This window comes from Agrobacterium sp. 22-221-1, assembly GCF_053522445.1.
Genome location: NZ_JBNWCL010000023.1, coordinates 1 through 57,671, shown reverse-complemented (window position 1 = coordinate 57,671; position 57,671 = coordinate 1). Strand labels below are relative to the sequence as shown.

General features: G+C 59.8%; 47 protein-coding genes (1 of these 47 running past the window's edge). 14 read left to right on the top strand and 33 right to left on the bottom strand.

Annotated features, from left to right (window positions below; genetic code table 11):
• Positions 1-846, bottom strand: partial view of a bile acid:sodium symporter family protein gene (locus tag ACQZ5N_RS23875; protein WP_448734320.1) — the 5' portion only. The gene continues 174 nt to the left of window position 1, outside the view; the window shows 846 of its 1,020 coding nt (coding positions 1-846); the start codon lies at positions 844-846; its stop codon lies beyond the left edge, outside the window.
• Between the two features lie 98 nt (positions 847-944).
• On the opposite strand from ACQZ5N_RS23875, the gene ACQZ5N_RS23870 reads away from it, so the two are divergent.
• Positions 945-1,805, top strand: coding sequence for a LysR family transcriptional regulator (locus ACQZ5N_RS23870; RefSeq protein ID WP_448734319.1), 861 nt, complete (start codon positions 945-947; stop codon positions 1,803-1,805).
• A gap of 5 nt (positions 1,806-1,810) precedes the next feature.
• Here the strand turns inward: ACQZ5N_RS23870 and glpK are convergent, their stop codons facing one another.
• The 19 genes from glpK to ACQZ5N_RS23775 form a co-directional block, all read right to left on the bottom strand.
• Positions 1,811-3,310 (bottom strand): glycerol kinase GlpK, encoded by a 1,500-nt coding sequence (gene glpK, locus ACQZ5N_RS23865; RefSeq protein WP_448734318.1) that lies wholly within the window; start codon positions 3,308-3,310, stop codon positions 1,811-1,813.
• 69 nt (positions 3,311-3,379) lie between these two features.
• Entirely contained in the window at positions 3,380-5,101 is a 1,722-nt protein-coding gene (locus ACQZ5N_RS23860) for an ABC transporter substrate-binding protein (RefSeq protein ID WP_003519735.1), read from the bottom strand.
• A gap of 75 nt (positions 5,102-5,176) precedes the next feature.
• Positions 5,177-5,470, bottom strand: coding sequence for a DUF2160 domain-containing protein (locus tag ACQZ5N_RS23855; RefSeq protein WP_003519736.1), 294 nt, complete (start codon positions 5,468-5,470; stop codon positions 5,177-5,179).
• Positions 5,471-5,472: 2 nt separating this feature from the next.
• Complete coding sequence (locus tag ACQZ5N_RS23850) at positions 5,473-6,393, bottom strand: carbohydrate ABC transporter permease (protein WP_003519737.1); 921 nt, start codon at positions 6,391-6,393, stop codon at positions 5,473-5,475.
• Positions 6,394-6,396: 3 nt separating this feature from the next.
• Positions 6,397-7,263: a carbohydrate ABC transporter permease gene (locus ACQZ5N_RS23845; protein ID WP_035261095.1), complete on the bottom strand. Its 867-nt coding sequence runs from the start codon at positions 7,261-7,263 to the stop codon at positions 6,397-6,399.
• 2 nt (positions 7,264-7,265) lie between these two features.
• Positions 7,266-8,336: an ABC transporter ATP-binding protein gene (locus ACQZ5N_RS23840; protein WP_059758107.1), complete on the bottom strand. Its 1,071-nt coding sequence runs from the start codon at positions 8,334-8,336 to the stop codon at positions 7,266-7,268.
• Between the two features lie 12 nt (positions 8,337-8,348).
• On the bottom strand, positions 8,349-9,419 hold the full coding sequence (locus ACQZ5N_RS23835; RefSeq protein WP_059758110.1) for an ABC transporter ATP-binding protein: 1,071 nt from the start codon (positions 9,417-9,419) through the stop codon (positions 8,349-8,351).
• Positions 9,420-9,455: 36 nt separating this feature from the next.
• Entirely contained in the window at positions 9,456-10,979 is a 1,524-nt protein-coding gene (gene glpD, locus ACQZ5N_RS23830) for a glycerol-3-phosphate dehydrogenase (protein WP_448734317.1), read from the bottom strand.
• A 108-nt stretch (positions 10,980-11,087) separates the two neighbouring features.
• Positions 11,088-11,861, bottom strand: coding sequence for a DeoR/GlpR family DNA-binding transcription regulator (locus ACQZ5N_RS23825; protein ID WP_020812079.1), 774 nt, complete (start codon positions 11,859-11,861; stop codon positions 11,088-11,090).
• A gap of 140 nt (positions 11,862-12,001) precedes the next feature.
• On the bottom strand, positions 12,002-13,462 hold the full coding sequence (cysG, locus tag ACQZ5N_RS23820; protein ID WP_448734316.1) for a siroheme synthase CysG: 1,461 nt from the start codon (positions 13,460-13,462) through the stop codon (positions 12,002-12,004).
• Positions 13,434-16,082: a nitrate reductase gene (locus ACQZ5N_RS23815; protein ID WP_448734315.1), complete on the bottom strand. Its 2,649-nt coding sequence runs from the start codon at positions 16,080-16,082 to the stop codon at positions 13,434-13,436. The genes cysG and ACQZ5N_RS23815 overlap by 29 nt, the downstream gene beginning before the upstream one ends.
• Before the next feature lie 214 nt (positions 16,083-16,296).
• Positions 16,297-16,632, bottom strand: a complete 336-nt coding sequence (gene nirD / locus ACQZ5N_RS23810) for a nitrite reductase small subunit NirD (RefSeq protein ID WP_003505867.1) — start codon at positions 16,630-16,632, stop codon at positions 16,297-16,299.
• 5 nt (positions 16,633-16,637) lie between these two features.
• Positions 16,638-19,085 carry a nitrite reductase large subunit NirB gene (gene nirB, locus ACQZ5N_RS23805; protein WP_448734314.1) on the bottom strand — a complete coding sequence of 816 codons (2,448 nt, stop codon included), beginning with the start codon at positions 19,083-19,085 and terminating at the stop codon, positions 16,638-16,640.
• 5 nt (positions 19,086-19,090) lie between these two features.
• Complete coding sequence (locus tag ACQZ5N_RS23800; RefSeq protein WP_448734313.1) at positions 19,091-19,888, bottom strand: ABC transporter ATP-binding protein; 798 nt, start codon at positions 19,886-19,888, stop codon at positions 19,091-19,093.
• Positions 19,889-19,902: 14 nt separating this feature from the next.
• Entirely contained in the window at positions 19,903-20,796 is an 894-nt protein-coding gene (ntrB, locus tag ACQZ5N_RS23795; protein WP_448734312.1) for a nitrate ABC transporter permease, read from the bottom strand.
• Between the two features lie 115 nt (positions 20,797-20,911).
• Positions 20,912-22,204 carry a CmpA/NrtA family ABC transporter substrate-binding protein gene (locus ACQZ5N_RS23790; protein ID WP_448734311.1) on the bottom strand — a complete coding sequence of 431 codons (1,293 nt, stop codon included), beginning with the start codon at positions 22,202-22,204 and terminating at the stop codon, positions 20,912-20,914.
• Positions 22,205-22,584: 380 nt separating this feature from the next.
• Positions 22,585-23,871 (bottom strand): CmpA/NrtA family ABC transporter substrate-binding protein, encoded by a 1,287-nt coding sequence (locus ACQZ5N_RS23785; RefSeq protein ID WP_448734310.1) that lies wholly within the window; start codon positions 23,869-23,871, stop codon positions 22,585-22,587.
• A gap of 34 nt (positions 23,872-23,905) precedes the next feature.
• Positions 23,906-24,493: an ANTAR domain-containing response regulator gene (locus ACQZ5N_RS23780; RefSeq protein ID WP_035260459.1), complete on the bottom strand. Its 588-nt coding sequence runs from the start codon at positions 24,491-24,493 to the stop codon at positions 23,906-23,908.
• A 101-nt stretch (positions 24,494-24,594) separates the two neighbouring features.
• Positions 24,595-25,260 (bottom strand): GntR family transcriptional regulator, encoded by a 666-nt coding sequence (locus tag ACQZ5N_RS23775; RefSeq protein WP_065656665.1) that lies wholly within the window; start codon positions 25,258-25,260, stop codon positions 24,595-24,597.
• 266 nt (positions 25,261-25,526) lie between these two features.
• Between ACQZ5N_RS23775 and ACQZ5N_RS23770 the strand changes: the two genes are divergently transcribed.
• The 6 genes from ACQZ5N_RS23770 (at position 25,527) to amyA (ending at position 33,389) form a co-directional block, all read left to right on the top strand.
• Positions 25,527-26,768 (top strand): NRAMP family divalent metal transporter, encoded by a 1,242-nt coding sequence (locus ACQZ5N_RS23770; protein ID WP_059758322.1) that lies wholly within the window; start codon positions 25,527-25,529, stop codon positions 26,766-26,768.
• Between the two features lie 79 nt (positions 26,769-26,847).
• Positions 26,848-27,615 carry a LamB/YcsF family protein gene (locus tag ACQZ5N_RS23765; protein ID WP_059758319.1) on the top strand — a complete coding sequence of 256 codons (768 nt, stop codon included), beginning with the start codon at positions 26,848-26,850 and terminating at the stop codon, positions 27,613-27,615.
• A gap of 11 nt (positions 27,616-27,626) precedes the next feature.
• Positions 27,627-28,436 (top strand): putative hydro-lyase, encoded by an 810-nt coding sequence (locus ACQZ5N_RS23760; RefSeq protein WP_448734309.1) that lies wholly within the window; start codon positions 27,627-27,629, stop codon positions 28,434-28,436.
• 7 nt (positions 28,437-28,443) lie between these two features.
• Entirely contained in the window at positions 28,444-30,060 is a 1,617-nt protein-coding gene (locus ACQZ5N_RS23755; protein ID WP_448734308.1) for a 5-oxoprolinase subunit B/C family protein, read from the top strand.
• The gene (locus tag ACQZ5N_RS23750; RefSeq protein WP_448734307.1) at positions 30,057-31,790 is read left to right on the top strand and encodes an acetyl/propionyl/methylcrotonyl-CoA carboxylase subunit alpha; all 1,734 of its coding nucleotides are present in this window, start codon (positions 30,057-30,059) and stop codon (positions 31,788-31,790) included. The genes ACQZ5N_RS23755 and ACQZ5N_RS23750 overlap by 4 nt, the downstream gene beginning before the upstream one ends.
• A 111-nt stretch (positions 31,791-31,901) precedes the next feature.
• Positions 31,902-33,389: an alpha-amylase gene (amyA, locus tag ACQZ5N_RS23745; RefSeq protein WP_448734306.1), complete on the top strand. Its 1,488-nt coding sequence runs from the start codon at positions 31,902-31,904 to the stop codon at positions 33,387-33,389.
• 30 nt (positions 33,390-33,419) lie between these two features.
• Here amyA and soxR read toward each other — a convergent pair whose 3' ends face one another.
• Positions 33,420-33,875: a redox-sensitive transcriptional activator SoxR gene (gene soxR, locus ACQZ5N_RS23740; protein ID WP_003519761.1), complete on the bottom strand. Its 456-nt coding sequence runs from the start codon at positions 33,873-33,875 to the stop codon at positions 33,420-33,422.
• Between the two features lie 160 nt (positions 33,876-34,035).
• On the bottom strand, positions 34,036-36,144 hold the full coding sequence (locus tag ACQZ5N_RS23735) for a TonB-dependent receptor domain-containing protein (protein WP_448734305.1): 2,109 nt from the start codon (positions 36,142-36,144) through the stop codon (positions 34,036-34,038).
• 147 nt (positions 36,145-36,291) lie between these two features.
• Here ACQZ5N_RS23735 and ACQZ5N_RS23730 point away from each other — a divergent pair, with 147 nt between their 5' ends.
• Positions 36,292-37,761 carry a glycosyl transferase family protein gene (locus ACQZ5N_RS23730; RefSeq protein WP_304982845.1) on the top strand — a complete coding sequence of 490 codons (1,470 nt, stop codon included), beginning with the start codon at positions 36,292-36,294 and terminating at the stop codon, positions 37,759-37,761.
• Positions 37,762-37,768: 7 nt separating this feature from the next.
• Here the strand turns inward: ACQZ5N_RS23730 and ACQZ5N_RS23725 are convergent, their stop codons facing one another.
• The 6 genes from ACQZ5N_RS23725 to repA form a co-directional block, all read right to left on the bottom strand.
• Positions 37,769-38,968 carry a low temperature requirement protein A gene (locus ACQZ5N_RS23725; protein ID WP_448734304.1) on the bottom strand — a complete coding sequence of 400 codons (1,200 nt, stop codon included), beginning with the start codon at positions 38,966-38,968 and terminating at the stop codon, positions 37,769-37,771.
• A gap of 34 nt (positions 38,969-39,002) precedes the next feature.
• Positions 39,003-39,287 carry a hypothetical protein gene (locus ACQZ5N_RS23720; protein ID WP_448734303.1) on the bottom strand — a complete coding sequence of 95 codons (285 nt, stop codon included), beginning with the start codon at positions 39,285-39,287 and terminating at the stop codon, positions 39,003-39,005.
• A 68-nt stretch (positions 39,288-39,355) separates the two neighbouring features.
• Positions 39,356-39,568 carry a hypothetical protein gene (locus ACQZ5N_RS23715; RefSeq protein ID WP_448734302.1) on the bottom strand — a complete coding sequence of 71 codons (213 nt, stop codon included), beginning with the start codon at positions 39,566-39,568 and terminating at the stop codon, positions 39,356-39,358.
• A 460-nt stretch (positions 39,569-40,028) separates the two neighbouring features.
• Positions 40,029-41,306 carry a plasmid replication protein RepC gene (gene repC, locus ACQZ5N_RS23710; RefSeq protein ID WP_448734301.1) on the bottom strand — a complete coding sequence of 426 codons (1,278 nt, stop codon included), beginning with the start codon at positions 41,304-41,306 and terminating at the stop codon, positions 40,029-40,031.
• Positions 41,307-41,491: 185 nt separating this feature from the next.
• Positions 41,492-42,505, bottom strand: a complete 1,014-nt coding sequence (repB, locus tag ACQZ5N_RS23705; RefSeq protein ID WP_448734300.1) for a plasmid partitioning protein RepB — start codon at positions 42,503-42,505, stop codon at positions 41,492-41,494.
• Positions 42,502-43,716, bottom strand: coding sequence for a plasmid partitioning protein RepA (gene repA, locus ACQZ5N_RS23700; RefSeq protein WP_026363408.1), 1,215 nt, complete (start codon positions 43,714-43,716; stop codon positions 42,502-42,504). Before repA ends, repB begins: the two co-directional genes overlap by 4 nt.
• A gap of 434 nt (positions 43,717-44,150) precedes the next feature.
• On the opposite strand from repA, the gene ACQZ5N_RS23695 reads away from it, so the two are divergent.
• The 4 genes from ACQZ5N_RS23695 to ACQZ5N_RS23680 all read left to right on the top strand — a co-directional run bounded on the left by ACQZ5N_RS23695 (position 44,151) and on the right by ACQZ5N_RS23680 (position 48,965).
• A complete protein-coding gene (locus ACQZ5N_RS23695; RefSeq protein ID WP_448734299.1) occupies positions 44,151-45,536 on the top strand; it encodes an FAD/NAD(P)-binding protein in 1,386 nt (461 codons plus the stop codon).
• Between the two features lie 363 nt (positions 45,537-45,899).
• Positions 45,900-46,295, top strand: coding sequence for a RidA family protein (locus ACQZ5N_RS23690; RefSeq protein WP_003519772.1), 396 nt, complete (start codon positions 45,900-45,902; stop codon positions 46,293-46,295).
• Positions 46,296-46,326: 31 nt separating this feature from the next.
• The gene (locus tag ACQZ5N_RS23685) at positions 46,327-47,415 is read left to right on the top strand and encodes a D-TA family PLP-dependent enzyme (protein WP_269832960.1); all 1,089 of its coding nucleotides are present in this window, start codon (positions 46,327-46,329) and stop codon (positions 47,413-47,415) included.
• 71 nt (positions 47,416-47,486) lie between these two features.
• Positions 47,487-48,965, top strand: coding sequence for a M81 family metallopeptidase (locus tag ACQZ5N_RS23680; RefSeq protein WP_448734298.1), 1,479 nt, complete (start codon positions 47,487-47,489; stop codon positions 48,963-48,965).
• 58 nt (positions 48,966-49,023) lie between these two features.
• On the opposite strand, the gene ACQZ5N_RS23675 is transcribed toward ACQZ5N_RS23680, so the two are convergent.
• The 5 genes from ACQZ5N_RS23675 to hutI form a co-directional block, all read right to left on the bottom strand.
• Positions 49,024-49,593, bottom strand: a complete 570-nt coding sequence (locus ACQZ5N_RS23675; RefSeq protein ID WP_448734297.1) for a HutD/Ves family protein — start codon at positions 49,591-49,593, stop codon at positions 49,024-49,026.
• Positions 49,594-49,656: 63 nt separating this feature from the next.
• Entirely contained in the window at positions 49,657-51,330 is a 1,674-nt protein-coding gene (gene hutU, locus ACQZ5N_RS23670) for a urocanate hydratase (protein WP_448734296.1), read from the bottom strand.
• Between the two features lie 11 nt (positions 51,331-51,341).
• Positions 51,342-52,145, bottom strand: coding sequence for an N-formylglutamate deformylase (hutG, locus tag ACQZ5N_RS23665; RefSeq protein WP_448734295.1), 804 nt, complete (start codon positions 52,143-52,145; stop codon positions 51,342-51,344).
• A gap of 210 nt (positions 52,146-52,355) precedes the next feature.
• A complete protein-coding gene (gene hutH / locus ACQZ5N_RS23660; RefSeq protein WP_448734294.1) occupies positions 52,356-53,900 on the bottom strand; it encodes a histidine ammonia-lyase in 1,545 nt (514 codons plus the stop codon).
• Positions 53,897-55,156 carry an imidazolonepropionase gene (gene hutI / locus ACQZ5N_RS23655; protein WP_448734293.1) on the bottom strand — a complete coding sequence of 420 codons (1,260 nt, stop codon included), beginning with the start codon at positions 55,154-55,156 and terminating at the stop codon, positions 53,897-53,899. Before hutI ends, hutH begins: the two co-directional genes overlap by 4 nt.
• Positions 55,157-55,270: 114 nt before the next feature.
• Between hutI and ACQZ5N_RS23650 the strand changes: the two genes are divergently transcribed.
• The gene (locus tag ACQZ5N_RS23650; RefSeq protein WP_448734292.1) at positions 55,271-56,617 is read left to right on the top strand and encodes a formimidoylglutamate deiminase; all 1,347 of its coding nucleotides are present in this window, start codon (positions 55,271-55,273) and stop codon (positions 56,615-56,617) included.
• A gap of 51 nt (positions 56,618-56,668) precedes the next feature.
• Complete coding sequence (gene hutC / locus ACQZ5N_RS23645) at positions 56,669-57,394, top strand: histidine utilization repressor (RefSeq protein WP_448734291.1); 726 nt, start codon at positions 56,669-56,671, stop codon at positions 57,392-57,394.
• Positions 57,395-57,671 lie beyond the last annotated feature (277 nt).

The window sequence follows — 57,671 nt, the reverse complement described above, 5'->3', positions numbered from 1 at the left end:
GCCCGCCATGGGCACGCCGCTGGCGAGGCTCTTTTTCGAGCCGCAGAAGGTGATGGTGATTTCATCAGCCTTGTCGAAACCCAGCAAACGGCTGCCGAACATTGTCACGCACAGGACAAGCGCCAGCAGCAGGATATTGATGACGATGACCACGCCGATATCCCTGAGCGAAAACGTGTGCCAGATGCCTTCGATGACCGCATCGGAAAAAGCCAGATAAACGACCATCAGGATGGAGCCGCGATCAACCGGAGCCAGCAATTTCTTGCGCGCCCTGATCCAGTCGCCAATCCACGGCTGCAGCACCTGACCGACGATGAAGGGCAAAAGCAGCTGCAGGAAGATTTGCAGGAAAGCATCCAGCGAGAATCCGCCGCCATGGCCGCCCACCGTAAACAGCAGGCCGACCAGCAGCGGGGTCAGGAACATGCCGAAAATATTCGATGCGGAAGCCGAACAGATCGCAGCCGGCACGTTTCCTCCAGCCATGGAGGTGAAAGCGATGGAAGATTGCACGGTGGATGGCAGAACGCAGAGAAACAGCACACCCATATAGAGCGGCGCAGGCAGAATATTCTCGGGAATGAAGCCGATCGCCACGCCGAGCAGCGGGAACAGGCCGAAGGTGACGAGAAGGATCGCCAGATGCAGACGCCAGTGCAGGATACCGGCAATCACCACATCCCGGGAAAGCCGCGCGCCGTGGAGGAAAAACAACAACGCGATCGCAAGTTTCGTCGCCAGCCCGAAATACTCCGCCGGCTCACCGCTGATCGGCAAAATGGAGGCCAAAATCACGGTGGCGACCAGCATCATGGTGAAGCGATCAGGTAGGAAGCGGGTCATGGGAGATCTTTCCGGCATCGGTTTTGCTTGAAACGCGCGCTACTATCGCTCATCATGAATTCCGATGCAAAGATTAACAGTTATCGCGATTCAGGATAATGCTGAACCTTCAACATCTTGCGAGCTTCGTGATGCTTCAGCAGACCGGCAGCTTCACGCTGGCGGCCGAACGGCTGGGGATTGGCCAGTCCACTGTCAGCCAGCATATTCAAAGGCTTGAGGCCGCACTTGGGCGCCGGCTGATCGCGCGCAGCACCCATCAGGTAAAACTGACGGGTGAAGGTGAGGCGCTGCTGGGTTATGCCCGCAACATGCTGGAAATCGACAGCAAGGTGTCGTCGCTGTTTAGCGAGAACCGTCTGCGCGGGCGGTTGAGGCTTGGCGTTTCGGAGGATTTCGTCGCCAGCCGGCTGACCGCCATTCTGGAAGAGTTCATCCGCCTTTATCCCCTCGTAGATCTGGAACTGACGGTTTCGCTGAGCGGCGTGCTTTACCAGATGCAGGATAATGGCGAACTGGATGTCGTGCTCGCCAAACGCCGGCTCGGCGACAAGCTCGGCCACTTTCTCTACCGCGAACCGCTCGTATGGCTGGCGCGCGACCCGGAGCGAATGCTGAACCAGCCGGATGCCCTGCCGCTGATTGCCTTTCCGCCGCCGAGCATCACCCGGAAGGCGGCGCAGGAGGCGCTCGACCGGGCCGGCCTCGCCTGGCGGATCGTCTGCACCTGCGGCAGTCTCAGCGGCCTGACCGCCGCAGCAAGGGCGGGCATGGGAATTTTGGTGCAGCCGCGCAGCATGGCGCCGACAGGCCTGAAGGAGATTGCCGCAGGCGTGCTACCGCCGCTGGAGGACGTGGAATTCGTGCTTCAACCGAGCAAGGGTGCGGATGCGAAGCTGGTGCGCGCCCTTTCCGATCTCGTTTCCAGCAAGAGCATCGCACCCGGCAGTTTCGTATAGCCTGTTCAATTCTCCCGTCGCGACAGGCAGCGGCCGACACTGTCGCGCCAGCCGGCAATGGCGTCTTTCCGTTTAGCCTCTTCCATTGCGGGGCTGAAACGGCGGTCACGCCGCCAATGTTCAGCAAAGGCCTTGCGGTCCGGCCAGATGCCGGCGCGCGAGGCGGCAAGCCAGGCCGCCCCGAGAATGGTCGTTTCCAGGAAGACCGGCCGGTCGACCGGTGCCGCAAGAATATCCGCCAGCCGCTGCATGGTCCAATCGGAAGCGACCATACCGCCATCGACCCGGAGCACCGTCTTGCCATTGTCACCCGCCCAGTCCTTGCGCATGGCGTCCAGCAGGTCGAAGGTCTGATAGGCGACGCTTTCCAGCGCCGCGCGGGCGAATTCCGCCGGACCGGTGCCACGCGTCAGCCCGAAAATCGCACCACGCGCCTCCGCGTCCCAATAGGGCGCGCCAAGGCCGGTGAAGGCCGGAACCAGATAGACACGCTGATTGGCGTCAGCCTTTTCCGCAAGCGCACTGACCTCGGAAGCGACCGAGATGAAACCAAGTTCATCGCGCAACCACTGCACGGCGGCACCGGCAATGAAGATTGAGCCTTCCAGCGCATAGGTGGTGACACCGTCGAGACGGTAAGCGATGGTTGTCAGCAGCCGGTTGGTGGAGGCGACGCGATCCGTGCCGGTATTGAGCAGCGCAAAGCAGCCCGTGCCGTAGGTGGATTTCATCATGCCCGGCTCGAAGCAGGCATTACCGATCACCGCTGCCTGCTGATCGCCGGCGACGCCAAGGATCGGAATTTCCGCGCCCAGCAGCGATTTATCGGTCACGCCGAAATCGGCGGCGCAATCCAGCACCTCCGGCAGCATGGCGCGGGGAATGTCGAGGATCGACAGGAGTTCATCGTCCCATGTATTTTCCTCGATATTGTAGATCAGCGTTCGCGAGGCATTGGTGGCGTCGGTCACATGGCGACGGCCGCCGGTGAGACGGTAGATCAGGAAACTATCGACCGTGCCAAAGCAGATTTCGCCCTTCACGGCTTTTTCGCGAAGGCCGCTGACACTATCGAGAAGCCATTTCAGCTTCGTGCCGGAAAAATAGGGATCGAGCAGCAGACCGGTCTTTTTCGAAAAAAGCGGCTCCAGCCCCCTTCTTTTCAGATCCTCGCAGACGGGAGCGGCGCGGCGATCCTGCCAGACCACGGCCCGATGCACGGCCTCGCCCGTGTTCCGGTCCCACAGCATCGTCGTTTCGCGCTGGTTGGTAATGCCGATCGCTTCGATATCGGAGGCGGCGATGCCGGCATCGGCAAGCGCCAGGCGGATGGTTTCGAGCACGCTTTTCCAGATATCCTCGGCATCGTGTTCGACCCAGCCGGAGGCCGGAAAATGCTGCGGAAATTCTCGCTGTCCGACACCGATGACCCGCATGTCGCGATCAAAGACCATCGACCGTGTCGATGTCGTTCCCTGATCGATCGCCAGAATATAACCGCCCATCATGCAACTCCCTTTCAGACGCAATGACCGGGGCGGCAAGCCGCCCCGGTTTCAGATTTTACGCAGACATTACTTCTGCCAGCTTTTGACCAGTTCGTCGTAATTGACGGTGACCGGCTTTTCCTTTTCGTTGGCAATCTTCAACTGCGGCGCCAGATTGCCCTTCGAAACCGCATCCTTGTTCCAGTATTCGATATCGTGCTCTTCCGCCAGTTTCGGGCCGATATCGCCCTGCACGCCGGCGCGTTCCAGACGGCTCATGACCTTTTCCTGCTCGGCGCAGAGAGAGTCCATCGCGGCCTGCGCGGTTTTCGCACCCGACGAAGCATCGCCGATTGCCTGCCACCACAGCTGCGCCAGCTTCGGATAATCCGGAACGTTGGTGCCGGTCGGCGACCACTGCACGCGGGCCGGCGAACGATAGAACTCGATGAGACCGCCGAGTTTGGACGCCCGATCCGTGAAGCTCTTGTGGTGGATGGTGGTGTCGCGAATGAAGGTCAGGCCCACATGGCTCTTCTTCACATCCACGGTCTTGGAGGTCACGAACTGCGCGTAGAGCCAGGCGGCCTTGGCGCGGTCGTCGGGGGTGGATTTCATCAGCGTCCACGAACCCACATCCTGATAACCGAGCTTCATGCCGTCCTTCCAGTAGACGCCGTGTGGCGAAGGTGCGACGCGCCATTTCGGCGAACCGTCCTCGTTCACGACAGGCAGGCCGGGCTTGGCCATATCGGCGGTAAACGCCGTGTACCAGAAGATCTGCTGGGCGATATTGCCCTGCGCCGGCACCGGCCCGGATTCGGAGAAGGTCATGCCCTGCGCTTCCGGCGGCGCATATTTCTTCAGCCATTCGAGATATTTCTCGATGGAATAGACCGAAGCCGGACCGTTGGTATCGCCGCCGCGCGCCACGCAGGAGCCGACCGGCTGCGACTTGTCGTTGACCTTGATGCCCCATTCATCGACCGGCAGGCCGTTCGGCAGGCCCTTGTCGCCGTTGCCGGCCATGGAGAGCCAGGCATCGGTGAAGCGCCAGCCGAGCGACGGATCCTTCTTGCCGTAATCCATATGGCCGAAGACCTTCTTGCCGTCGACATCGCGGCCGGTGAAGAATTCGGCAATATCCTCATAGGCCGACCAGTTGACCGGCACGCCGAGGTCGTAACCATATTTGGCCTTGAAGTCGGCCTTGTTCTTTTCGTTGTTGAACCAGTCGTAACGGAACCAGTAAAGGTTCGCGAATTGCTGGTCGGGAAGCTGGTAGAGCTTCTTGTCCGGCGCCGTCGTAAAGGCGCTGCCGATGAAGTCCTTGAGGTCGAGGCCGGGATTGGTGACGTCCTTGCCTTCATTGGCCATGAAGTCGGTCAGGTTGCGCACCTGCTGGTAACGCCAATGCGTGCCGATGAGGTCGCTGTCGTTGACCCAGCCGTCATAAAGGTTCTGGCCGGTCTGCATCTGGGTCTGGATTTTTTCGACGACGTCACCTTCCTGGATCAGGTCGTGCGTGACCTTGATGCCGGTAATGGCGGTGAAGGCCGGAGCCAGAACCTTGGATTCATATTCATGGGTCGTCAGAGATTCGGAAACGACCTTGATTTCCATGCCCGCGAAGGGTTTCGCGGCATCGACAAACCATTGCAGCTCCTTTTCCTGATCGCCACGCGAAAGCGACGAAAGATCGCCGATTTCCTTGTCCAGAAACTGCTTTGCTTCCTCCATTCCGGCGAAAGCGGAACCCGTCATTGCCAGCAGCATGGCCGCCGTCGTCGTCATCAGATGCCGTCGCATATCAGTCCTCCCAGGGGTTTGCGATTGCATGAAGTCTGCGGGTGCGGTTTTCCTCCGCCGCACCGTTTTCCTGCTCTAGACAAAACGGAAAACGCCGATGGCGTAAACCAAGGATAGAGCGAGAGCCCACCACAGGTTCGGGCCGACCAGCCCGAGCCATGCGAGATGAATGAAGGCGCTGCCGAGCAGCGAAATGAACAGCCTGTCACCGCGCGTGGTCTCGAAACGCAAGAGGCCGAAGCGGGGATTGCCGCCGGGCGAAAGATATTCCCAGAACCACATGCCGACGAGCAGCAGCGCAATCGCGCCGAAAAAGGCCGCCGTCTGCCAAGTCCACGCCATCCAGGTAAAATCGGGCATCTTCGTCATGGTCAAACCCTCCCGAGCGCGAAGCCCTTGGCGATGTAATTGCGCACGAACCAGATCACCAGCGCGCCGGGGATCAGTGTCAGCACGCCGGCGGCGGCAAGCAGGCCCCAGTCCATGCCGGCGGCAGAGACCGTGCGCGTCATGGTCGCGGCAATCGGCTTGGCGTCTGTCGTCGTCAGCGTGCGGGCGATCAGAAGCTCAACCCACGAGAACATGAAGCTGAAGAAGCAGGCGACACCGATGCCGGAAGCGATGAGCGGCATGAAAATCTTCACGAAGAATTTCGGGAAGGAATAGCCGTCAATATAGGCGGTCTCGTCGATTTCCTTCGGCACGCCGGACATGAAACCTTCGAGAATCCACACCGCCAGCGGCACGTTGAACAGGCAATGCGCCAGCGCCACGGCGATATGCGTGTCGATCAGCCCGAAAGCCGAATAAAGCTGGAAGAAGGGCAGCGCGAAGACGGCGGGCGGGGCCATGCGGTTGGTCAAAAGCCAGAAGAACAGGTGCTTGTCGCCCAGAAAGCGATAGCGCGAGAAAGCGTAAGCCGCCGGCAGCGCCGCCGCGACCGAGATCACCATGTTCATCACGACATAGATGATCGAATTGATATAGCCCGAATACCAGGATGAATCCGTGAAGATCGTCCGGTAGTTCTGCAACGTCGGCTGATGCGGATAAAGCGTCATGGAGGAGACGATTTCCGTGTTCGTCTTGAAGCTCATATTGACGAGCCAGTAGATCGGAACAAGCAGCAGCAGGATATAGATCGTCGGCACCAGCCAGGAAAAACGCGACGGCCCATGGTGGCGACGCCGCGCATTGACGGCAAGGCCGGATCGTCCCGTCGCAGTGGCTCTCACCGGCGAACTGCCGATGCCGTTGCGCTCCACGCTTGTGGTGACATTCGAGGCGCTCATGTCTCAAGTCTCCGCGTCGTGGCTGGTCATGACGGTGTAGAACACCCAGGACAGCAGCAGGATGATGAGGAAGTAGATCAGCGACATGGCCGCCGCCGGCCCGAGGTCGAACTGGCCGAGCGCCATCTTCACGAGATCGATGGACAGGAAGGTGGTGGAATTGCCCGGGCCGCCGCCGGTGACGACGAAAGGCTCGGTATAGATCATGAAACTGTCCATGAAACGCAGCAGGAAAGCGATCAGCAGCACCCGCTTCATCTTCGGCAGCTGGATGTAACGGAACACCGCAAAACGCGACGCGCCATCGATCCTGGCTGCCTGATAATAGGCGTCGGGAATGGAGACGAGGCTGGCATAGCACAAAAGCACGACAAGGCTCGTCCAGTGCCAGACATCCATGATGACGACCGTGATCCACGCATCGACCGGATCGTTGACATAGTTGTAATCGAGCCCGAGCTGATTGGCGTAATAACCGAGCAGGCCGATATCGCTGCGGCCGAAAACCTGCCAGATCGTGCCGACGACATTCCACGGCACCAGCAGCGGCAGCGCCATGGTGACGAGGCAGACCGGCACGCCGATGCCGGATTTCGGCATCTTGAGCGCGATGAAGATGCCGAGCGGAATTTCAATCGCCAGGATGATGCCGGAAAACAGCAGGTTGCGCCCCAGCGCATCCCAGAACCGGTCCGAGGCCAGAATTTCCTCGAACCATTGCGTTCCCGCCCAGAAGAACTGGTTATTGCCGAACGTATCCTGCACCGAATAATTCACGACGGTCATCAGCGGAATGACGGCGGAAAAGGCGACCAGCACCAGCACCGGCAGCACCATGAACCATGCCTTGTTGTTCCAGCTCTTTTCCATGGTCAGGCCCCCATCTTTACACGCCACGAGTCGGCGAAGACGCCGATGGCGGCCGGATCGAAGCGAACACCCGCTTCCGCCGGGATTTCCTCGTCTTCGGCAACGACGATCGCGAGTTTCTGGCCGGCGAACCGGGCGCGCACGATTTTCTGCCGGCCGATATCCTCGACCTTGTCGACAGTGATGGGCATTCCGCCCCGTTCCAGCCGGACGAATTCCGGGCGGATGCCGATCTCGATGCGTTGCGCTCCGTCAACCTTTGGCGCACCGGCCAGCGGCACACCAAGGCCGCCGACCATTGCGGTCGCGCCGTCGATACTGGCGGGCAGCACATTCATGCCGGGCGAGCCGATGAAATAACCGACGAAGGTATGTCCCGGCCGTTCGAAAAGCTCAGCCGGCGTGCCGATCTGGACGATCTGACCGTCATACATGACCACAACCTTGTCGGCGAAGGTCAGCGCTTCGGTCTGGTCATGGGTGACATAAACCATGGTGAAACCGGACTGCCGGTGCAGCCGTTTCAGCTGCGAGCGCAGCACCCATTTCATATGCGGGTCGATCACCGTCAGCGGCTCGTCGAAGAGGATGGCGTTGACATCGGAGCGGACCAGCCCGCGCGCCAGCGAAATCTTCTGTTTCTGATCCGCCGTCAAACCACGCGCATGGCGTTTGGCCATGCCGGAAAGATCGGTCATTTCGAGGATTTCCCGCACCCGGCGGTCGACCTCGGCTTCCGGCACATGCCGGTTGCGCAACGGAAAGGCCAGATTGTCGTAGACCGTCATCGTGTCGTAGACGACCGGGAACTGGAATACCTGCGCAATATTGCGGTCTTCCGTGGCGAAATCCGTCACGTCCGTTCCATCAAAGGCGATGCGGCCTTCGGAGGGGCGCAGCAGCCCGGAAATGATATTGAGCAGCGTGGTCTTGCCGCAACCGGAAGGGCCGAGCAGCGCATAGGCGCCGCCGTCCTCCCATTCGTGATGGACTTCCTTCAGCGCATAGTCGCCGGCAGCCTGCGCCTTTGCGTTATAGGCGTGTCGGATGTGATCGAGCGTGATGCGTGCCATGACCGATCTCTCTCAAGCCGCTTCGCCGATGGCGCGGCCATTCGCGTCAAAGGCCATCAGGTGTTTTGTATCGAGAAACAGCTCTATGTCCCTGTCCGGCTCGATATCGTGAATGCCATGCGCGAGCATGACCCAGCGCCGACCCGAAAACTCCACATGCACGAAGCTTTCCGATCCGGCGATTTCCGAAATCAGCGTCCGCGCCCGGATCGACTGGCGGGCCTCGCCCTTCGCCTGCGGGAAAAGATGATGCGGCTGGAAAGCGATGGTCAAAGGTCCATCCGGCACGGCGGCAAGATGCGCCGGCACCGCAATCACCGCCTGGTCGGCACGGGTGAATGCACCGCCCGCCTTGACGACCTCGATGGTGTTGAGCGGCGGGTCGGCAAAAATTTCCGCGGTGACGATATCCACCGGACGCCGGTAAACCTCGATGGTACGGCTGAACTGCGTTACCCTGCCCTCGTTGAGCGTTGCGGTATTGCCGCCCAAAAGCAGCGCCTCGGAAGGTTCGGTGGTGGCATAAACGAAGATGGCGCCGGATTCGGCGAAGATGCGCGGCAGTTCCTCGCGCAGCTCTTCGCGCAGCTTGTAATCGAGATTGGCCAGCGGCTCATCGAGCAGCACCAGATTGGCGTTTTTGACGATGGCGCGGGCGAGTGCTGTGCGCTGCTGCTGACCGCCGGAAAGATTGAGCGGCGTGCGGTCTAGATAGGGTGTCAGCTTCAGAAGCTCGGCGGCTTTCCTCACTTCCCTGTCGATGGTCGCCTGGTCCTTGCCGGCAACGCGCATGGGCGAGGCGATGTTTTCGTAAACGCTGAGCGCCGGATAGTTGATGAACTGCTGATAGACCATGGCAACGTTGCGCTTCTGCACCGGCCATCCCGTCACATCTTCGCCATTGAAAAAAATCGAGCCGGCGCTCGGCTTGTCCAGCCCGGCCATCAGCCGCATCAGCGTCGTCTTGCCCGAAAGTGTCGGTCCAAGCAGGACGTTCAGGCTTCCGCGCTGCAACGTCAGATCGGTCGGGTGAATATGATATTCACCGCCAACCATCTTCGAGACGTTTCGCAATTCAAGCATGGTGATCCAAAGCCTCCTCCGCTTTTATCCGGATCGTCAGATTGCCCTTAAGCGCCCACCTGCAATGTCTTCGACATAATCCTCCAGCCCACGCACCTCTTCCGGGGTAAAAAAGAGCCCCTGCTTGGTGCGGCGCCACAGAATATCTTCCGCCGTCAGCGCCCATTCCCGCGCCATCAGCCAGCGAACCTCAGCCTCGTAGAGCGTACCGCCGAAATACCGCCCGAGCGCCGCCGCCTCTGTGGCATTGCCGATCAGTACCGCCGCATCCGTTCCGTAGCAGCGCACAAGCCGCTCCGCATGACGCTCTTCAAGAAAGGGGTAACGCGACCGCAGCGCCGAAACTTCCGCGGTGTAGGCCTCGGCGCCGAAATTTCCACCCGGCAAATGCGAGCCCGCCGTCCATGGCGCGCCCTTTTCACCCAGCGCATCGCCGATTTTTTCAAGAGCATGTTCGGCAAGCCGCCGATAGGTGGTGAGCTTGCCGCCGAAAATATTGAGAAGAGGCGCTTCGCCTTCCGCCCCTTCGGTTTTCAGCACATAATCGCGGGTCGCTTCCTGCGCTTTCGATGCCCCGTCATCGAACAGCGGGCGCACACCGGAATAGGTCCAGACGATATCCGCCGGCTCCACCGGTTCAGCGAAATATTCGCTCGCCGCATTGCAAAGATAGCTGATCTCCTCGTCGCTGATCTTAACAGCCCGGGGGTCGGCGGTATAGTCGCGATCCGTCGTGCCGATCAGCGTAAAGTCCTGTTCGTAAGGAATGGCGAAGATGATCCGCCCGTCCGGATTCTGGAAAAAATACGCACGCGGATCGGAAAATTTCTTGCGCACGATGATGTGGCTGCCCTGCACCAGACGGACATTATGGACATTGTTTTTGCCGAATGCCGAGGACAGCACCTTGTCCACCCAGGGACCCGCGGCATTCACCAGCATGCGCGCCCGGTAGGTCTTGGCCTCTCCGGCCGCATTTTTCGTTTCGACCCGCCAGAAGGCGCCTTCGCACCGGGCCGAAACCACCTGCGTGCGGTTGAGGATGAGCGCGCCGCGATTGGCGGCGTCGCGGGCATTCAGCACCACCAGACGGGCATCGTCCACCCAGCCATCCGAATATTCGAAGGCGCGGGCAAAAATCGGTTTCAAGGGTTTCCCGGCGGGATCGCGGCGCAGATCGAGCGAGCGGGTCGCGGGCAGAAGCTTGCGGCCGCCGAGATGATCGTAGAGAAATAGCCCGAGCCGCACGAGCCAGGCCGGACGCACCCCGCCCTTCTGGAACGGCAATACGAAGCGCATGGGCCAGATGATGTGCGGCGCCATGGCCCACAGCACCTCACGTTCCATCAGTGCTTCGCGCACCAGACGAAACTCGTAATGTTCGAGATAACGCAAACCGCCATGGATAAGCTTGGTGGCGGCGGATGAGGTGCCGGAGGCGAAATCGTTCATTTCCGCAAGCGCGACGGAATAGCCCCTGCCGACGGCGTCACGCGCGATGCCGCAGCCATTGATACCGCCGCCGATCACGAAAATATCGTGGATTGCCTCGTCAGACATGAATCCTCCCGCGCTTTCATCGACGCTCTCCTCATCGATATACTGAAAGCACGGACATCTAATTCGAAGATAAAACGAATGTCAAACGAAATTCATAGGCCGTCCCGATTAGGACTCGACCATCTCGGTTTCGATCAACCGGACGTCATGATCGGCACAGATGGACCGGATCGAATCCACCGGACAATGATCGGTGATGAAAGTATGCACCTGGGAAAGATGGCCGATACGAACCGGAGCCGTGCGCTCGAATTTGAGCGAATCCGACACCAGAATGACATGGCGCGCATTGGAGATGATTGCCTGCGCGACCTTAACCTCACGAAAGTCGAAATCCAGCAAAGCGCCATCCTCATCGATGGCCGAAACGCCGATGACCGCAAAATCCACCTTGAACTGACGGATGAAATCCACCGCCGCCTCGCCGACGATACCGCCATCGGAACCGCGCACGACGCCGCCGGCAATCACCACCTCGATACCGGGGAAAACCCTCAACCTGTTGGCAACGTTGATGTTGTTGGTGATGACCATCAACTCGTGATGATCCGCCAGCGCTTCGCCCACGGCTTCGGTCGTCGTGCCGATATTGATGAAGAGTGATGAGTTGTTGGGGATGAGGGCGGCAGCGGCGGCGCCGATCGCCTGCTTTTCGGAAGAGGCTATCGCCCGACGCGCCTCGTATTTGACGTTTTCATTGCCGCTTGGAAAAAGCGCGCCGCCGTGGATGCGGGTCAGAACCCGCGTATCGCAGAGATCGTTCAGATCCTTGCGGATCGTCTGGGGGGTGACTGAGAACCGCGCCGCCAGCTCGTCGACCAGCACCCGCCCGTTCGCTTTCGCCAGCGCAACGATTTCATCCTGACGCGGTGTGAGCAGCATTTCACCCTCCCTCCTCTTTCAATTTTTTCGTTTTATTGAAGAGCGAACGAAAAACCAATGTCAAGGGACGGTTTTGCAGTAGCGATAGCAGCGGGATGAAAACAGGGCGTGAACCCCACGACGCCATTTGACGATATTATTTAGCCGACTTTCTGAATGAGCTGGCTGGAACGGGACATCGCCGAGGACGCGGCACCAAATGCATCGCCGATGCCGATTAGCACCGGTTCGTTTATACCCAGCCTATCAACGGCCGCAGCCAGTTGCGTGAGCGAACCGCACCAGCGCTGTTCGTTTGAGCGACTGACGGAGATCATGATGGCAACGGGCGTCAAGGCAGGCATACCATGGGCAAGCAGGGCAGCTTCGATCTCGGCTGCGGTTCGCCCGCCCATATAAAAAACCGTGGTCACGGAGGGGTTCGACAGGGATTGCCAGTCGATATTCTCCGGCAGCTTTCCCTGCCGGGAATGGCCGGTGATGAAGCGTACCGACTGAGCGTGGTCGCGATGGGTCAGGGAAACACCCAGGCGCGAGGCCATGGCGCTTGCGGCGGTGATGCCGGGCACGATCTCGACCGGGATATTTTCAGCCTCCAGCGCGGCGATTTCTTCGCCGGCGCGCCCGAAAATCATTGGATCGCCGGATTTCAACCGCACCACCCGTTTGCCGGCCTTGGCGAGACGGATCATCATGTCATTGATGTCTTCCTGCCTGCAGCTTTCCCGGCCGCCACGCTTGCCGACCAGCATGCGTTTCGCCTCCCGCCGCGCCAGTTCCAGCACCTCGGCTGAAACGAGATCGTCGAACAGGATGACATCGGCCGCCTGCAAAGCCCGCACCGCTTTCAGCGTCAGCAGTTCGGCATCGCCCGGCCCGGCGCCCACAAGCGTTACAAGGCCGCGCCCCGATCCTGCCCGCGCAGCCTGCATTCCGATATCCGCAAGCAGCCGCTCCTCGCTGCCCTCACCCAGCCTTTCGGTAAAGGCACGATCGACGAATTTTTCCCAGAAAGAACGCCGCGACGCACCGGGAGCGAGCCGCAGATTGACACGCTCGCGGATTGTCTGGGCAAGCGCGCCCCAGTCCTTCAGCGAAAGCGGCAACAATGTCTCGATGCGCCGGCGGATGGCCTGCGCCAGAATGGGTGCTGCGCCATCGGTGGAGATCGACACCACCACGGGCGAGCGATTGACGATGGAGCCAAACTGGAACTGGCAGAATTCCGGCTTGTCGATGACATTGACGGGAACGCCGGCCGCCCTTGCGGCATCGTAGAAGCTCGCGGCTTCCGCATCGGTCTCGCAATCCGCCAGCGCGAGTTCCGCGCCCTCGAAGATATCCGGACCCCACGGACGGTCATGCCATCTCAGCATCGGGCTTTTTGCAATAAGCGCTGCAATGCCTTCCGAAAGCTCGCTTTCCTCGCAATAAAGATGCAATTCCGCCCCGCAGGCGAGCAGCAGTTCCGCTTTCCAGGCGGCTCCATCCGATCCGCCCGCCAGCACCACGCGCTTGCCCTCAAGCCCCCAGAAGACCGGCAACTTGGCTAATCTTTCCATGCGGGCCGGTTCATTCCGCTGCGGTTTTAAGGCATCCATCGATGATCCCCCTGATTTCGGCGCGGCAGGAGCCGCAATTGGTTCCGGCATTCAACGCCTTGCCGATGGCTTCGACGCTGTGGCAGCCTTCACGGATGGCGGCTGTGATCTGGTTCACCCCGACGTTAAAGCAGGAGCAGACGGTGGCGCCCGGATCGGCGCGGCCGGCACCGGGGCGACCGGCAACCAGCGCAAAACGCATGCGCAGGTCCTCATGGCGCTCAGTCAATTGCGAGATCGCCCAGTTGCGGGCGACGGCCACCGGCTCTCTGGCGATGAACAGCGCCGCCAGCAGGATATCGCCGTCGAAGAAGGCAAGGCGCAGGTCGCCCGTCTGCCGGTCGCTGTAACCCAGCGGCTCAACCCTGGCCTCAATGCCGAAGACCTGCCGCGCCCAGAGTGTCCAGTCCTGCGGCTCCTCCGCAAAGGCGAGCTCCATACGATAGCCGCCATCCGCTTTGGCCGTGGCCCAATAGGCGCAGTCCGGTGCATCCGGTCGGATGCGGGAGATGGCGAAACCATAGGCTTTCGCTTCGAAGCGCCTTGCCCTTACCGCCACGTTTTTCGAGGCGGGCTGGCCGGAATGCGGGTCCGTCACCGGGGCAACCACGACATCGATGCGCGCCTGCGAGGCGAACTGGTCGTTCCAGTGCATCGGCGCAAACACCGATCCGCGCGCCTGCCTCTCACTGACCAGCGCCCGCAGCAACACCTTGCCATGGGGACTTTCCACCTCCACCAGATCGGCGCTTTCTATTCCCAGCGCCTGCGCATCGCGCGGATGAAGCTCGGCGAAGGGTTCGGCGATATGGGCGGTAAGGCGCGCACTTTTGCCCGTGCGGGTCATGGTGTGCCATTGATCGCGGATACGGCCGGTATTCAGTGTCAGCGGATAATCCGCCGATGTCCTGCCGGTCTCCGGCAGGGCGGTGGCGATGAACCGCGCCTTGCCATCGGCATGGTAAAACCGTCCATCCGCGAAAAACCGGGTGACGACAGCACTGCCCCGCTCCGCTTTCGGCCATTGGAAGGACGCCATCGTATCGTAGGATTCCGGCTCGATCCCGCTGATATCGAAATCGCGACTGCCGGCATTCTCGAAACCGGAAAGAGCGGCATGTTCGGCAAAAATCTCCGATGGCCGCAGGTAAGCGAAGGCCGTGTCGAAGCCCATGCGCCGGCCCACTTCCGCCATTTGCCACCAGTCCGCTTTCGCTTCGCCGGGCGCATCGAGAAAACCGCGCTGGCGGGAAATGCGCCGCTCAGAATTGGTGACGGTACCGTCCTTTTCACCCCAGCCAAGCGATGGCAGAAGCACATGGGCATGGCGGGCCGTATCGGTATTGGCCATGACATCGGACACCACGACAAAAGGACAGGCCTTGATGGCCGCCTCGACGGCGCCGGCATCCGGCATGGAAACCACCGGATTGGTCGCCATGATCCACAGCGCCTTGATGCGGCCGTCAGCCACGGCCCTGAACATGTCCACCGCCTTCAGGCCGGGTTTTTCCGCAATGGCGGGCGAGGCCCAGAAACGCCGCACGCGGTCGCGATCCTCGGCATTTTCGATAGCCATATGGGCGGCCAGCATATTGGCCAGCCCGCCAACCTCGCGCCCACCCATGGCGTTCGGCTGGCCGGTCAGCGAAAAAGGTCCCGTGCCCGGCCTGCCGATGCGGCCGGTGGTAAGGTGGCAATTGATGATCGCGTTGACCTTGTCCGTGCCACTTTGCGACTGGTTGACGCCCTGACTATAACAGGTGACGGTTTTTTCGGTGCGTTCGAACAATTCGTAAAAGGAAATCAGTTCGGCGACTGTCAGGCCGGTGGCCTCGGCGATCTCCGGCAGGCTGTATCCGGTTGCTGCCTGCATCGCAGTATCAAAACCGATCGTGTGACTTTCCACATAACCGCGATCGATTGCGGGACTATCGGAAAGATGCGCCAGCAAGCCGGTAAACAGCGCCACATCTCCATCCGGGCGGATGGCGAGGTGCATATCGGCAATATCGGCGCTCATCGTCCGGCGCGGATCGATGACAACGACTTTCATTTCTGGCCGTGCCGCCTTTGCCGCCGCAAGCCTTTGGTAAAGCACCGGATGGCACCAGGCGAGATTGGAACCGGTGAGGATCACCAGATCGGCAAGCTCCATATCCTCATACGTGCCCGGCACCGTATCGGCCCCGAAGGCACGGCGATGGCCGGCGACGGAAGACGACATGCAGAGCCTTGAATTGGTATCGATATTGGCCGAGCCGATGAAACCCTTCATCAGCTTGTTGGCGAGGTAATAATCCTCCGTCAGCAATTGGCCGGAGACGTAAAAGGCAACGGAATCCGGGCCGTGTTCGGCGATGGCTTGAGAAAACCGGGAGGCGACGAGGTCAAGCGCTTCATCCCATGCCGCCCGCCTGCCGCTGATTTCGGGGTGGAGCAGGCGACCGTCGAGATCGATGGTTTCGGCCAGAGCCGAACCTTTGGAACACAGCCGGCCAAAATTGGCGGGGTGGTCCTGATCGCCTCTGACGGACACCGCGCCATCGTCGTTGACAGTGGCGATGACGCCGCAGCCGACGCCGCAATAGGGACAGGTGGTTTTGGTTTCAACGGGCATGGGTTTGCCCTCTCGGTGCGCGGCGTTTACCCCCCTCTGTCCTGCCGGACATCTCCCCCTCAAGGGGGGAGATCGACAAGCGGAAGGCTTGCCGCTTCATCTCTGCGACCGGCGACGCAAGCCGTGAATGGAAATTCGTGCCGCAAATGATCTCCCCCCTTGAGGGGGAGATGTCCGGCAGGACAGAGGGGGGTAACGCCGCTGCCATCGCAATTCACTCCGCCGCGATCATCAGGGTTTCGAGCGCTATCGAAAGCCTCCCATCCAGATTACGCACTGGAATGGTCTTCACCTCGCCCTCATCCGCCCCGAGAGCCTTGCCGGTCTCCAGCGAAATGACCCAATTGTGCAAAGGACATGTCACCGAAGCCCCATGCACGATGCCCTGGCTCAGCGGCCCGCCCTTGTGCGGGCAATGGTCCTCGATGGCGAAGACCTGATTTTCCGCCGTGCGGAACACGGCGATCTTGCCCATCGGCGTTTTTACGCAACGCGCGCCGCGCAGCGGAATGTCGGAGATATCGCCAATATCGATCCAGTTGCTGTCCATCGTTGTCACTCCGCCGCCTCACTGAAACCGATTGCCGCCATGGGCCTGAACTCGTGCTTGTCGTGGCCGGATACACGTTCCGACCAGGGGTCGACCTGCGCGAATTTCTGGCTGAAGACGAAGCGCTCGAAATAGGCCTTGCGCTTTTCCGCATCGTCCATGATCTGGCGGCGGATTTCGTCGTAACCGATGCGCTTGGCCCATTTGTAGATGCGCTCGAGATAGCGCGCCTGTTCGCGATACATCTGCGTCAGCGCCACGATATGCTCCAGCGCCTCATCCTCGGTTTTGACGAGACCCAGAACTTCCGTGCCCTTGATATCGAGACCGGCGGCACCGGCGAAATGGATCTCGAAACCGGAATCGACGCAGATGACGCCGATATCCTTGCAGGTCGCCTCCGCGCAGTTGCGTGGACAGCCGGAAACGGCAAGCTTGAGTTTGGCCGGCGTCCACGAGCCCCACATGAATTTTTCGATGCGGATGCCGAGCCCGGTGGAATCCTGCGTGCCGAAGCGGCACCATTGCTGGCCGACGCAGGTTTTGACCGTGCGCAAACCTTTGGCATAGGCCTGACCGGAAATGAAACCGGCCTTGCCGAGATCGGCCCAGACCGCCGGCAAATCCTCCTTCTCGATGCCGAGAAGGTCGATGCGCTGGCCGCCCGTCACCTTCACCATCGGGATTTCGAACTTGTCGACCACATCCGCAATTGCCCGGAGTTCGGAGGAGGATGTAACGCCGCCCCACATGCGCGGCACGACGGAATAGGTGCCGTCCTTCTGGATATTGGCGTGGACGCGCTCATTGATGAAACGCGACTGGTAGTCGTCGGCATATTCATCCGGCCAGTCGCAGACGAGGTAATAATTGAGCGCCGGCCGGCACTTGGCGCAGCCGCAGGAGGTCTTCCATTCCAGCTCCTGCATCACGGCTGGGATGGTCTTCAGCCCTTTGGCCTTGATGAGACGGCGCACATCGTCGTGGCCGAGATCGGTGCATTTGCACATGGGCTGCACGGCAGCGGGGTTATAGCTGTCGCCGAGCGTTATCGTCATCAGCTGCTCGACAAGACCGGTGCAATTGCCGCAGGAGGCGGACGCCTTGGTGTGGGCGCGCACATCGTCCAGCGATGTCAGCCCCTTGGACGTGATGGCCGATGTGATCTTGCCCTTGCAGACGCCGTTGCAGCCGCAGATTTCCGCATCATCCGGCAAGGCTGCAACGGCCGCCATAGGGTCCAGCGGCGACCCTCCCTGATAGGCCTGGCCGAAAATCAGGGTTTCGCGCATCGCGGAAATATCGGTCGATTTCTTCATCAGGTCGAAGAACCACGACCCATCCGCCGTCTCGCCGTAAAGCACCGCGCCGATGATGCGGTTTTCCTTGAGGATCAGGCGCTTGTAGACACCGGCCGTGGCATCGCGCAGCACGATTTCCTCGCGGTCGTCGCCTTCTGCGAAATCGCCGGCGGAGAACAGGTTGATGCCGGTGACCTTCAGCTTGGTATTGGTGACGGAGCCGTGATATTCGGCCGAACCGCCGCACAGCCGGTCCGCCAGCACCCGCGCCGATTCATAAAGCGGCGCAACGAGTCCGTAGCACATGCCGCGATGCTCGGCGCATTCGCCGAGCGCATAGATCGAGGCGTCCGACGTCATCATGCCGTCATCCACCACAATGCCGCGATTGACGGCGATACCCGCCTCCTTGGCGAGACCCGAGGCAGGACGGATGCCGACCGCCATCACCACCATATCGCCCTTGATGACCCGGCCGTCTTCCAGCTCGATGCCTTCGACCTTCTCCTCACCGAGAATGCATTTGGTATTGGCCTTGGTGATGATGTCGATGCCACGCTCATTGAGCGCCTTTTCGAGAAGATAGGCCGCTGCCGGATCGAGCTGACGCTCCATGATCGTCGGCATCAGGTGGATAACGGTAACATCCATGCCCTGGCGCTTGAGGCCATAAGCGGCTTCCAGCCCCAGAAGGCCGGCGCCGATGACGATGGCGCGGCCCTTGCCCTCGGCGATCGCCAGCATCTTCGTCACATCGTCGAGATCGCGGTAGGCGAGCACGCCCGGCAATTGATGGCCGGGGACGGGAATGATGAAGGGCAACGAACCGGTGGCGATCACCAGCTTGTCGTAGGAAACCGTGATGCCGTTTTCGCTGGTCACGGTCTTTCTGTCGCGGTCGATGCCGGTGACCTTCGCGCCCTTGTGCAGCGTGACATTGTTAGCCGCGTACCATTCGTCATTATGAATGACGATGTCCTCATAGCTTTTTTCGCCCGAGAGCACCGGCGAGAGCATGATGCGGTCGTAATTGACGCGCGGCTCGGCGTTGAAAATGGTGACGTCGTAAAGGCCGGGAGCGGTTTCGAACAGGTTTTCCAGCATGCGCCCCGGCGCCATGCCATTGCCGATGATGACGAGTTTTTGCGTCATGGCCATTACTCCGCAGCTTCGACGAAGCGGTGACGTTCGTAAAGGAACTTCAGCACGGCTTCGCGGCATTTGAGGTAGGTCTTGTCGGATGCAAGCTCGATGCGGTTGCGCGGGCGTGCCAGCGGCACTTCAAGCACTTCGCCGATATTGGCGGCGGGACCATTGGTCATCATCACGATGCGATCGGAAAGCAGCACCGCCTCGTCCACATCATGGGTAATCATGACCATGGTGTTGCCGAGACGGGCGTGGATTTCCATCACTGCATCCTGAAGGTGCGCGCGGGTCAGCGCGTCCAGCGCACCAAAAGGCTCGTCCAGCAGCAGGATTTTTGGCTCCATGGCCAGCGCCCGGGCAATGCCGACGCGCTGCTTCATGCCGCCGGATATTTCCGAGGGCTTCTTGTCTTTGGCATGGGCCATCTGCACGAGATCGAGATTGCGCATGACCCAGTCGTGGCGCTCGGCCCGCGTCTTGGTGTTGCTGAACACCTTTTCCACGGCGAGATTGACGTTTTCATAGACCGAAAGCCAGGGCAGCAGGCTGTGGTTCTGGAATACGACGGCGCGTTCCGGTCCGGGTTCGTTAACCTCGCGGTTTTCGAGTAGCACGGCCCCTGCCGAGACTTTCGTCAGTCCGGCAATGAGGTTGAGCATGGTCGACTTGCCGCAACCGGAATGGCCGATGACGGAGACGAATTCGCCTTTTTCGATGGTGAGGTTGATGCCTTTCAGCACCTCGGCGCGCGAGCCGCCCTTGTCGAAATATTTGTCGATGTGATCGAGCTTCAGATAAGCGTTCATAATGGTTCGCCCTTTCAGTTCGCCGCAGCGCCGCGGGTGATGACCTTGCCGAGCGCCGCCACCAGCTTGTCGAGCACGAAGCCGACGACGCCGATGTAGACGAGCGCCACGATGATGTCGGGCAGGCGCGAGGAGTTCCACGCATCCCAGATGAAGAAACCGATGCCGACGCCGCCGGTCAGCATTTCCGCCGCGACGATTGCGAGCCACGAAAGGCCGACACCGATACGCAGGCCGGTGAAGATGTAGGGTGCTGCCGAAGGCAGCATGATCTTGAAGAAGAATTCCAGCTGGTTGAGCCGCAGCACCTGCGCCACGTTGCGGTAGTCCTGCGGAATATTGCGCACGCCGACTGCGGTATTGATGATGACCGGCCAGATGGAAGTGATGAAGATCACGAAAATGGCGGAAGGGTTGCTATCCTGAAAGGCGGCCAGCGAAAGCGGCAGCCAGGCAAGCGGCGGCACGGTGCGCAGCACCTGGAAGATCGGATCGAGACCGCGCATGGCCCAGACCGACTGGCCGATCACCGCACCGAGGATGATGCCGGCAATGGCGGCGAGGCCGAAACCGTAAGCCACACGCTCCAGCGAGACCAGCACGCGCCAGCCAAGGCCGATATCCTGCGAACCGTTATGGAAGAACGGCGATACGATGAGATCGTAGCTCTCCTCGAAAACCTGGCTCGGCGGCGGCAACGATGAGCCGGGGGCGGAACAGAGCAATTGCCAGACGCCCAGCAGAATGGCGAGAACGATGAACGGCGGTACGATGTTGCGGGCCGCCGCCGCACCCCATTTGCGCAGATCGATCCGCGGCGACTGTTTCGGCGAAAGTGCCACGACGTTTGCCTTCTGCGCTACTGGCTGCTGCGGCTCTTCGTTGAATTTTCGGGCCAATGCGGACATGGGCGTTTCCTCTTGATTTCGGTTGCGGTCTGGGGCTCGCCCCTCATCCGGTCTTCAGTCGCGCCGGTTGGGCAGCGCATCTGGCGGATGAGGGGCGACACCCCGGGTCTCCTCCTCAGGAGGCCGCCTTGATGGACAGGCTTTCGAGATAGGCCGACGGATTTTCCGGGTCGAAGACCTTGCCGTCGAAGAAGGTTTCCTTGCCGCGCGAAGTGGAGGCGGGAAGATCGGCAACGCCGAGATCCTTGGCCGCCGCGCGCCAGATATCCTCGCGGTTCACCTTCTCCACCAGCGCCTTCACATCCGTATCGGGTGCGAATTTGCCCCAGCGGATATTTTCCGCGATGAACCAGCTGTCGTGGCTGCGGAAGGGATAGGAGGCATGGTCCTGCCAGAACTTCATCTGCAGGCCGGTATTTTCCAGCACGCGGCCGTTGCCGTAATTGATATTGCCCTTCAGGCGGCCAAGCACATCCTTCGGCGGCACGTTGAACCATTGGCGCTTGCCGAGGATGGTGGACATTTCTTCCTTGTTCGCCATTTCATCGCACCATTGCTGCGCCTCCATCACGGCCATCAGCAGCGCCTTGGTGGCGTTGGGGTTCTTCTCCACCCAGTCCGCACGCATGCCGAGCGCCTTTTCCGGATGGCCCTTCCAGAGTTCGCCGGTGGTACAGGCGGTGAAACCGATGCCCTGATTGACGAGCTGCTCGTTCCAGGGTTCGCCCACACAGAAGACGTCCATATTGCCGACCTTCATATTGGCGACCATCTGCGGCGGCGGAACGACGATGGTGGAGACGTCCTTGTCCGGATCGACGCCGCCGGCGGCAAGCCAGTAACGGATCCAGAGATCATGCGTGCCGCCGGGGAAGGTCATGGCGGCCTTGATTTCCTTGCCCTCGGCCTTCTTCTTCTCGAAAGCCGCCTTCAATTTGGAGGCATCCAGCTGAACGCCGGTTTCGGCATATTCCTTGGCGACGGAAATGCCCTGGCTGTCGAGGTTGAGGCGGGCGAGGATGGTCATCGGCACCGGCACATTGTTCTGGGTCACCTTGCCGGTGTGCATGAGATAGGGCATCGGCGTCAGGATGTGTGCGCCATCGATGCCGTTCGAGGCGCCGCCGAGCACGAGATTGTCGCGCGTCGCACCCCAGGAGGCCTGTTTCAGAACCTCGACGTCAGGCATGCCGTGTTTGGCGAACAGGCCCTTTTCCGCCGCAATGATGAGCGGGGCGGCATCGGTGAGCGCGATAAAACCGATTTTCGCGCCTTTCACTTCTGGCTCAGCGGTGGCTGCGAAAGCACCGGACGGAAAGGCCACGCGCACGGCGCTGACAAGGGCGGCGGTGGCTGTCGTCTTCAGTATCGTGCGGCGGCTGACATCGCCGGAGAATATCTTTTTCATTCGCATGTTCCCCTTATTGGGCCACCTCTGCGGGTGACGTTTTCGCTTGCGAAAAAACCTGAAAATAAAAAAACGCCGCTCGGTGTTTGCGCCTGCGGAACGGGAGGTGTTCCGGGCAGCAAAACCTTGCGACGTCTGTGTCTTGTGAAAGCGCCTATGCCGCGCCTTGCTTGCCCCGATCGCCGTTGACCGGTGCAAAAAACAAGAAGCAAGAGGCGTGCCAGTTTATAAAATGTAGATTATATTATTGAAAATAAAAGGGTATTTTTGCAAATCGATCTACTGATTAAATTTTAACCAGCGCGTTTTCTGTCTTCCATTTGTGCAAGGAGAAGAATCCTGCGCTTGAAATTTGCGCAGCCTGTAAAGCATGACGCCGCTTACGTCTCGCCTGGAGTCGGAGAAAACGGCGCGGCGGTGCGCACGGAAAAGGCGTTCACGTAGCCTGTAATGTCGGCGGGATCGAATACGAGGCCATCCACGAAACGGTCCTGCTCTTCCTGCCCTTCGATGCGGATATCGGCATCATCAGGTGCATTGGCGTCGCCCAGCGCCGCCCGATAAATATCCGGCCGGTAGGCAGACAGGGCGGCCTCCACACCGGCCTGTGAAAACTCGGCCTGCCCCCAGCGGATCATCTGGCTGTAGATCCACAATGCCTGGCTCTGGCGCGGATAATTGGCGTGACCGCCGTGGAAGATGAAATAATTGTCGATCACCCGGCGGTTGCCCTGGCTGTCGATGCTGAATTCACCGGCAAGCACACGGCGGATGATGCCTTCCGGTGCGCCGATATAACGGGGATCGGCAAGGGCTGCGCTGAGATCATCGTGATTTTCGGCAAGGTCGCACCAACGCGCGGCGGCATCGAGCGCCGTCAGCAGCCGTCCGACCGTTTCCTGCTGGTTTTCCGCCCATTCGGGTCGCATGCCAATGACCTTTTCCGGTGCGGAAGGCCACAAATCCTGCTTGGCCGCAACGATGCGACCGACACCGCGCTCGGCGGCGACGATGTTCCACGGCGCTCCGACGCAGAAACCGTCAATGGCCCCTGCGGCAAGCGCATCCGAGGTCAATGGCGGCGGCACCACCACAAGCTTGACATCGTGATCGGGGTGAATGCCGCCGGCGGCAAGCCAGTAGCGAAACTCGTAATTATGCGATGAAAACGGATATGTCATGCCGAGCGTCGGCGTCGGTTCGCCGCGGGCACGCATATCATCGAGCACCCGCTTCAACGCCTCGGCATTTTCGAGCGCTCCCGCCGTTTCGGAAAGCCCGGTCAAAGCCTTCATCCGCGAAAACAGCCGGGTCGAAAGCGTGATCGCATTGCCGCCGCGTCCGAGTGAAAAAGGCGTGATCGTGGGCGACGGGTTGGAACCGAGCCCGAGCATGGAGGCGACGGGCATCGGCGACAGCATGTGGGCGATATCGAATTGCCGAAACGCCAGCCGGTCGCGCACATTCGCCCAGGAAACATCCTTGACGAGATCGAGCGAAAGGCCTTCGCGTTCCGCGAAACCGAATTCGGCCGCAGCGATCAGGACGGATGCGTCGACAAGCGGAATAAAGCCGGCGCGCAGGATTTTCTGCCGGTCGCTGCCGACGATTGCCGGTGCTTGCGTTACGCCGCTGTCTGATCCGGCCGTTTTTTCCGGTGCCGCCATATCATTCACTCCACACTGTCCGACCGGCGGTTCGTCACATCAACAGACCAGCCGCGGTGACCACGCTTTGCGCGATCTCGGAAATCTTCTTCTTCTCGTTCATCGCCGTTTGCCGCAAAAGCGCAAAAGCCTCCTCTTCGGAAAGGCCGCGCATCTTCATCAGAATGCCCTTGGCACGCTCGATGACCTTGCGTTCCTCAAGCGCCGATTTCGCTTCGGCAAGTTCCTGCTGCAGACGGCTGAAGGCATTGAAGCGGCTGACCGCCATATCGAGAATGGGCTTGACCCGCTCCTTCTTCAGCCCGTCCACCACATAGGCGGAAACGCCCGCCTCGACGGCCGCCTCGATAGACGCGGTATCGGAACGATCGACAAACATGGCGATCGGCCGCCCGACCGTGCGGGTAAGCTGGAACAGATGCTCCATCATGTCACGGTTGGGGTTTTCGAGATCGATGAAGATGACATCGGGCTGCAGCGTCTCGATGGTGCGCGCCACCCCGTTCACCTCATGGATGACGGTGACACGATGATAGCCGGCCTCGCGCAGCCCCTCCTCGATGATGGAGGCGCGGATCGCGTTTTCGTCGATAACGAGAATGGTCAGGTCGCGAAGCGTCATGTCAGCATTGATGACGCAGCGCAGCAAACTTGGCAATCGGCTGCGGCTGCAAAAAATGGCGGGAGCGGCAAGGGTCGTTTCCTACCCGGCCGCCCGTCATGTCAGGAAGCGTGTTCGACGGCGCGTTCAAGCGCCTTCAGAACCGTCCGCTCGGACAGATTGAGATAGATTTCCATCTCGTCGCCGGCCTCTTGCGCCTTGCCCTCTTCCATCAGCGACAGGATCTTGCTGTTCATGTCCACGAAGGGGGAATGAAGCTGTTCGGGATCTTTCAGCAAACCGAAACAAAGCCTGAGTTCAGCGGCGATACGCTCGTAAAAATCGCTGAGGCGGGCGCTGTCGAGAAGATCGACGACGGCGGCGTGAAATTTCATGTTGGCGCTGCCCACACCCAGCCAGTCGGCATCTTCACGCTTGACCTTGGCATCCTCGACCGCTGCCCGCATCGTCTTGATTGCGGGATGCTTGTGCCAGGCCTGGCGAAGTGCGCCGCATTCCACCATGCGTCGCACCCGATAAATATCGATGACCGAGGACATGGTGGGAACGGCGACGAACACGCCGCGATTTGCCTCATGGCGCAGAAGCCCGTCCTTGGTCAGCAGCCGGAAAGCTTCGCGCAGCGAATTGCGCGAGACGTCGAAACGTTCACTGAAGGCTGCCTCTGATAGGCGCTGCCCCGGCATCAACTCGCCGGAGATCAGCAGGGTGCGAATACCCTTGGCCAATCGATCCGCAAGCGGCAGACCCTCTATCGTTTCGGTCATGGCGCTCCTTTCTTTAAGAGCAATGCAGCATCGGGAATTCCGTGACAGGCATGTTCGGACACGGCATGATTGCCCATAGCACAAAGCATTAGCAAAGCACGAAAAAAACGTGATTAAATCCTGCTCATTACGTCCAACAAATGGACAAAATGAAAGAACGATAACTTTATATTGTTGAACAAAGTTGACAATTTCGCAGAACAGGACAAGATCGTCCGCATAAAGCATCCGCGAGGGGCGGATTGCGACAGGAGCGGAGAAAATCCATGGAGCAGAAAAAGCTCACCCCGACTGCCGATATGAAAATGTCAAAACGCGCATCCCTGATGGGTGCGATCTTCCTGATGGCGACATCCGCCATCGGTCCCGGCTTCATCACGCAGACGGCGACATTCACCACCCAGCTCGGTGCCGCCTTCGCCTTCGGCATCCTCGCCTCCATCCTTATCGACTTCGTCGTCCAGCTTAACATCTGGCGTATCGTGACGCTGACGCGCATGCGCGCATCCGACATCGCCAATGCCGCCATTCCCGGCTCCGGTTATCTTCTGGCTATTCTCGTCATCATCGGCGGCCTGTTCTTCAACATCGGCAATATTGGCGGCACCGGCCTTGGCCTGAACGCCATTTTCGGGCTGGACCCGAAAATCGGCGGCGCCATCAGCGCGGTCTTTTCCATCGCCATCTTCGTTTCCAAACGCGCAGGCCTTGCCGTCGACCGGTTCATCATTTTCGCCGGCATCCTGATGATCGTGCTGACGCTTTATGTGGCCTTCGTTTCCGCACCACCGGTGGGTGACGCCTTCCGCCAGACCTTCCTGCCGGATACGATCAATTTCGCGACCATCACCACCATCGTCGGCGGCACGGTCGGCGGCTACATCACCTATTCCGGTGCGCACCGGCTGCTGGACCGGGGCATGGTCGGCATTGAAAACCTGCCTGCCGTCAACCGCGCGGCGCTAACCGGCATCGCCGTCACCGGCGTCATGCGCTATGTGCTGTTCCTCGCCATTCTCGGCGTCGTCGCCAGCGGCGTCATCATCGATACGTCGGGCCAGGCCGCCAACCCGGCCGCACAGGCTTTCCGTTCGGCTGCAGGCGATCTCGGCTTCCGGCTCTTCGGCATCATCTTCTGGGCAGCGGCCATCACCAGCGTCATCGGCGCGGCCTATACCTCAGTTTCATTCCTGCCCGTCTTCAAGCAGGACATGACCGAACGCGCCCGCAACATGGCGACGATCGTTTTCATCGCCGTCTCGCTCGTCTGCTACCTGCTGATCACCACGCCGCCCGCCGCCATGCTGGTCTTCGTCGGCGGCCTGAACGGCCTCATCCTGCCCATCGGCCTCAGCATCTTCCTGTTCGCCGCATGGAAACGCGAAGACCTGATGGGCGGCTATCGTTACCCGCGCATCCTGCTTGTGCTTGGCGTTCTGACCTGCGCATTGACATGGTACATGGGCTACAAGTCCGCCGGCACCATCTTCGGCCTGCTTGGCCTGTAATAAACTAGTGTTTTTACGCATTTTCCGGACGCAAAACCGCTACGTACTTTTGCTGGAAATGCTCTAAGGGGAGGCAAACATGGCCGCTATCGATCTCAACAGCGATCTTGGCGAAAGTTACGGCGCATGGCGCATGGGAGACGATGAGGCGATGCTCGCCATCGTTTCCAGCGCCAACATCGCCTGCGGATTTCATGCCGGCGATCCGGCCGGTATCTACCGCACCGTCAAGGCCGCCGCCGAAAAAGGCGTGGTCGTCGGCGCCCATGTCTCCTATCCGGACCGCGTCGGCTTCGGCCGCCGCGATCTGGACGCGACCTCGGAAGAACTGATTGCCGATGTCATCTACCAGATCGGCGCGCTGAAAGGCGTCGCCGCTGCCGCCGGCACCACGGTGCGCTACGTGAAGCCGCATGGCGCGCTTTACAACCGCATCGCCAATGACGCGAAACAGGGGCAGGCCGTGATTGACGGCATCAAGGCCATCGATCCTTCGCTGGTGTTGATGGGTCTTGCGAACGCACCTATCCTCGATCTCGCCCGCAAGGCGGGTCTTGCCGTCGTCGCTGAAGCTTTCGCGGATCGCGCCTATACGCCTCAGGGCCAGCTCGTCTCCCGTCGCGAGGCCGGCGCCGTGCTGCACGACGCGGCCAAAATCGCCGACCGCATGGTGCAGCTTGCCCGCGAAGGCACGCTGGAGGCCATCGATGGCAGCATCATAAAAATCGAAGCGCAATCCATCTGCGTGCACGGCGACAGCCCCGGCGCGGTCGCCATCGCCCAGGAAATCCGTCGCCGTTTCGAGGCTGATGGCATCGACATCCGCTCTTTTGCATCCAATCGCTGAAAGGATAGCCGATGACGATACCGACATCCTATCTCAACCACACGGACGCGGAGGCCGCGCGCCAGGCCCGTGCCACCTATCGCGGCGGCCTCGTCGCCCCAACTTCCGGCATTGCACCCGGCTTCACGCAGGCGAACATGATCGTGCTGCCGCGCGACTGGGCCTTCGATTTCCTGCTTTACGCGCAGCGCAATCCCAAACCCTGCCCGGTGCTGGATGTCTCCGATCCCGGTTCGCCCACCACGCTTCTGGCGCCCGGTGCCGATCTCAGAACCGACCTGCCGCTCTACCGCATCTGGCGGGACGGCAAGCTCGTCGAGGAAACAGCGGATGCAACCGCTGCCTGGGCGGAGCGCGATGATCTCGTCGCCTTCCTGATCGGCTGCAGCTTCACCTTCGAAACGCCGATGGTGGAAGCGGGCATCGAAATCCGCCATATGACCGACAAGAGCAATGTGCCGATGTATCTCACCAACCGACCCTGCCGCCCGGCCGGTCGGCTGAAGGGCAATATGGTCGTTTCCATGCGACCGATCCCGGCCTCGCGGGTCGCCGATGCTGCGACCATTTCGGGACGTTTTCCAGCCGTACACGGGTCACCTGTGCATGTCGGCGCACCGGAAGAGATCGGCATTACCGATCTTTCGAAACCTGATTTCGGCGATGCGGTGCGGATCGAGCCGGGTGAAGTTCCGGTGTTCTGGGCCTGCGGCGTCACACCCCAGGCCGCCGTGATGGCGTCGGGCGTACCCTTTGCGATCACCCATGCGCCGGGGCACATGTTCATCACCGACATTCCCGATTCAGCCTATCACGCGTGAGGACATGATGCGTTTTCTCCCCGTCAGCCTCACCACCATTCTCGTCGAACTCGCCGATCTCGATGAAACCCTGGCGCTTTTCGCCTCGCTTCAGAACGATCCGGTCGAAGGTATCGAAGAGACGGTGCCGGCTGCCCGCACCCTGATGATCCGCTTTCGCCCTGAGAAGATCTGTGCCGAAGCGCTGGCCGCGCGGCTGGCAAGCCGTGATCTCTCGGCAAAAATCGCGCCTTCGGACAATCTCGTGGAAATCCCCGTCCACTATAATGGTGAGGATCTCGCCGATGTTGCCGAATTGACCGGCATGAGCATCGAAGAAGTCATCCGCCGCCACACCGAAAGCGAATTCACCGTGGCCTTTTGCGGCTTCGCTCCGGGCTTCGGTTATCTGGTCGGCGGCGATCCGGCGCTGCATGTGCCACGCCGGCAAAGCCCGCGCACCCGCATTCCGGCAGGTTCAGTGGCGCTGGCCGGCGCCTTCAGCGGCGTCTATCCGCAAAACAGCCCCGGCGGCTGGCAAATCATCGGCACCACGCCGGTCAAGATGTGGGATATAGACCGCGATCCCGGTGCGCTTTTTCAGCCGGGTTACCGGGTGCGTTTCTTCGACATGGACAAGGCCGGCAAAACGGTCGACATCCCCGTCTCGGCACCACGCAGCGCCGGGAAAGACCAGGCGAAAGCAGGCCCGCATTTCGAGGTGCTCGCCGCCCCCATGCCCGCCATCTTCCAGGATCTCGGCCGCTTCGGCCAGACCGGTCAGGGCGTCTCGGCCTCCGGTGCGCTGGATCGTGGCGCGTTCAATGCCGCAAACCGCATCGCCGGTAATCCCGTCAACACGCCATGTCTCGAACTGACGCTCGGCGGCTTTTCCTTTAAAAGCACAAGCCGTGCCGTCATCGGCATTGCAGGTGCACCCTGCCCCGTCACCATCACCACGGCAGATCGTAGCTTCGCGGCCAAGACCCATGGCCCGGTGTCGCTCGAACCCGGTGATGTGGTCACTTTCGGCCAGCCGCCAAAGGGCATGCGCTGTTATCTTGCGGTGCGCGGCGGCTTCGATGTCGAGCCGGTGCTCGGCAGTTTCGCGACGGATACGCTGGCTGTCGTCGGTCCCGAGCCGGTGGGCGCGGGCGCCATCCTTTCGCTCAAGGACGAGAAGACCGGCCTTTCCAGCGTATCGATCGACGAGGTTCCGGCCTTCGAAGCGCCAGCAACTGGCGAAGTTGTCACGCTGGACGTCGTTCTCGGACCGCGAACGGACTGGTTCACGCAGAAAGGTATCGAGACCCTGACCGGCCAGCTCTGGCAGGTCACCCCGCAATCGAACAGGGTCGGCATCCGCCTTGCCGGCGACGTGCCGGTAGAGCGCAAGGACAGCGCCGAATTGCCGAGCGAAGGCACGGCGACGGGAGCGATCCAGATTCCCCATAGCGGCCAGCCGGTTCTGTTCCTTGCCGACCATCCGCTGACGGGCGGTTATCCCGTCATCGGCGCTGTCGCCGAATATCATCTCGATCTTGCGGGACAAATCCCCGTCAACGCCAAAATCAAATTCCGCCCGATCGGCCCCTTCGTCGAAATCGCGGCCAAGAACACAGAATTCCGAGGAGAAGAGCGATGAAAAAAGTGCTGATTGCCAATCGCGGCGAGATCGCAGTGCGCATCATCCGCGCATGTCGCGATTATGGCCTGCAATCCGTCGCCGTGTATGCCGATCCCGATCAGGATGCACTCTTCGTCCGGCTCGCGGATGAGGCCTATGCGCTGGAGGGCGTGCGCCCCGCCGAGACCTATCTCGATATCGCCAAGCTGATCGCGATTGCCAAACGCGCCGGCGCGGATGCCGTGCATCCCGGTTACGGTTTCCTGTCCGAGCGTGCCGAATTTGCGCGTGCCGTTCTCGATGCAGGCCTCATCTGGATCGGCCCCGATCCGCATGTCATCGAGGCACTGGGCGACAAGGTAGAGGCACGGCGCATTGCCACCGGCGTCGGCGCACCGTTGGTCGCCGGCAGTGATGGCCCGGTCGCTTCCGCTGCCGAAGTCACCGCCTTCGCCGAACAACACGGCCTGCCCGTCGCCATCAAGGCGGCCCATGGCGGCGGTGGTCGCGGCCTGAAGGTTGCGTGGAAGATGGAAGAGATCGCCGATCTCTACGAATCCGCCGTGCGCGAGGCGACGGCCGCCTTTGGCCGCGGCGAGTGTTTCCTTGAGCGCTTCCTCGACCGGCCGCGCCATATCGAGGCGCAGGTTCTGGCCGACAAGCACGGCAATGTGCTCGTCCTCGGCACCCGCGACTGCTCGCTGCAGCGCCGGAACCAGAAGCTGATCGAAGAGGCTCCCGCCCCGTTCCTCTCCGACGAACAGCGGCAGAAAATCCATGCGGCTGCCAAGGCTATCTGCGCCGCTGCCGGTTATTCCGGCGCCGGCACCGTCGAATTCCTGCTCGGCGTCGATGGCACGATTTCTTTCCTCGAGGTCAATACGCGCCTGCAGGTGGAACATCCCGTTACCGAGGAAACCACCGGTATCGATCTCGTCATCGAGCAGTTCCGTATTGCCGAGGGCCAAAAGCTGCGGGTCCTCGAAACGCCGGAACCGCGTGGCCATTCGATGGAATTCCGCATCAATGCCGAAGATCCCGGCCGAGGCTTCCTGCCGACGCCCGGCTCGATCTCGCTTTTCGACGCCCCCTCCGGTCCCGGCATTCGCGTGGATAGCGGCGTCGTCAGCGGCTCCAGCGTGCCGGGCGTATTCGACTCGCTGATGGCGAAGCTGATCGTCACGGGCGCCGACCGCGATCAGGTCCTGCGCCGCGCCCGCCGCGCGCTGAAGGAGTTCCGCATCGAAGGCATCGCCACGGTGCTGCCGTTCCATCGCGCCGCGATCGAGACCGAAGACTTCATCGGCACGGACGGCTTCAAGGTTCACACCCGCTGGATCGAGACCGATTTCGCCGCCATGCCGGATGCCATGGAGCGCCCGGCACCGGCCGAAGACCCTTCCCTCACCCGCACTTTTCTGGAAATCGACGGCAAGCGTGTATCGGTCGGTCTGCCCAGCCTGCTGCTCTCCAGCCTCGGTGCGGTTAGCGGCGGCGGCGCGATTGTTCCCGGCACCGCCGCCCCCAAGGAAAAGGAAGGCGAAATCACTGCCCCGGTTTCCGGCACGCTGCAGTCCTTCAAGGTAAAAGACGGTGATACGGTGTCGCAAGGCGATCTTCTGGCCGTCATGGAGGCCATGAAGATGGAAACGCAGATTGTCGCCACCAAGGCCGGCAAAGTTCGCCTCATTGTCAAGGAAGGCGACTATCTGCAGGCGGGCGCTGCCCTTCTCGAGATAGCCGGCTAATATACGGACAGGCCACCGGCCTCACAATTGCAGATCGCGCATGGCCGGCGGCGGAACCCTTTCGCCGCCGGGCCGTTTATGGCGCGACCTGCTAACGACTGTGAGGGAAATATGGCCGGACGCACCTTGCTTCAGTTCTTCCATTGGTATTATCCGGACGGAGGGAAATTATGGAGCGAGGTAGCCGAAAAGGCCGAAAGCCTTGCCAAAATGGGCATCACCGATATCTGGCTGCCACCCGCCTATAAGGGTGCTGCCGGCGGCTATTCGGTCGGTTACGATACCTACGATCTTTTCGACCTCGGTGAATTCGACCAGAAGGGCACCGTCGCCACCAAATATGGCGATCGCGCCACCCTCGAACATGCCGGCCGGACGCTGAAGGAAAACGGCATCCGCGTCATTCATGACGTGGTTCTCAATCACAAGATGGGTGCGGATGAAAAGGAAAAGGTGCGGGTTCGCCGCGTCAATCCCGAAGACCGCACCGAAATCGACGATGAAGACTTTCAGGCGCTGGCCTTTACCCGCTTCACCTTTCCCGGCCGCGGCGGCAAACACTCCAAATTCATCTGGGATCTGAAGTGCTTCAGCGGTGTCGACCACATCGAAGAGCCGACCGAAGACGGCATTTTCCGCCTCGTCAATGAATATGGCGATGGGGAATGGAATGAGGAAGTCGATCAGGAAAACGGCAATTTCGATTATCTGATGGGTGCCGATGTCGAGTTCAGGAATCGCGCGGTTTATGAGGAACTCAAATATTGGGGCCGCTGGCTCTCCGAGCAGGTGCAGGTGGATGGCTTCCGACTGGATGCCGCCAAACATATTCCGGCCTGGTTCTTCCGCGACTGGGTCGGCCATATGCGCGAAACGGTCGATCCCGATCTTTTCGTCGTGGCGGAATATTGGCACCCCGATCTCGAGGCGCTGAAAAGCTATCTCGAACTCGTCGACAAGCAGCTAATGCTTTTCGATGTCGCGCTTCACCACAGCTTCCATGACGCCTCGAAACAGGGCGGCGATTTCGATATGCGCAGCATCTTCGATGGTTCGCTTATCTCCGCCGTTCCAGACCATGCCGTCACGCTGGTCGACAATCACGATACGCAGCCGCTGCAATCGCTGGAAGCGCCGGTGGAACCCTGGTTCAAACCTCTTGCCTATGCGATCATCCTGCTGCGCGAAGAGGGTGTGCCCTGCGTCTTTTATCCCGATCTGTTCGGCACGAGCTATACCGACATCGGCAATGACGGCAACGAATATAAAATCGATATGCCCGCCATTGAATGCCTGCCGAAGCTCATCGAAGCCCGCAGCCGTTTCGCCAACGGAGCCCAGACGGATATTCTCGACGATGCAAGCTGCATCGCCTTTATTCGCCACGGCACCGCCGATGCGCCGGGCTGCGTGGTGGTGATGTCGAATGGCGAGCCGGCGGAAAAGCAGATCGATCTCGGTCCAGATCGCGCCGGGGCGGTCTGGCGCGACTTTCTCGGGCACCGTGAAGAACGGATTACCCTCGATGAGAGCGGCAAGGGCGTCTTTCCCACCAATGGCGGCAGCGTCAGCGTCTGGGTTGCAGCCGATTCCGAGTGAGGAACAACCGTTCCGATTGGGAAATCCCGTTCATTCCGCAGAAACGAGGCGGCGCGGACCTGCGCCGTCATCGGCCAGAACATCGTTCGGATTGCGCAATGGACAATCATCCAGCGAAAGACACCCGCAACCGATGCAGCCGGTAAGCTGATCGCGCAGCATGATCAGGCTGTTGATGCGAAGCTGAAGCATTTCCCGCCAGGATTGGGAAAACCTGCGCCAATCGGCCGTCGTCGCCACCCGATCCTGCGGCAGATCAGCCATCGCATCCCTGATGATGCTGAGCTGTATACCTGCCCGCTGCGCGATGCGGATGATGGCGATACGCCGCAGGACGGCGCGATGATAACGACGCTGGTTACCGGCGGTTCGCCAACCCTCGATCAATCCCTTCGCCTCGTAAAAATGGATGGTGGACACAGCGATGCCGCTGCGGCGGGCAACCTCCCCAACCGTCAGGCTGTGCTTGAATACGGTATTTTCCATTCTGGCTCCTGCTTCCGTAACGATTTCCGCTCGGAAAACGCGGAAACATAGTGAAGAGCAGCCGGTATAATTCCTCAACCATAGTTGAGGTCAATAGGCGATAGCCCAAAAAAAGAGGCGCCCAAGGGCGCCTCCAAATTTCGTGAATGTTGGCCACGGATCAGAATTTCGCTGTCATGCTGATCCAGAAACGGCGGCCTTCCATGACGGTGTTGAAATCGTCCGTGCCGACATCCTTGTCGAAGACATTGTAAATGGCGGCGTTGAGATCGACATTTTCGGCAACCGCATATTTCGCGCCGATATCCAGCGTGGTGTAGGCGTCATATTTACGCCCGGCCTTGCCGTTGATCGTCACAGGCGTGCCGTTGGTGCCGATGCGCGGGCCGGCATTGATTTCCGATCCGTGGTAATTCAGCGAGGCCCAGGCTTCCAGACCGTCGATTGGGGTTACCCAGTCGCCGCGCAGATTGGCCATATGTTCCGGCGTGCGCGCCAGCGGGAAGCCTTCATAGTCGCCGGTTTTCTGTTCGGAATGGGTATAGGTATAGTTGCCGCGCAGCGTCAGGTCCGGCGTCGCATACCAGGTCGCCGTCAGTTCCACACCCTGAATGACCGCATCGTCGATGTTGTAATTGTACCAGAGACGATAGTTGCGGTCTTCGCTCCAGCGAGCAGGCGTTCCATCCGGATTGAGCACCAGCGCGTTGGAAATCTTGTCCTTGAAATCGGTGTAGAAATAGGTGGCGCCGAGAGCAACGTCGCCATTGTCCCAAAGCGCAGCCACTTCATAGCTCGTGCTCTTTTCCGCTTCGAGGTTGGGATCGCCGATGATCACGCCGCAGGTGCCGCTCGGGCCATAGGTGCAACCGCCACCACCCGTCGTATAGGCATAACCCGGTGCGATCTGGCGGATTTCCGGGGCGCGGAAACCGGTAGAGATGCCGCCCTTGATGGTCAGTTCCTCGGTCGCGCTCCAGACGCCATAAAGGCGCGGGCTGAAATGATTGCCGTATTTCTCGTGATTATCGAGACGAAGACCGCCCGTCAGCGCGAAATTATCGACAATGCGCCATTCATCCTCAAGGAAGAGCGCCCATTGCGTCGCCGAAAATGTCTCGTCGCGGCCGGTGCGGCGTCCCGGGTTCTGGTCCGTCAGCCGCGCCTCGAAATATTGTCCGCCCGTGACCAGCGTGTGGTTGCCGAACAATTCGAACGGCGTGGTGAATTTGCCATCGAGAACGGTGTTGCGCACTTCCGGCGAGCGCGGGCTTTCTGTCACGCGGCCGGTGCGGATATTTCTGGTGAAGTTGGTACGCTCCGCCCATTCCTGCTGGAACGAGAATTCGGATGTGGTCGGCCCCCAGCGGCCGGTATGCGACAATGACCAATGGTCGCGCGTATTGGTATTGTAGGTGCCGTTGGCGTCCGTCGCCGCCAGCGTGTCGCCGGGCTCGGCGCTGCGGCGCAGCCGCGTCTTGCCGCCTTCGAGATAGATGTCGTGATCTTCGTTCGGCGTAAACGTCAGACGACCGTTGAAATCATATTCCTTGGCGCCCGTGGTGCCGTTCAGAATACGGTCTTCGCCGCGTGTGAAGCCCCTGCCCCAGAGCTGCAGACCGAGCTGGTCCTTCAGGATCGGTCCGTTGGCGTACCAGGAGACTTGGCCGCTATTGCCGAATTTGGAATGCTGCTGAACCGTGCCTTCGGTGGTGACGGAACCTGACCAGACATCGCCGACCTTGCGGGTGATGATGTTGATGACACCGCCCATGGCATCCGAACCATAAAGTGAGGACATCGGCCCGCGCACCACTTCGATACGCTCGATCGCCGAAACCGGCGGCACGAAACTCTGTTCGAAGCCGGAATTGCCGTTGGTGCGGGCATCGCGCGTGCTCTGCCGCTTGCCGTCAACCAGAACCAGCGTGTAAGCGCCGGGCAGACCGCGAATGAAAATATCCTTTTCATTCGCAATACCGGTGACCGATACGCCCTGAACTTCCCGCAGGGCATCGGTCAGATCGCGATAGGATCCCTTTTCCAGATCTTCCCGCGTCACAACCGTGATGCTGGCCGGAGCGTCCTTTACATTCTGCTCGAAACCGGATGCGGTAACGACGATCTGCTGAAGAACCGTGTTTCCCTCAGACGCCTGCTGCGCAAAAACGGGCAGAGCAATGCTGAGAGCCGTTCCCGCCATTGCTGCTGAAAGACCGGCCTTTATTATCGTCGCGGCCATATCTCGACCGCGGTACTTCAATTCCATGTTACGCCCCCGCATTTAACTTGAGAATTTAACCCCACTTATTTAGGAGGGAGTGCAGGCGCAACGCGTTTGTTTTCGAACAGTTCTAAATTCCAGAAATTGCAAAAAGGGCTCCCCGGGCAAGCGGTGGAGTAAAAAAATCGCAAGATGACAACCGGCAAGAGAAAAGATGAACCAGCCTCCACGACAAAACCCGACAGGCTTGGGCAGCTGAAACTACTTGTCGCTTTCGATGCGTTGTTGCGGGAAGGCAGCGTCAGCCGCGCGGCGGCGGGCATGGGACTGCCGACATCTTCCATGAGCCGGATATTGCAGCAGCTGCGCGAAAGATACGGCGACCAGCTTTTTCTGCGCACAGGTCAGGGCCTGCGTCCCACCCCCTTTGCCGAAAACATGCGGCTGCGCATTCGTTCGCTGGCGGCGGAGGCCGAGAACCTTATCGACTATTCGCAGGAAAAACCCGCCGCCCCGGCCAACGCCAGTGCAAGCGGCTGGGAGCGGCCGGTGCTGATGAAGGCGCCGCCGCTTTCGCTTCGCCCCAGCGTTCTTCTGGAAGGTCAGCCGACACCGGAAAACATCGCCGACCGTCTCGCGCGCATCGGCCACAATGCCGATCCGCAGCAGAGGCTTGCCAAATATATCGCAACCTCGGCGATGGGCATCGGCAACAGCCGCCCGCTCAGCCAAGTGGAAGCGATGGATGCGCTCTCGATCATTCTCGACGGCGATGCCGACCCGATACAAATCGGGGCCTTGCTCGCCACGATGCATTATCGCGGTGTGACCGCGGCGGAGCTTGCCGGTTTCATCGAAGCCATGTGGAGACATATAGAGAGGGACCAGCAAGGTCCTGCATCGGTGGATCTCGACTGGCCCGCTTATATGTCGCCGAAACATCGCGATGCGCCGTGGTTCCTCCATTCCGCGCGTCTTGTCGCCATGGCGGGATACAGCGTCCTGCTGCACGGGCATGTGGGGCAGGGAGAAAACGGCGGCAAGCTTGAACTTGCAGCACAGGCCTGCGGCATTCCCCTTTGCCACTCGCTTTCGCAGGCGGCGAAAGCCACAGCCTCGGAACGCATCGCCTACCTGCCGATCGGTGGTCTGTCCCTGCAGTTTCAAAGCCTGCTCGGCCTGTACGGCATTCTGGAGATGCGCCTGCCGCTCAACACGGTCGTGCATCTTCTCAATCCGCTTCGCGCCAGAAGCACGATCATCGGCGTCGCCCGCCCGTCCTATCAGGAACTTCATCGGGACACGGCACGACTGCTTTCGGTGGAAAACCTCGCCATTCTCGGCAATACGCGGGATTTCGCGCAATTCACGCCGTTTCGCAGCACCCGGATTTTCGGTCTTTCGAAGGGCAGGGATGTGGAATTCATCGTTCCCGCACGCGAAACGCCGCCCGCCGAAATGCCGACCATGTTCACAACCTTCGAATATTGGCGGGCGGTCTGGACGGGTGCCGCAAGGGACGAAAGGGCAGAAACCATTATCATCTCCACGACCGCCATCGCGCTGATGCTGGTCAACGATATGGCTCTGCCCTTCGAGGAAGCCTATGCCCGCAGCCTTCGGCTCTGGAACGACAGGGCGCGCAATCTCGTCAACGCCTGATCAGGGATCAGGCATTGGCGACCGCCCTTTTCAGCGCCAGATATTCCCAAAGGGCGACAAGCAGAAGAATTGCCGTGCTCGCCAGTTGCAGCACGAAAAGCGGAACACCCGGCACCGGCAAAAGCAGGCAGAGCGCCGCCACGCCGGCAAAATGCGAAACCGGTCGCTGATAGGCGACGGCGATCTTGACGCCGATATTGCCGGCCAGAAACAGGACCGGACCGCCGAGAATGGCGAGCGCCTCGCGCATCGTTGCGCCATCCCGCGCATGGGAGAGGCTGAAATCCTCACCCACCGCCGTCAGGATGATACCGGCCACGATGGGCAAATGCCCGTAGTTAAAAAGATTATGGGCAATCTTCGCCTTTTCTTCGGCATTCTCGGCTTTTTTCGAAGCCTCCTCCTGCCCGTGATGGAAATAAATCCACCACATCGCCACGGTACTGACGAAAGCGGAGCAGAAGACGATGAATGTCAGGCCCGAATTCATATATTCGGTGGCCGTGCGTCCCGTGGTCAGGATCGTTTCGCCAAGGCAGATGATGACGAAGAGCGCACATCGCTCCGCCAGATGCTCGCCGGAAAGATGCAGCCTGTCCTCGTCGCTCGAGGCCACGCCCGGCACGACATAACGGCAGGCGGGGCCGGTATATTCAATTGCAAGTGCGATGCCCCACAGGAGAATGCGATCCGCCAGATCGACGAACCCACCGGCCAGCCAGAACAGGCTCGATACCACGAGCCAGATCGTCACGCGCACGAAGACCAGAAAAGACTGCCGGTCTTCACCCCTGAACGCATAGAGGGCGAACAGGCTTCGGCCGACCTGCATCACGCTGTAGATCAGGGCGAAGACAAGGCCCTGTTCCGCAAAAGCCTCCGGCAGCGAGATGGCCAGCAGAACGCCGCCGAACATCAGCACGAACAGCAGGATCCTGACTGGCTCCTTTTCTGTGTTCAGCAGGTTTGTGATCCAGGTGGTGTGTATCCATAGCCACCAGAGCGACAATATCAGGATGCCGGCCTCAAGCGCCGCCGTCGGCCCAAAATCCTTGGCGAGCGCGTGGGAGAGCTGGATCAGCGCGAAAACAAAGACCAGATCGAAGAACAATTCGGGAAAACTGGCCTTGCCGGCGTCCTGGCCCTCCTGCCTTATCCAGCTTTCCGCATCCGCTTTGCGTCCTTGAAGCTCACCCCCGGTTCTCATTCCACCTCCCGACCGGTCTTCTCAACACGCCCCCTCACCGCTGCGACAAAGCCTCTTCGCTGCCCGATGCAACCGGGTTCGACCTTCGGCCGGGAAACTCCAGCGCCCGCGCACTGTCGGGATAAAAGCGCGGCCCAACCAGACGGACTTTCTTCCCAGACACGTCGGTAATGTAGTTCGGGGTCGCGGCCTCTGGCGAAAGTGGAATGCTGTCGGCACTGGAAACCGCAAGCGTGCTGACCTCGAGAGGCTGGGCAATTGCTGGCAGGCTCGTCATCGCGGCGAGTGCGGCTGAGAGAAAAAATGATATGAGAAACATGGGACGCATATCCTGGCACAATTATCTGCGCCATAAACAGCCCTCGCCCGCTTTGGTTCCGCCGCTCGTCAGCTATCCCCATCGAGGTAGGAGCTATATTGAACATAGTCCGCGCTCGATTGCCCACCGACGATCTCTGGCGGCCGACCTTCGCCACCGGGCAGATGGCCAGTGTTTTCGAGCTCCGCCCTCAGGAGCTTTTCGATAGCCCTTTCCCGGGGCAAGGCGTTATCCGCCATGTAGAGGGCGACGGCCAGTTCCATGTCATCCGGAAAATTCATCAGCTCAGCCATCCGTTCCAGCAATCAAGCGCAAACGCAGGACCTTGCAGAAAGTTCAACTTCGCCGCCTCGGCGCGAGGCTTTGTCAGTCCGCCTTCCAGTCACTTCCGATGGGCCATATCCCGGTTTTGTGGCACTTGCGCATGGACTTCTATTCAGTATCACACGCCTGTTTTGCCAGGTGCTCCGCGCATACAGATTACGCTTTTCCGCTCTTCTCGTCGCAATTTCGACGAAAAACAGCCTCGACTCAAGCGATTGAAACCAATCACGGAAAAACGCAAACGAAAGCTAAACCGAACTTAGTTTTCATTACCTTGCATTAACCATAGAAATCCACCGGCTGCACTGTTGCTACAGCAACCTCATGCGAATCTCTTTCTACTTGCGGAAGCGGCGTTAATGTAACTTCCGTCTGCTTTTTCTGCAAGCGATGACCATTTCCCGCGGCCGCGAAAACTCACGAAAGCATGTTCGCCTCCATGGTGTCCTTACGCCCTCGCAACTGCGCCAGAAGCATAGTCTGCACATCGAAGCCGCCTTCCTGCGCCTTACGGGTCAGATTACGCAGATATCCGCCGAGCGAGCTTATCTGGTCCGCTTTCTGCAAAAGGCATGCGAGAATGGCTGCCGTTCCCTGTCGGCCGAAGGTGACAAGCGCATCCTGATACGCCGACTGGCTGATGTTGAACATGGTTTTGATGACGGATGTCGCCACTTCGAGATCGCGCCATCCGGTAATCGCTCCGCCTGGGGCATAGAGTGAGATATCCGGGCAAGCCTTCAAAACCAAAACAATATCAGGAACAAAAAATTGCTTATGAAGAACAGGCTTTGCTGACTGCGGCGAAGCTTTTGCACTGACGGGTGCCACATATGCCGGCTGGGTGCTTGCCGTGCTGGCAGGTGCAACGGTTGCCGGTTCGCGCAAATCTTGCCGTTCAGATATGGATTCGGATTCTGAATTCTTTATGAGGCGCTCATTTTGGCAGTCATTGCCGCCCGTTTTTTTCGATTTTTCAATATTTTCCAGATAGTTGGTCACTTCCTCGCGCAAAGAGGCCAAAAATCCGGCGATTTCCCGAAGCTCCGCTGGCTTGGAATTGCGGCCGAGAGAGCCGGCAATGGCATTGTAGCGGGTCTGAAACCCTTCGAAGGTTTCGACTTCACCGCTCGCGGCAATCATCTCGCAGAGTTTCTGGATATCGCGGCGGCAAAGGCTGATATTTTCACGAAGCCGCTGAAGATCGAGCCGCTCGCTGACGATACGTTCGGCCAGTTCCTCGATTTCCGCTTTGCGGGCAAGAAGCGGCGCCAGCGAAAAACCGTAAGCCTCGCTGATTTCCCCTCCCCTGTGCTTGCGGGCGTATCGTTTTCCGTTCGGGCTGTCCTTGCGAATGATGAGACCGGCCTCGACAAGAGCCGAAAGATGCCGGCGCAATGTCTGCTCGGCCATGCCATGGGCCCTGAGTGACAATTGCGTATTCGACGGGAAGACAACCAATCCGGCTTCGCTGGAAAGCTCGTTTTTCGGATAAAAACTCAAAAGCGCGTTCAGGACCGCAAGCGAGCGATCAGTCACGCCGAGTAATGGCCTGGCTTCGCAGACCGAACGATAGAGTTTCCATTTATCGACCGCTTCGATTTTCTTGTTTTTCTGCGCGGCGAACTGGGTCGCGAGGACGCCAAACGACATCGCTCGCCGCCCAAAGGGCGTCGTTACACATGTGCTGTCCATGTCTTTCACCTTTCACAAGGCAAAAGAAAATCGCTCACCGAAAAATTCGATGCCAAGACTCTTGACTATGATTCGCGGAAATGAGATTCTTCGGGTGCTTAAATCAAAGAAAGGCTTCCGCGCGGCAACGTTCGGGGGCTTTTTTCTTTTGTGATGCGTCTCCTGTTAGTCGTTCGAGTTAAAAATCACTGCTTGGACCGGTATTCGGCAAACAGCGTCTGAAGATGTTCGAGAACGAACTCGGCAAATTCCGGGGCTTCGTTCTTGTCGATGGAGATATCCAGCTTGCGGTCGCTCTCGACCACCTTCGCCAGCCGGCCGCCGGTTTGCGATGACCAGACGCCGGTTTTTTTCGCCTGCGCCTTGGGCTTCAGAAAATCCAGAAGCGACTTGAAACGTTCTTCCGATGGCAGGGCGGCAACCGATGCATCCTTGACATAGGCGCGGGCTGCTTCCTTGACCTGTGAGGAGGAAAGCTGATCGGCAAGATCCATCCAGTTACGACGGCCGACAGTCGGGGCCGGGCCAATCAGATCGACCAGATCCTCGGGAATGCGGCCGACAACCGAAAGCATGTTGGAGAGATCGCCCTTGTGCAGCGACATGGCGGCCATGATCGTATCCCGAGGAAACCGTATCTGCAGTTTCTGGGCAAAACGCGCCTTTTCGATATAGGTGAGGTCGCGACGCTCGTTGTTTTCCTGTCCCTGGGCAACGACGAGCTGCTCATCGCTGAGATCACGAACGACCGCCTTGACCGGAATACCGAGGCTGGAAACGGCGCGCAGGCGACGATGGCCGAAGGCGACCTGATAACGGCCGGGGAATTCGGGATGCGGGCGCACCAGAATGGGAACCTGCTGGCCCTGTTCACGAATGGCCTCTACCAGACCTGCATCCGCTTCTTCCGAGGCTGGCATACGATCCGGTACGAAAGAGGGATCGATATCGGCAGGGCTGAGCGAAACGATCGTAAGACCTTCTGCGAGCTGCTTTTCGATCTCTTCTGCGCGCTTGGCGCGTTCCGATACTTCGTTGAGCGACTGGCCGATCATGCCGACCGGGGAATTCAGAACATCCGTCACGAGTTCCGGAGAACCGAGGATGGGCCTGATACGCGGACGCGACCGCTCGGTGGCAGTCTCGTTGCTGTCGGTGCCCGGCGTACCGAGATTGGCGAAGATCTGTTTTCTGCTCATGCTGCCCTACCCCACGCTTTTTTAATCAGTCCTTCGATTTCAGCGTTTACGTTGTTCATGGCTTCCAGCGCGCGGTCATAGGTGGACCGGGTGAACTGGGTTCTTTCCACTTCGAAAAGTGTCTGGTTGGTCAGTCCGGCATCCGAGACGGCCGTGCTCTTCAGCATCGGGTGGATGAGGACGTTTTCACCGAAAATTGAGCGCAGGAACGCGACCATCTGGTTTTGCGGCCCATCGCTCGGTTCAAAACGGGTGATCAGGTAACGCATCCAGTTATAGTCGGAACGCGCTCCCGCCCTGCCGATTTCAGCGAGAAGATCGCCGGTCATGGCAAGGAACTGGTTCATCGACATCACATCAAGCATTTGCGGATGAACGGTGACGAGAACCGATGTGGCAGCCGTCAGCGCTGAAAGCGTCAGGTAACCAAGCTGCGGCGGGCAATCGATGACCACGACGTCATAGAAGTTCTGCGCCTGGGCTATTGCCTGGCCAATGCGGGCAAAAAACAACGTATCGCCCGGCGCGCGACGCATCAGGGCGCGGGGCGTGTCGTGTTCGAATTCCATAAGCTCCAGATTGCCCGGAACGATATGGAGATTGGGAATATAGGTGCCACGAACGATCTCGGCGATCGGCCGGCGTTCATCGTCGTAACGGATCGCACCATAAAGCGTTTCATTCGGACCGACATCGATCTCCGGCTGATGACCGAAGAGAGCGGACAGACTGGCCTGCGGATCGAGATCGATGGCAAGCACCCGGTAACCGCGCAGCGCCAGATATTGCGCCAGATGCGCCGATGTCGTGGTTTTTCCAGAACCGCCCTTGAAGTTCATGACCGCGATGACCTGCAGCTCTTCGCCGTCACGACGATGCGGCAGATAACGGCGTGTGCCACGTGCGCCCTGATCGAGGAATTTTCTGATCTCGTCCATATCCTCGACGGAATAGGAACGACGACCGGAAGCCTGCGCCGCATCGAGCTCCGGACGCTCGGCGGCGATCTGGCGAAGATAGGCTTCGCCGATGCCGATCAACCGGGCGGTTTCCGCCGGCGAAAAATGGCGCATGCTCTTTTCGGTGTGCGGGGAAAATGTATTTGCATTATGAGCCTGCAACTGGGCTGACAACGCAGCCGAATGCTGTTGTATAAGACTCGTCAGGTCGGGTGCTCCTGCGGCACGTCTTAAATCGGCACTCTGTGTCATCGGTCTTCTTTCGCTCGAAATTGCAGTAGCGGTTTTTTTCGAAAAAGGCGGTTTTTTCCGCAACTGAGATATAAGCGCCGATTCTCTTTTTGGCGCAATAGGCTTTTTTCTCAGGTTGGAAAGTGCCGCTAAAGCATTGTGGAAGAATCACATTTGCTTTTTGTGACGGTTTGGCGGTTAGCCGCGGCTAACTTCTCGTTGTTGATCATAATGAAGGGCGTTGTCGCGTCTTTTGGTGCCCGAATATCCGCCCCCGTGCGGAAGTTTGCCGCGGCTAACTTTGGGGTTTGATCTTCTGTGCCCCCGATAATCCCGACGCCAGAAAGTGAAGGGTAGACATTCGCATCTGTTTAATCTCTACTCGTTGACTAGAGTATCGCTGGGTTCGACACCCGTCGTCTGGCTGTTCAAGCTGTCGCAGGTTGGAGGAATGAATGTCCTATGATGTCGCTCTCGTCGGGTCGGGTTTTTCGGCCATCTGTACCGCCGCCCATCTTTTATCGTCCCTGCCTGCGGAAGCCTCTATCGCTATCGTCGGCGATGAGTCGGATTTCGGGCGGGGCACCGCCTATCGCACGGAACTGCCCTATCATCGTCTGAATGTGCCAGCCGGGCGAATGAGTGTCTTCCCTGACAGGCCTGATGACTTTGTCGACTGGTTGGCGGAAAACGGGATCGCGGACAATCCCCTGCTGTTCGCCTCGCGCGGTGACTACGGTCTTTATCTTCGCGACAGACTGGCTGGCTTGCTCAGAAGCAGGGAGCAGCGGGCCCGGGTGGACTTCGTTCGGGCCAAGGCTTCGGCCTGTCGGCCGGATGGCACGGATGGATTTTCTTTTACGCTGGAAAATGGTGAGCAGCTGCGCGCGCAGAATGTCGTTCTGTGTCTGGGCGTCGGTGCGGCGAGTTTGCCGGTGCAAACTGTCGCAAAGGAAGAAGAGGGCCCGCAACGTGTCATCGGCCACTGCTGGCAGCCAGGATGGTTGTCCAAAATCAAGGCCGGTGATCGTATCTGTATTCTGGGGTCGGGCCTGACGATGATCGATCAGGTTTTGACTTTGCGAGGAAAGGGACATCGGGGCCCAATCCATGTCCTGTCCCGTCGTGGCCTGGTGCCGCATCCGCATGTCAGCCCACCGTCACCGCCCGCGGGGCCGAATTTACCTGAAGGCTCAACGGAGATTAGCCGGTTGCTGCACTCTCTGCGCAAGCAGGTGCGCGATGGTGCGCCGTGGCGCACCGTCATGGACGGTTTGCGGCCGCAAACTCAATCGCTTTGGCAACGTCTTACACCTGCGCAACGCAGCCGGTTTCTTCGGCATGCCTTGCCTTGGTGGAACATCCATCGGCACCGTATCGCGCCTGAAGTGTCTGGCGCTTTCGGGAAATTGCTTTCAGATGGTATTCTTGAAATCCATGCGGGTTACCTTCGCTCCATAGAAGAAGGAGAGGAGGGGATCGCCGTGCGTTACCGCCGCAGACATACGCAGATATTGAAGGAACTGCAGGTCGATTGGGTCGTCAATTGTACGGGGATGGAGCGGGCCGGCATCGGCCATTCGCGGCTTCTTGAAACGATGCGCGCTGACTGCGTTATTTTGCTCGATCCCTTCGGGCTCGGGGTGGAAGTCGACGGCCAGTCTCGTTTGCTGCGGACGGACGGACGAAGCTGGCCCGGTCTTTTCGCCGCCGGTGCGCTGACGGCGGGCCGCTTCTGGGAAATTACCGCTGTTCCGGATATTCGCGTGCAGGCGCAGAAAATCGCGCAAGAGATAACGGATAGGGTGACAGCGAGCGATCGGCTTTCCGCACGCGGGTGAGCTGGTTGAAGGACTGCCCGAAGCGAGACGTGTCCAGTACCTCTCCTAAGAGGTTAGCCGCGGCAAACTCGTTTTCTGAATAATGTGCTGGAAATTCCATGGATGTCGAATTTGGCGAGTGGAATGTAGCGCGAATGCCCACGGGGACCGCATTATAAGCATGCAGTTCCCCCATGAATCACGCCATATATCGACCATGAGCCATACATTTCCCTATAATGTATCGGCGGTAAGCACGGCAGCGGATTTCGCACGTAATGTGCGCGATTGCTAAATAATTTACATTGCTTGTGGAAATGTGTCATGAAATCGGCTACAAATCGCAAAAATTTCTGAAATTATGAAAATAATTTGCGAGGACTTATGCAAGAGCCGAAACTGATACGATATGAGGCGGCGGACAATCAGGCTGGCGGACAGCGGCGACCATTTGCCAAGGCCGTCCGGGCCGGCGATTTCGTTTATGTGTCCGGGCAGGTGCCGACCGTCGATGGCGAGGTGGTGACCGGCGGAATCGTGGCTCAGACCGAGCAGGTGGTTGCGAATATCAAGGATGTTCTGGCGCTTGCCGATTGTACGCTTGCGGATGTGGTCAAGGTCAATGTCTGGCTGGACGATGCCCGGGATTTTTCGAGCTTCAACGCCGTCTTCCAGAAATATTTCATCGATCATCCGCCGGCACGCTCCACCGTGCAATCTCCGTTGATGGTCGATGCCAAGGTGGAAATGGACGTTATCGCCTATAAGCCGCTGGCCTGAAGCCCAATTTGCCGATGTTTGAGAGTAGACGATGACCTATCCCTGGCCTGATGCGGGCACACCCCTCAATGCGATTTCGACGCCGATGCCTGTCATCGACGAGGACAGGCTCGCTGCCAATATCCTCAGGGCGCAATCCTATCTGGATGACCACGGCAAGGCCTTTCGGCCGCATATCAAGACGCACAAGATACCCGCCGTCGCAAAGCAGCAGCTTCAGGCCGGCGCCATCGGCATTAATTGCCAGAAAGTCAGTGAGGCGGAGGTTTTTGCGGATGCCGGTTTCGATGACATTCTGATCACCTATAATATTCTCGGTGCAGCAAAGCTGTCGCGGTTGAAGGCGCTGAATGCGCGGATCGGTCGGTTGAGCGTGGTTGCCGATAGCGCGGTCACGATTGCGGGCCTTGCCGATACATTCGATGCGGCAAGGCCGCTTGCCGTACTGGTCGAATGCGACACGGGCGGCAAGCGCTGCGGTGTGCAGACGCCGGAAGCGGCACTGGCGCTTGCGGAAAAGATCGCCTCGGCACCGGGCCTCACATTCAAGGGCATTTTGACCTATCCGGCACCGGGCGGAGCCGTGACAGTGGAGAACTTCCTTCGCGAGACCATGGCATTGCTGGCGGCAAAGGGCATGGATTGCCCGGTGCGGTCCAGCGGCGGTTCTCCGGATTTTTACGCCGCCCATCTCGTTCCTTCCGCCACCGAACATCGGGCCGGCACCTATGTCTATAATGATCGCGCCATGCTGCGCGCCGGACATTGCACGGCGGGCGATCTCGCCATGCATGTTCTTGCCACCGTCGTATCGCGACCGACAGCCGATCGGGCTGTGCTGGATTGCGGCTCCAAGGCCCTGACCTCCGATCTTCTGGGTTTCAGCGATTACGGGCTGCTCGAAGGCTACGAAGGTGCGAAAATCATCTCGCTTTCGGAAGAACATGCGGTTGTCGATCTATCCGGCTGTGCCTCGGGCCGGCCTGAAATCGGCGATGTGGTCAAGGTCGTTCCAAACCACACCTGCGTCGTCAGCAATCTTTTCGACAGGATGGTTTTTCATCGAAACGGTGTCGTGACGCGGGTTGAGCAGGTCGCGGCCCGCGGCACGGTCTGGTAAAATTACCCGGCTAATTAAATTCTGAAATAAAGCTGCCGAAGGGCAGATTGCGGTAACGAGAATCTAGAGACATGCGCATCTTCACGGCGTCACTCGCCACCGAAACCAACACGTTTTCACCCGTCCCGACGGATATGGACGCCTTTCGCGCGGCTTTTTATGCCGGGCCGGGGGAGCATCCCGAAACGCCGACGCTTTGCTCGTCGCCAGTGCCGATCTTGCGCCGCCGCGGCAAGGCGGAAGGGTTTACGGTAATAGAGGGAACTTCCTGTTGGGCGGAACCGGCGGGCCTCATCCAGCGCCAGACCTATGAAACGCTGCGGGACACCATTCTTGCCGAACTCAGTGCCGCCCTGCCGGTCGATGCCGTGGTGCTCGGTCTGCACGGCGCCATGGTGGCGCAGGGTTATGACGATCCGGAAGGGGATTTCCTGTCGCGCGTCCGCGCATTGGTCGGACCGGATGTGCTGGTCGCGGCGGAATTCGATCCGCACAGCCATCTGACGGCGCTTCGGGTCAAAAATCTCGATATCATGGCAACGTTTCTGGAGTTTCCGCATACGGATTTCGAAGAGCGTGGTGAGCATGTGGTGGAAATGGCGCTGCGCACGCTTCGGGGGGAGATCAAGCCGGTCATCTCCACTTTCGATTGCCGCATGATCACCATTTATCCCACCAGCCGTGAGCCGATGCGCTCTTACGTCGACCGGCTGAAGGCGATGGAAGGCAAGGATGGCATCCTGTCGATTTCCGTCATTCACGGTTTCATGGCGGGCGATGTGCCGGATATGGGAACGCGCATCGTTGTCGTGACCGATAATGACAGGGCAAAGGGCGATGCGCTGGCCGAAAAGCTCGGCCATGAGCTTTATGCCATGCGCAAGCTGACCGCCATGCCGATGCTCGATACGGAATCTGGTCTCGACCAGGTTCTTGCCATTCGCCGCAACAATCTGGACAGGCCGGTCGTCGTCTCGGATATCTGGGATAATCCGGGCGGCGGTGTCGCCGGTGACGCCACCCATATTCTGCGGCGCATGGTGGAGCGCGGCATGGACAATATCGCCGTCGCGACGATCTGGGACCCGATTGCGGTGTCTTTCTGTCACGCGGCGGGCGAGGGGGCCGAAATCGATCTGCGCATCGGCGGCAAATCCAGCCCGGAAGGCGGCGAGCCGCTCGATTTCCGCATAAAGGTGATGCGCACGGCCGAGGCCGGCTGGCAGAGTTTCCGCAACAGCCGCGTAACGCTCGGCCGCGCCGCTGTCGTTCGGCCGCTCGGTACGCAGATCGATATCATCCTCATCACCAGCCGCACGCAAACTTATGAGCCGGATATCTTTTCCAATCTCGGCGTCGATTTTGCGAAAAAAGATGTGCTGCTGGTCAAGTCAACCAATCATTTCCATGCGGGGTTTGCGCCGGTCGCCTCCGAGATCGTTTATATCGCGGCCCCGACGTCTTATCCGACCGATCCGGCGAAAACGCCCTATCGCAAGGCGAGCCTTGAGCTTTGGCCACGGGTGGCCGATCCGCTGGGCCTGGACTGAGGCGGCAGCGGTTTGAGCATTGTCTGGACGGAACTTGTGAAGCCTTTTCCGGAAGGATTCAGAGACGCTCGAGGGTGATCAGGAAAAACGTGCTTTCGCTTCGATCTCCTTCGACGGTGAACGGTAAACCGCCTTCGATCAGCAGACCGTCCAGCTTCCCCAATCGCTCCTTGCCTTCACCGGTTAAAACCGCCAGCGGGTCGAGTGCCAGCACAAGCGTCGTGTTTCCGGCGGCTTTTCCCGAAAATGGGCCGGAGTGCCTTTTAACGACATGACGAAAGCGCGAGCGGCGGGTCATGACGTTCAGATCGGTGATCGCGCCATCGGGCAGGGTCGCATTCACGGGAACATCGGCCGGAAAGGGCAGGGGTGGGCTTTCCATTGTCAGCAACAGCGGATCGCCCGCCGCAATTGCCAGCACCATGCCGTTTCCCTCAAGAATGGAGAGGGTGCGGTCTATGCCGGGGAAGATCGAAAACGGCCCGTCGCTCGCCACCGTCGCCATGCTGATGCGCCAGTCGAAATTCTCGACGGAAGACGCGGGTGGAAAGATGGCGATTTCCACTGTCTCGCCGCCGCCGTTTTTCCAGGGCATTCGCTTGTAATCGCTTGCGCGCAGCAGGGTCATGGTTTTCCACTTTTGAGAGGGATCGGCCGGAAAGAGGTGTTTCTCTCTCCGGCCGAAAGAGGATCAATTGCCGAGAATGCCGGGCAGGCGCAGGCCCTGTTCCTTTGCGCATTCCACGGCGATGTCGTAACCGGCATCGGCATGGCGCATGACGCCGGTTGCCGGGTCATTCCACAGAACGCGCTCCAGCCGGCGAGCGGCATCGTCGGTACCATCGGCGCAGATGACCATGCCGGAATGTTGCGAGAAGCCCATGCCGACGCCGCCGCCGTGATGCAACGACACCCAGGTCGCGCCGGATGCGGTGTTGAGCAGCGCATTGAGAAGCGGCCAGTCGGAAACGGCGTCCGAGCCATCCTTCATGGCCTCCGTCTCGCGGTTGGGCGAGGCGACGGAGCCGGAATCCAGATGGTCGCGTCCGATGACGATCGGCGCCTTCAGCTCACCGTTCCTGACCATTTCGTTGAAGGCAAGGCCGAGACGGTGGCGGTCGCCAAGGCCGACCCAGCAAATGCGCGCCGGCAGGCCCTGGAACGCGATGCGCTCGCGCGCCATGTCCAGCCAGTTATGCAGGTGCTTGTTGTCTGGCAGCAGTTCCTTCACCTTGGCGTCGGTCTTGTAGATATCTTCCGGATCGCCGGAAAGGGCCGCCCAGCGGAACGGGCCGATACCGCGGCAAAATAGCGGGCGGATATAGGCCGGTACGAAGCCCGGAAAGGCGAAGGCGTTTTCCAGGCCCTCATCCTTGGCGACCTGGCGGATATTGTTGCCGTAATCGAGTGTCGGAACGCCGGCGTTCCAGAAATCGACCATGGCCTGCACATGCACCTTCATGGAGGCGCGAGCGGCAGCCGCAACGGCCTTCGGGTCGCTTTCCTGCTTGGCGCGCCATTCGGTAACGGTCCATCCGGCCGGAAGGTAACCATGGACGGGATCGTGCGCCGAGGTCTGGTCGGTAACGATATCGGGACGAACGCCGCGACGGACGAGTTCCGGGAAGATTTCCGCCGCATTGCCGATCAGTCCGACGGATTTCGCCTCGCCCGCCTTGGTCCATTGGTCGATCAGGGCCAGCGCCTCATCGAGCGTATGCGCCTTCGCATCGACATAACGGGTGCGCAGGCGGAAATCGACGCGGGTTTCATCGCATTCGACGGCAAGGCAGCAGGCGCCGGCCATGACGGCGGCGAGCGGCTGTGCGCCACCCATGCCGCCGAGACCGCCGGTCAGGATCCACTTGCCCTTCAGGTTGCCTTCATAGTGCTGGCGGCCGGCCTCGACAAAGGTTTCATAGGTGCCCTGTACGATACCCTGCGTGCCGATATAGATCCACGAACCGGCCGTCATCTGGCCGTACATGGCAAGGCCCTTCTTATCCAGCTCGTTGAAATGATCCCAGTTCGCCCAGTGCGGCACGAGGTTGGAATTGGCGATCAGCACGCGCGGCGCGTCCTTGTGGGTGCGGAACACGCCGACCGGCTTGCCAGACTGCACGACGAGGGTTTCATCCTCGTTCAGATCCTTCAGCGTCGCGACGATACGGTCGAAATCGTCCCAGGTGCGGGCGGCGCGGCCGATACCGCCATAAACCACCAGCTCATGCGGGCGCTCGGCCACGTCAGGGTCGAGATTGTTCATCAGCATGCGCAGCGGCGCTTCCGTCATCCAGCTTTTGGCATTGAGGTCAGTGCCCTGCGGCGAGCGGACATCGCGAATATTGTGGCGTGGATTGTTCATGTGTCTTCCCCTTATCGTTTCGTGTCGAGCGCAAATTTTTCCATGCGCGTGAGAATGGTTTTGAGATGGGAGCGAAGCCGTTCGGCCTTGCCCGTGTCGTAGGCAAAAGGCGGCGTCTCGCTTTGAAGATGGGTGGATTGCGCCAGCTCCATCTGAATGGCATGCACGCCGCTCTGCGGTTTTCCGTAATGGCGCGTCGTCCAGCCGCCCTTGAAACGACCGTTCAGAATGCTGTCGTAGCCCTCTGCTGCTGCGGTCACCTCGACGGCGATTTTTTCGATGGCCGGATCGCAGGTCTTGCCCATATCCGTGCCGATGTTGAAATCCGGCAGCTTGCCTTCGAACAGGAAGGGAATATGCGAACGGATAGAATGGCAATCATAGAGAATGGCGATGCCGTGGATGGATTTGACCCGCTCGATTTCCGCCGCAAGGGCCGCGTGATAGGGCGCGTGGAAGTTCTCCAGACGATAGGCGATATCGTCCGCCGCGGGTTCCTGTCCTTCATTCCAGATCGGCTCGCCGTCGAAATCGGTCTCCGGAACAAGCCCGGTTGTGTTCTGGCCCGGATAAAGACTGACCCCGGCCGGGTCGCGGTTGGCGTCGATCACATAACGGTGGAAGGTCGCCCTTACGGTTGTCGCATTCTCGAGAAGGCCGGCATAGAGCTCATGGATATGCCAGTCCGTATCGGCGAGAATCTTGCCGTTATCGTTCAGGCGTTGCCAGATATCCGCCGGGACAGCCGTGCCGGTGTGGGGCAGGCCGAGAATGATGGGCGAGGTGCCCTGGTGAAGCGTGAAGGGTCTGTTCATCGATCGGCCTCTTCTGCCGTGGGGTTACCCCCCTCTGCCCTGCCGGGCATCTCCCCCTCAAGGGGGGAGATCAGATGCCGCACCCGCTCGTTCTCAGATATTGTGGCGCAAGGTATTCGCCGCTTGCCGATCTCCCCCCTTGAGGGGGAGATGCCCGGCAGGGCAGAGGGGGGTAACCCCACGGCAGTGGAGGATAAAGTACTCATCATTTCACGCCTCCAGCTTTGGCAGAATGCCGTCCGAAATTGCCGCGACCAGCGCGCCGGAGGCAATCAATTCCGACGCAGCCTTCAGGTCCGGCGCCATATAGCGGTCTTCCTCCAGCGAAGGGACCGCCGCGCGCAATGCCGCGATTACCTTTTGCAGTTCGGGGCTCGTTTTCAGCGGCCCGCGCAGCTCCACGCCCTGCACCGCCGAAAGCGCCTCGATGCCGAGAATGGCGAAAAGATTGTCCGTCATCGGCAGCAGGCGGCGCGCGCCATGGCAGGCCATGGAGACATGGTCTTCCTGATTGGCGGAGGTCGGTGTGGAATCCACCGAGGCCGGATGCGCCATCTGCTTGTTCTCGCTCATCAGCGCGGCGGAGGTGACTTCGGCGATCATCAGGCCGGAATTCAGCCCGGGCTTCTTGGAAAGAAAGGCCGGCAGGCCATAGGAGAGGGCTGGATCGACCAGCAGCGCCACGCGGCGCTGGGCGATCGCGCCGATCTCGCAAATGGCGAGCGCCGTCTGGTCGGCGGCAAAGGCCACCGGTTCGGCGTGGAAATTGCCGCCGGAGACGACGGAATTGTCTGAAAGCACCAGCGGATTGTCGGTCACGGCATTGGCTTCGATTTCCAGCGTGCGGGCCACCTGCCGTAGAAGATCGAGGCAGGCGCCATCCACCTGCGGCTGGCAGCGAATGCAATAGGGATCCTGCACCCGCTCATCGCCCTCGATATGGCTGACGCGGATTTCTGAACCTTCCAGCAACCGACGAAGGGCGGCTCCGGCGTCGATCTGGCCCTTATGACCCCGCAGGCTGTGAATATCGGGATGGAAAGGTGCGGAAGACCCCATGGCCGCATCGGTGGAAAGCGCACCGGTAATCAGTGCCGCCTGCGCTGCGCGATGGGCCCGGAAAAGACCGGCGAGCGCGAGCGCCGTCGAGGTCTGCGTGCCGTTGATCAGCGCAAGCCCCTCCTTGGCGGCAAGCACCACCGGGGTCAGTCCGGCTTTCGCAAGCGCTTCGCCGGCTGGCAGAAGCGCGCCCGCATAAAAGGCCTCGCCTTCGCCCATCATCACCGCCGCCATATGGGCAAGCGGCGCGAGATCGCCGGAAGCCCCAACCGAACCCTTTTCGGGAATGACGGGGATGACGCCCTTCTCCAGCATGGCTTCGATCAGCCGCACAAGCTGCAGCCGCACGCCGGATGCGCCGCGACCGAGCGAAACCAGCTTCAGCGCCATGATCAGCCGCACGACGTTTTCAGGAAGCGGTGCGCCGACCCCGCAGCAATGCGACAGGATGAGATTGCGTTGCAGCGTCGCCACATCGGCCGCGTCGATCTTGATGGAAGCGAGTTTGCCGAAACCGGTATTGATGCCATAGACCGGCGCATTGCCGGCAGCGATCTCGGCGATGCGGGCCGCCGCCTTTTCAATGCCTTTATCGAAGCTGCGGTCGAGTTTGGCGCTGCCGTTCTCCCAGTATATCGCGGCGAGATCGGCCAAGGTCACATTGCCGGGGTGAAGCGTGATGGTCTTCATGGTCATGGGCAAACCTTCTGTCCCTTGAAAATGCGGGCGTGGAGCGGATTGAAACCGATGCGGTAGACAAGTTCTGCCGGACGCTCGATGTCCCAGATGGCGAAATCAGCGGATTTTCCAGCCTCCAGCGTGCCGGTTTCGGCAAGCAGCCCGAGCGCCTTTGCCGCGTTGCGTGTCGTCGCCGTCAGGCACTCTTCCACGGTCATGCGGAAAAGCGTTGCGCCCATATTCATGGTCAGCAGCAGGGAGGTGAGCGGCGAAGTGCCGGGGTTGCAGTCTGTTGCCAGCGCAATGTCGGCTCCGGCATCGCGCAGGGCCTGCACCGGCGGCAGTTGTTTTTCCCTGAGCGCGTAGAAAGCGCCGGGAAGAAGCACGGCCACGGTTCCTGCTTTAGCCAGCGCCGTCGCACCGGCCTCATCAAGATATTCGAGGTGATCGGCCGAAAGGGCGTTATAGGATGCCGCAAGCTCGGAACCGCCAAGGTTGGAAAGCTGCTCGGCATGCAGTTTGACCGGAAGGCCATACTGTTTTGCAGCCTTGAAAACCCGGTCGATCTCCTCGACGGAAAAGGCGATGCCTTCGCAAAAACCGTCAACCGCATCCGCCAGTCCGTCCGCATGGGCTTTTTCCAGCCCCGGCAGAACGACATCGCCAATATAATCGGGGTTGCGCCCCTTATAGTCTGCAGGTGTCGCATGTGCGGCGAGATAGCTGGTGACGATGCGCACTGGCCGCAATGTCTCGAGCCTGCGGGCGACGCGCAGCATCTTCAGTTCGGTTTCAATATCGAGACCGTAACCGGATTTGATTTCGACCGTGGAAACGCCTTCGGAAAGAAGCGTGTCGAGACGCGGCAGAGCCTGCGCCACCAGAGCATCTTCCGAAAGCGCGCGCGTGTCGCGCACCGAAGAAACAATGCCGCCGCCCGCTTTGGCGATCTCTTCATAGGTCGCCCCATTCAGCCGCATCTCGAATTCCATGGCGCGGTTGCCGCCGAAGACAAGATGGGTGTGGCAGTCGATCAGGGCAGGGGTGATCCAGCGGCCGCCGCAATCGTTGGTCTCATCGGCTGTCGCCAGATCGGCGGGCAGATCGCTTTCAGGGCCGGCAAAGGCGATACGGCCGTTACGCACGGCAATGACGGCGTTTTCGATGGTACCGATGTCTTCCATGGCGGGATTGAAGGTTGCCAGCCGGGCGTTGCGCCACAAAGCCGTGGCGTTCCCCGTCGCCGTTCCGTTTGCAGATTTGTTCCCTGGCATTTGCTTTTCGCCTTTCCTTTGTGAGTTAAATGTATATACATAATAATCGGCTTGGCAAGCTGCAATTTCGTGTTTGAAATGGCCTTGCCGGACAGAACCAAAGGAGAGGGTGGCATGACGGCAATTCACGCGGGCGCAGCGCTTCTGGCGGATGGATGGGTGAAGGATGTTCGCATCGTCTGCGATGGCGGCGTCATCTTATCCGTAGAAACCGGCGTTTCCCCGCAGCCGCAGGATGAGCGACATGCCGTCATTGTCCCGGCCATGCCCAATCTTCACAGCCACGCCTTTCAGCGTGCCATGGCCGGGCTTGCCGAAATCCGTGGTCCCGGTGATGACAGTTTCTGGAGCTGGCGCACCGTCATGTATAAATTCGCGCTCTCCATGACACCTGACCATGTCGAGGCGGTTGCCGCCCAGCTTTATATGGAAATGCTCGAGGCCGGTTTCGGGCGGGTTGGAGAATTTCACTATCTGCATAATGACAGGGATGGCTCGCATTACGACAATATCGCCGAAATGGCCGAACGTATCGGTGCAGCCGCCTCGCAGACGGGCATTGGCCTCACATTGCTGCCGGTCTTTTACGCCCATTCCGGTTTCGGCGGCCAGGCGCCAATCGACGGGCAGAAGCGCTTCATCCATTCGCTCGACAGCTACGGAAAGCTGATGCAGGGCGCGCAGGTCGTGGTGGACAGGCTGCCGGGCGCCGCCCTCGGCATAGCGCCGCACAGTCTGCGTGCGGTGACCGGCGACGAGCTGGCAGCCATCGAGCCGCTGGCAAAAGGTGGGCCGATCCATATTCATGTGGCGGAACAGACGAAAGAAGTGGAAGATTCGCTCGCCTTTTCCGGCGCGAGACCGGTGGAATGGCTGCTTGAAAACGCGCCGGTCGATGGCCGCTGGTGCCTTATCCATGCGACACACATGACGGAAACCGAAACGCGAGGCATGGCAAAAAGCGGTGCTGTTGCCGGTCTCTGCCCGATCACCGAAGCCAATCTCGGCGACGGCATCTTCCCGGCTCCGGCGTTTCTCGCTGAAAACGGCCATTATGGTGTCGGATCCGATTCCAACATTCTGATTTCCGTGCCGGAAGAATTGCGAACGCTCGAATATTCGCAACGCCTCTCGCATCGGGCACGCAATGTCATCGCCGATGCCGGTCATTCCACGGGAGAAAAACTCTTCCGGCAGGCGCTTGAGGGCGGCGGCAGGGCTCTGGCGTCGCGAAACGGTCTGGAAAGTGGAAAAAGCGCCGATTTCGTCGCTCTTGATGTTTCGGCCGTTTCTTATCTTCCGATATCCCAGATTCTCGATCAATGGATATTCGCGGGTGGCGTTTCTGTCGATTCCGTTTGGGTGCGCGGCAAGAAGCGCGTGCAGGCCGGCCGACATATCCATCGCCGCGAAATATCCGATCGTTTCAACAAGGTCATGGCTGAACTTCTCGATAGCTGATATGGGCTCGGCGGAAACAGGAAAAAGCCAGCGGGGAAAGGCATTGCGGACGTGACGAAAGCAGCAGCCGGGCAGACCCTGCACCAGCGTATCCTCAGTGAGATCGAGGGCCGTATCGTTTCGGGAGAATGGCCGCCGGGTCACAGGTTGCCTTTCGAGGTCGACCTCGCCGATCAATATCACTGTTCACGCATGACCGTGAACAAGGTCATGGGCCAGCTCGCCAAGGCTGGTTTGATCGAACGCCGCAAGAAATCCGGCAGTTTCGTTCGCCAGCCGCAGATCCAGTCCGCCGTTCTTCAAATTCACGATATCGGGGCCGAGGTCGAATCCCTTGGCCTCGAATATGGCTTCAAAATCCTGGAGCGCGAAAGGCGCAGCGCAAAAAGCGCGGATCGTGAGCGGCTAGACGTTTCCGTCGGCACGTCGTTGCTTGACATTCTCTGCATCCATTTCGCCGGCGCGCGCGAATTCTGTGTCGAACAGCGCCTCATCAATCTGACGGCCGTGCCGGAAGCGGCTGAAACCGACTTTACCGAAATTGCGCCCGGCCCCTGGCTGCTCGGCCATGTTCCCTGGAGCACTGCCGAACACCGGATCAGCGCCGAAACACCGTCGAAGGAGATCGCGCGCCTGCTCGGCATTTCCGACAGGCAAGCGTGTCTTGTCGTGGAGCGCCGCACCTGGAGCAATTCGGGCGCAGTCACCTATGTGCGCTTCACCTATCCCGGCAATGCGCATGCGCTGGTCGCCCGCTTCAGCCCGTCTTCCGACTGATATCTACAAGGCCTTCGCCCCTGTTATTGCGATATGGAGCCCCTATATAGGGGAAGGCCCATCAAGCTTGACGGACACCGATGGGAAAACCGTTAAAACTCGTTAATTTATACGATAATTTTCAAATTCCCTTTTACAATCAGCTAGATATCACATTTCTTGTTTTTTTTGATATTGCTGTGTTGACTTGTTTGGTTGGGTGGATTTATAAGTCCGCTCACTGAACGAGGGCGGCGGCGCTGCTGGCGACGGCGACTTTCGTTCTTAAGAAATCAAG

Excerpts from the sequence above, each read along its gene's own strand:
- ACQZ5N_RS23870 (WP_448734319.1), top strand. The coding sequence starts at position 945 with ATGCTGAACCTTCAACATCTTGCGAGCTTCGTGATGCTTCAGCAGACC.
- glpK (WP_448734318.1), bottom strand. The coding sequence starts at position 3,310 with ATGGGCGGTTATATTCTGGCGATCGATCAGGGAACGACATCGACACGG.
- ACQZ5N_RS23860 (WP_003519735.1), bottom strand. The coding sequence starts at position 5,101 with ATGCGACGGCATCTGATGACGACGACGGCGGCCATGCTGCTGGCAATG.
- ACQZ5N_RS23855 (WP_003519736.1), bottom strand. The coding sequence starts at position 5,470 with ATGACGAAGATGCCCGATTTTACCTGGATGGCGTGGACTTGGCAGACG.
- ACQZ5N_RS23850 (WP_003519737.1), bottom strand. The coding sequence starts at position 6,393 with ATGAGCGCCTCGAATGTCACCACAAGCGTGGAGCGCAACGGCATCGGC.
- ACQZ5N_RS23845 (WP_035261095.1), bottom strand. The coding sequence starts at position 7,263 with ATGGAAAAGAGCTGGAACAACAAGGCATGGTTCATGGTGCTGCCGGTG.
- ACQZ5N_RS23840 (WP_059758107.1), bottom strand. The coding sequence starts at position 8,336 with ATGGCACGCATCACGCTCGATCACATCCGACACGCCTATAACGCAAAG.
- ACQZ5N_RS23835 (WP_059758110.1), bottom strand. The coding sequence starts at position 9,419 with ATGCTTGAATTGCGAAACGTCTCGAAGATGGTTGGCGGTGAATATCAT.
- glpD (WP_448734317.1), bottom strand. The coding sequence starts at position 10,979 with ATGTCTGACGAGGCAATCCACGATATTTTCGTGATCGGCGGCGGTATC.
- ACQZ5N_RS23825 (WP_020812079.1), bottom strand. The coding sequence starts at position 11,861 with ATGCTGCTCACACCGCGTCAGGATGAAATCGTTGCGCTGGCGAAAGCG.
- cysG (WP_448734316.1), bottom strand. The coding sequence starts at position 13,462 with ATGGATGCCTTAAAACCGCAGCGGAATGAACCGGCCCGCATGGAAAGA.
- ACQZ5N_RS23815 (WP_448734315.1), bottom strand. The coding sequence starts at position 16,082 with ATGCCCGTTGAAACCAAAACCACCTGTCCCTATTGCGGCGTCGGCTGC.
- nirD (WP_003505867.1), bottom strand. The coding sequence starts at position 16,632 with ATGGACAGCAACTGGATCGATATTGGCGATATCTCCGACATTCCGCTG.
- nirB (WP_448734314.1), bottom strand. The coding sequence starts at position 19,085 with ATGACGCAAAAACTCGTCATCATCGGCAATGGCATGGCGCCGGGGCGC.
- ACQZ5N_RS23800 (WP_448734313.1), bottom strand. The coding sequence starts at position 19,888 with ATGAACGCTTATCTGAAGCTCGATCACATCGACAAATATTTCGACAAG.
- ntrB (WP_448734312.1), bottom strand. The coding sequence starts at position 20,796 with ATGTCCGCATTGGCCCGAAAATTCAACGAAGAGCCGCAGCAGCCAGTA.
- ACQZ5N_RS23790 (WP_448734311.1), bottom strand. The coding sequence starts at position 22,204 with ATGAAAAAGATATTCTCCGGCGATGTCAGCCGCCGCACGATACTGAAG.
- ACQZ5N_RS23785 (WP_448734310.1), bottom strand. The coding sequence starts at position 23,871 with ATGGCGGCACCGGAAAAAACGGCCGGATCAGACAGCGGCGTAACGCAA.
- ACQZ5N_RS23780 (WP_035260459.1), bottom strand. The coding sequence starts at position 24,493 with ATGACGCTTCGCGACCTGACCATTCTCGTTATCGACGAAAACGCGATC.
- ACQZ5N_RS23775 (WP_065656665.1), bottom strand. The coding sequence starts at position 25,260 with ATGACCGAAACGATAGAGGGTCTGCCGCTTGCGGATCGATTGGCCAAG.
- ACQZ5N_RS23770 (WP_059758322.1), top strand. The coding sequence starts at position 25,527 with ATGGAGCAGAAAAAGCTCACCCCGACTGCCGATATGAAAATGTCAAAA.
- ACQZ5N_RS23765 (WP_059758319.1), top strand. The coding sequence starts at position 26,848 with ATGGCCGCTATCGATCTCAACAGCGATCTTGGCGAAAGTTACGGCGCA.
- ACQZ5N_RS23760 (WP_448734309.1), top strand. The coding sequence starts at position 27,627 with ATGACGATACCGACATCCTATCTCAACCACACGGACGCGGAGGCCGCG.
- ACQZ5N_RS23755 (WP_448734308.1), top strand. The coding sequence starts at position 28,444 with ATGCGTTTTCTCCCCGTCAGCCTCACCACCATTCTCGTCGAACTCGCC.
- ACQZ5N_RS23750 (WP_448734307.1), top strand. The coding sequence starts at position 30,057 with ATGAAAAAAGTGCTGATTGCCAATCGCGGCGAGATCGCAGTGCGCATC.
- amyA (WP_448734306.1), top strand. The coding sequence starts at position 31,902 with ATGGCCGGACGCACCTTGCTTCAGTTCTTCCATTGGTATTATCCGGAC.
- soxR (WP_003519761.1), bottom strand. The coding sequence starts at position 33,875 with ATGGAAAATACCGTATTCAAGCACAGCCTGACGGTTGGGGAGGTTGCC.
- ACQZ5N_RS23735 (WP_448734305.1), bottom strand. The coding sequence starts at position 36,144 with ATGGAATTGAAGTACCGCGGTCGAGATATGGCCGCGACGATAATAAAG.
- ACQZ5N_RS23730 (WP_304982845.1), top strand. The coding sequence starts at position 36,292 with ATGACAACCGGCAAGAGAAAAGATGAACCAGCCTCCACGACAAAACCC.
- ACQZ5N_RS23725 (WP_448734304.1), bottom strand. The coding sequence starts at position 38,968 with ATGAGAACCGGGGGTGAGCTTCAAGGACGCAAAGCGGATGCGGAAAGC.
- ACQZ5N_RS23720 (WP_448734303.1), bottom strand. The coding sequence starts at position 39,287 with ATGTTTCTCATATCATTTTTTCTCTCAGCCGCACTCGCCGCGATGACG.
- ACQZ5N_RS23715 (WP_448734302.1), bottom strand. The coding sequence starts at position 39,568 with ATGAATTTTCCGGATGACATGGAACTGGCCGTCGCCCTCTACATGGCG.
- repC (WP_448734301.1), bottom strand. The coding sequence starts at position 41,306 with ATGGACAGCACATGTGTAACGACGCCCTTTGGGCGGCGAGCGATGTCG.
- repB (WP_448734300.1), bottom strand. The coding sequence starts at position 42,505 with ATGAGCAGAAAACAGATCTTCGCCAATCTCGGTACGCCGGGCACCGAC.
- repA (WP_026363408.1), bottom strand. The coding sequence starts at position 43,716 with ATGACACAGAGTGCCGATTTAAGACGTGCCGCAGGAGCACCCGACCTG.
- ACQZ5N_RS23695 (WP_448734299.1), top strand. The coding sequence starts at position 44,151 with ATGTCCTATGATGTCGCTCTCGTCGGGTCGGGTTTTTCGGCCATCTGT.
- ACQZ5N_RS23690 (WP_003519772.1), top strand. The coding sequence starts at position 45,900 with ATGCAAGAGCCGAAACTGATACGATATGAGGCGGCGGACAATCAGGCT.
- ACQZ5N_RS23685 (WP_269832960.1), top strand. The coding sequence starts at position 46,327 with ATGACCTATCCCTGGCCTGATGCGGGCACACCCCTCAATGCGATTTCG.
- ACQZ5N_RS23680 (WP_448734298.1), top strand. The coding sequence starts at position 47,487 with ATGCGCATCTTCACGGCGTCACTCGCCACCGAAACCAACACGTTTTCA.
- ACQZ5N_RS23675 (WP_448734297.1), bottom strand. The coding sequence starts at position 49,593 with ATGACCCTGCTGCGCGCAAGCGATTACAAGCGAATGCCCTGGAAAAAC.
- hutU (WP_448734296.1), bottom strand. The coding sequence starts at position 51,330 with ATGAACAATCCACGCCACAATATTCGCGATGTCCGCTCGCCGCAGGGC.
- hutG (WP_448734295.1), bottom strand. The coding sequence starts at position 52,145 with ATGAACAGACCCTTCACGCTTCACCAGGGCACCTCGCCCATCATTCTC.
- hutH (WP_448734294.1), bottom strand. The coding sequence starts at position 53,900 with ATGACCATGAAGACCATCACGCTTCACCCCGGCAATGTGACCTTGGCC.
- hutI (WP_448734293.1), bottom strand. The coding sequence starts at position 55,156 with ATGCCAGGGAACAAATCTGCAAACGGAACGGCGACGGGGAACGCCACG.
- ACQZ5N_RS23650 (WP_448734292.1), top strand. The coding sequence starts at position 55,271 with ATGACGGCAATTCACGCGGGCGCAGCGCTTCTGGCGGATGGATGGGTG.